General features: G+C 42.3%; 35 protein-coding genes and 1 tRNA gene. 9 read left to right on the forward strand and 27 right to left on the reverse strand.

Going from position 1 to position 41,118, the window contains the following annotated elements; all coding sequences use genetic code 11:
• Window positions 1-5 precede the first annotated feature (5 nt).
• The 7 genes from D2V05_RS09910 to D2V05_RS09940 all read right to left on the reverse strand — a co-directional run bounded on the left by D2V05_RS09910 (window position 6) and on the right by D2V05_RS09940 (window position 7,968).
• Entirely contained in the window at window positions 6-776 is a 771-nt protein-coding gene (locus D2V05_RS09910; protein ID WP_147378266.1) for a hypothetical protein, read from the reverse strand.
• Between the two features lie 335 nt (window positions 777-1,111).
• Window positions 1,112-1,393: a hypothetical protein gene (locus D2V05_RS09915; RefSeq protein ID WP_119647421.1), complete on the reverse strand. Its 282-nt coding sequence runs from the start codon at window positions 1,391-1,393 to the stop codon at window positions 1,112-1,114.
• Between the two features lie 2 nt (window positions 1,394-1,395).
• Window positions 1,396-3,021 carry a S41 family peptidase gene (locus D2V05_RS09920; RefSeq protein ID WP_119647422.1) on the reverse strand — a complete coding sequence of 542 codons (1,626 nt, stop codon included), beginning with the start codon at window positions 3,019-3,021 and terminating at the stop codon, window positions 1,396-1,398.
• Entirely contained in the window at window positions 3,005-3,388 is a 384-nt protein-coding gene (gene rnpA, locus D2V05_RS09925) for a ribonuclease P protein component (RefSeq protein ID WP_119647468.1), read from the reverse strand. The genes D2V05_RS09920 and rnpA overlap by 17 nt, the downstream gene beginning before the upstream one ends.
• 184 nt (window positions 3,389-3,572) lie before the next feature.
• Window positions 3,573-5,423, reverse strand: a complete 1,851-nt coding sequence (locus D2V05_RS09930) for a M1 family metallopeptidase (protein WP_119647423.1) — start codon at window positions 5,421-5,423, stop codon at window positions 3,573-3,575.
• 2 nt (window positions 5,424-5,425) lie between these two features.
• Entirely contained in the window at window positions 5,426-7,075 is a 1,650-nt protein-coding gene (locus D2V05_RS09935) for a S8 family peptidase (RefSeq protein WP_119647424.1), read from the reverse strand.
• Window positions 7,076-7,110: 35 nt separating this feature from the next.
• On the reverse strand, window positions 7,111-7,968 hold the full coding sequence (locus D2V05_RS09940; RefSeq protein WP_119647425.1) for an MBL fold metallo-hydrolase: 858 nt from the start codon (window positions 7,966-7,968) through the stop codon (window positions 7,111-7,113).
• Between the two features lie 241 nt (window positions 7,969-8,209).
• Between D2V05_RS09940 and D2V05_RS09945 the strand changes: the two genes are divergently transcribed.
• Window positions 8,210-10,051, forward strand: coding sequence for a cation:proton antiporter (locus D2V05_RS09945; RefSeq protein WP_119647426.1), 1,842 nt, complete (start codon window positions 8,210-8,212; stop codon window positions 10,049-10,051).
• Here D2V05_RS09945 and lepA read toward each other — a convergent pair.
• Window positions 10,048-11,844 carry a translation elongation factor 4 gene (lepA, locus tag D2V05_RS09950; protein WP_119647427.1) on the reverse strand — a complete coding sequence of 599 codons (1,797 nt, stop codon included), beginning with the start codon at window positions 11,842-11,844 and terminating at the stop codon, window positions 10,048-10,050. The two genes, D2V05_RS09945 and lepA, sit on opposite strands and share 4 nt — an antisense overlap.
• A gap of 151 nt (window positions 11,845-11,995) precedes the next feature.
• Between lepA and D2V05_RS09955 the strand changes: the two genes are divergently transcribed.
• Together D2V05_RS09955 and dusB are read left to right on the forward strand one after the other, a co-directional pair.
• Complete coding sequence (locus tag D2V05_RS09955) at window positions 11,996-14,416, forward strand: outer membrane beta-barrel family protein (RefSeq protein ID WP_119647428.1); 2,421 nt, start codon at window positions 11,996-11,998, stop codon at window positions 14,414-14,416.
• 51 nt (window positions 14,417-14,467) lie between these two features.
• Window positions 14,468-15,460 carry a tRNA dihydrouridine synthase DusB gene (gene dusB / locus D2V05_RS09960; protein WP_119647429.1) on the forward strand — a complete coding sequence of 331 codons (993 nt, stop codon included), beginning with the start codon at window positions 14,468-14,470 and terminating at the stop codon, window positions 15,458-15,460.
• On the opposite strand, the gene D2V05_RS09965 is transcribed toward dusB, so the two are convergent.
• Both D2V05_RS09965 and rbfA read right to left on the reverse strand, forming a co-directional pair.
• Window positions 15,457-16,662: an ABC transporter permease gene (locus tag D2V05_RS09965; protein ID WP_119647430.1), complete on the reverse strand. Its 1,206-nt coding sequence runs from the start codon at window positions 16,660-16,662 to the stop codon at window positions 15,457-15,459. The two genes, dusB and D2V05_RS09965, sit on opposite strands and share 4 nt — an antisense overlap.
• A 2-nt stretch (window positions 16,663-16,664) precedes the next feature.
• Window positions 16,665-17,060 carry a 30S ribosome-binding factor RbfA gene (gene rbfA / locus D2V05_RS09970; RefSeq protein ID WP_119647431.1) on the reverse strand — a complete coding sequence of 132 codons (396 nt, stop codon included), beginning with the start codon at window positions 17,058-17,060 and terminating at the stop codon, window positions 16,665-16,667.
• Between the two features lie 105 nt (window positions 17,061-17,165).
• On the opposite strand from rbfA, the gene mce reads away from it, so the two are divergent.
• Together mce and D2V05_RS09980 are read left to right on the forward strand one after the other, a co-directional pair.
• Window positions 17,166-17,573 carry a methylmalonyl-CoA epimerase gene (gene mce / locus D2V05_RS09975; protein WP_119647432.1) on the forward strand — a complete coding sequence of 136 codons (408 nt, stop codon included), beginning with the start codon at window positions 17,166-17,168 and terminating at the stop codon, window positions 17,571-17,573.
• 59 nt (window positions 17,574-17,632) lie between these two features.
• Window positions 17,633-17,706 (forward strand) — tRNA-Ile (locus D2V05_RS09980).
• A gap of 68 nt (window positions 17,707-17,774) precedes the next feature.
• Here the strand turns inward: D2V05_RS09980 and D2V05_RS09985 are convergent.
• From D2V05_RS09985 to D2V05_RS10025, 9 genes are all read right to left on the reverse strand, one after another.
• A complete protein-coding gene (locus tag D2V05_RS09985; protein ID WP_119647433.1) occupies window positions 17,775-18,440 on the reverse strand; it encodes a hypothetical protein in 666 nt (221 codons plus the stop codon).
• A gap of 6 nt (window positions 18,441-18,446) precedes the next feature.
• Window positions 18,447-20,939: a DUF4268 domain-containing protein gene (locus D2V05_RS09990; protein ID WP_119647434.1), complete on the reverse strand. Its 2,493-nt coding sequence runs from the start codon at window positions 20,937-20,939 to the stop codon at window positions 18,447-18,449.
• Between the two features lie 6 nt (window positions 20,940-20,945).
• Entirely contained in the window at window positions 20,946-24,581 is a 3,636-nt protein-coding gene (locus D2V05_RS09995) for a type IIG restriction enzyme/methyltransferase (protein ID WP_119647435.1), read from the reverse strand.
• 3 nt (window positions 24,582-24,584) lie between these two features.
• On the reverse strand, window positions 24,585-25,235 hold the full coding sequence (locus D2V05_RS10000) for a uracil-DNA glycosylase family protein (protein WP_119647436.1): 651 nt from the start codon (window positions 25,233-25,235) through the stop codon (window positions 24,585-24,587).
• Between the two features lie 3 nt (window positions 25,236-25,238).
• A complete protein-coding gene (locus tag D2V05_RS10005) occupies window positions 25,239-25,706 on the reverse strand; it encodes a hypothetical protein (protein ID WP_235855431.1) in 468 nt (155 codons plus the stop codon).
• 206 nt (window positions 25,707-25,912) lie between these two features.
• On the reverse strand, window positions 25,913-26,422 hold the full coding sequence (locus tag D2V05_RS10010; RefSeq protein ID WP_119647438.1) for a PIN domain-containing protein: 510 nt from the start codon (window positions 26,420-26,422) through the stop codon (window positions 25,913-25,915).
• The gene (locus tag D2V05_RS10015; protein WP_119647439.1) at window positions 26,419-27,468 is read right to left on the reverse strand and encodes a helix-turn-helix domain-containing protein; all 1,050 of its coding nucleotides are present in this window, start codon (window positions 27,466-27,468) and stop codon (window positions 26,419-26,421) included. Before D2V05_RS10015 ends, D2V05_RS10010 begins: the two co-directional genes overlap by 4 nt.
• Window positions 27,469-27,710: 242 nt before the next feature.
• Window positions 27,711-28,055: a hypothetical protein gene (locus D2V05_RS10020; RefSeq protein WP_119647440.1), complete on the reverse strand. Its 345-nt coding sequence runs from the start codon at window positions 28,053-28,055 to the stop codon at window positions 27,711-27,713.
• A 10-nt stretch (window positions 28,056-28,065) separates the two neighbouring features.
• Window positions 28,066-29,277 carry a HEPN domain-containing protein gene (locus tag D2V05_RS10025; RefSeq protein WP_119647441.1) on the reverse strand — a complete coding sequence of 404 codons (1,212 nt, stop codon included), beginning with the start codon at window positions 29,275-29,277 and terminating at the stop codon, window positions 28,066-28,068.
• A 144-nt stretch (window positions 29,278-29,421) separates the two neighbouring features.
• Between D2V05_RS10025 and D2V05_RS10030 the strand changes: the two genes are divergently transcribed.
• On the forward strand, window positions 29,422-29,805 hold the full coding sequence (locus D2V05_RS10030) for a helix-turn-helix domain-containing protein (RefSeq protein ID WP_119647442.1): 384 nt from the start codon (window positions 29,422-29,424) through the stop codon (window positions 29,803-29,805).
• A gap of 281 nt (window positions 29,806-30,086) precedes the next feature.
• Window positions 30,087-31,313: an AbiH family protein gene (locus D2V05_RS10035; protein WP_119647443.1), complete on the forward strand. Its 1,227-nt coding sequence runs from the start codon at window positions 30,087-30,089 to the stop codon at window positions 31,311-31,313.
• A gap of 179 nt (window positions 31,314-31,492) precedes the next feature.
• Here the strand turns inward: D2V05_RS10035 and D2V05_RS10040 are convergent, their stop codons facing one another.
• From D2V05_RS10040 to D2V05_RS10075, 8 genes are all read right to left on the reverse strand, one after another.
• Window positions 31,493-31,948: a DUF6730 family protein gene (locus tag D2V05_RS10040; RefSeq protein ID WP_119647444.1), complete on the reverse strand. Its 456-nt coding sequence runs from the start codon at window positions 31,946-31,948 to the stop codon at window positions 31,493-31,495.
• A 10-nt stretch (window positions 31,949-31,958) separates the two neighbouring features.
• A complete protein-coding gene (locus tag D2V05_RS10045; RefSeq protein WP_119647445.1) occupies window positions 31,959-32,828 on the reverse strand; it encodes a relaxase/mobilization nuclease domain-containing protein in 870 nt (289 codons plus the stop codon).
• Window positions 32,825-33,121, reverse strand: a complete 297-nt coding sequence (mbpA, locus tag D2V05_RS10050) for a mobilization protein MbpA (RefSeq protein WP_119647446.1) — start codon at window positions 33,119-33,121, stop codon at window positions 32,825-32,827. The genes D2V05_RS10045 and mbpA overlap by 4 nt, the downstream gene beginning before the upstream one ends.
• Before the next feature lie 45 nt (window positions 33,122-33,166).
• A complete protein-coding gene (locus D2V05_RS10055; protein ID WP_119647447.1) occupies window positions 33,167-34,069 on the reverse strand; it encodes a toprim domain-containing protein in 903 nt (300 codons plus the stop codon).
• A gap of 202 nt (window positions 34,070-34,271) precedes the next feature.
• On the reverse strand, window positions 34,272-35,480 hold the full coding sequence (locus tag D2V05_RS10060) for a primase-helicase family protein (protein WP_119647469.1): 1,209 nt from the start codon (window positions 35,478-35,480) through the stop codon (window positions 34,272-34,274).
• A 7-nt stretch (window positions 35,481-35,487) separates the two neighbouring features.
• The gene (locus D2V05_RS10065) at window positions 35,488-35,790 is read right to left on the reverse strand and encodes a helix-turn-helix domain-containing protein (protein WP_119647448.1); all 303 of its coding nucleotides are present in this window, start codon (window positions 35,788-35,790) and stop codon (window positions 35,488-35,490) included.
• Between the two features lie 130 nt (window positions 35,791-35,920).
• Complete coding sequence (locus D2V05_RS10070; RefSeq protein WP_119647449.1) at window positions 35,921-37,099, reverse strand: hypothetical protein; 1,179 nt, start codon at window positions 37,097-37,099, stop codon at window positions 35,921-35,923.
• 16 nt (window positions 37,100-37,115) lie between these two features.
• Window positions 37,116-38,354, reverse strand: a complete 1,239-nt coding sequence (locus D2V05_RS10075; RefSeq protein ID WP_119647450.1) for a site-specific integrase — start codon at window positions 38,352-38,354, stop codon at window positions 37,116-37,118.
• A 429-nt stretch (window positions 38,355-38,783) separates the two neighbouring features.
• Here D2V05_RS10075 and D2V05_RS10080 point away from each other — a divergent pair, with 429 nt between their 5' ends.
• Both D2V05_RS10080 and D2V05_RS10085 read left to right on the forward strand, forming a co-directional pair.
• Window positions 38,784-40,502, forward strand: a complete 1,719-nt coding sequence (locus D2V05_RS10080) for a GMC oxidoreductase (RefSeq protein WP_119647451.1) — start codon at window positions 38,784-38,786, stop codon at window positions 40,500-40,502.
• A partial coding sequence (locus tag D2V05_RS10085) for a gluconate 2-dehydrogenase subunit 3 family protein (RefSeq protein WP_147378227.1) occupies window positions 40,502-41,118 on the forward strand: 617 nt, incomplete at its 3' end. The genes D2V05_RS10080 and D2V05_RS10085, both read left to right, overlap by 1 nt.

The raw sequence follows: 41,118 nt of genomic DNA on the forward strand, positions 1-41,118 counted from the left end.
ATGCCCTATCCAAAAATGTAATGGCAAAACAGGCCTATAAGAGTGCTCGAAAAAAGGAACATCACAATATGAAAAACAGTGTTCGTGTATTTGGAAATGTCAGGGGATTCCAAGTTTTCGGTTAATCTGGAAACAAAAGGATTTTTGGGCAGATACATGATTTCCAGTTTATCCATTTCTACAAGTGAAACCTTTTCCAAATCTTCAGAAGTTTTGTCCACACCGTCAAAAACTTGTCCTCTTTCATCGGTAAAGACATAATTAACCTGAACGATGCAGCGGCCTTGTATTTTGGTGCCGGTATTTTTGTGTCCTTTTATTTGGGCCATGGTCCCTTTTCCATGATAAAGCAGATCCCAGTTTTGTGAACGGGTTCTTCCCGTTTCCATCAATCCAATTTTTTTTAACAGAAAGTGTAGAAATATTGCCACTCCCAGCAAAACGAGGAATATCTCCAGCATCTCGGATTTTTTTAAAACGCTTTCATAAAAATCAGGGCTTTCCCAAATCCTTTTGAGTGTTTCTCCCATCAAGATGTAGCACCCGGTTACGTAAACAATGATTTTTAAACAGCAGAGCAACACCACGGCAAAGGAAATGCCGCATGCTCCCAAAGCAAGAAAAACAGGATCCCGTGGTCTTTTTGCCGTGTTCAACCCGATGGGGATTTTATCATCGGGATGGAACCTGTTTAAAAGCGGTTTACTGTCCCATACCCGGATTTTCCTTTGAATGGGATATCCTGAAAAATTTTCAAAGACGAGAAGGAGCTCCAAAAGGGGTCGTTTTCCTTTTTTTATAGTGTTGATAGATAAGATGGTGGCTTCTTTTGGGACAATAGTGCCATTTTTTTGGCTTTTCCAAATGCAAAAGGACCGACAAAAGCAGTTACACATCAATTTATAAAGCCAGAACAGAAGGATGATGCCAACCAAGAGGAGGGTGACGAGGGTGTAGGTCATTTGGGCGTTTTCGGTTAAAATACTAACCGGAAAAGTTTCCTAGGCCCAAAACTTGACCGTTACGGAATATGGATTGACCAAAGGGCCGTATGGTTTGTTTTGGTCATAAAAGGTTTACTATGGAAAAGGAAATAGGGAAAGGGGGTTGTTTATTTGAACTTTGATTTTTTTAACTCATTCATCTGTTCAATCATTTTTTTTCTTCTAATCATTCTGTATAAAGCCAGAATCAGTAAGATGATTCCAACGAAAATAACTTCAGACCCATTAGATAAGCTAGGTTGTGGAAATTTAGGATGGGTTACCGATACAGTACCCAAATACAAATAATGATATAGTCCATAAGAAAGTAAAAAGATTGCCATTACAACAATCGAAAAAGTCAAACGATCAAAATCTTTTTTTGTTTTTTCAATTCTTTTATCTGCCATCACTATTTCAAAATACTGGCATACTTTGAATTATCGGCCAACAGTTCCTTGGCGGTCAAAATGGCATCGTCATGGGCTAAAAAGTATTGGTAAAGCCCTTCGCGGTAGAAGTAGCGGGTGATGATTTCGTCCTGCAATAGCTTTTTGATCTCGTTTTTATAGGAATCCAAAGCGGAAATCTTGCCCCGGTTTACGGCCAAGAGCAGGTCTTTGTATTTTTCCTGCACCTCTGCGCCCAAAAGGGAATCGTCCGCATTTATGGATTGCTCCAACAGCTCTTCCGTTTTGGTCTGAAAAGTAAAATTCTGTTCCTGCACGTACTTTTTAAAAGCATTGTAATCGGCGTCGGAAAAAGCAAAATCATCTACTTTGGCAAAGGAATGATCGTAGAAATAGTTTGTGGCAAAATCGAAGACCACATTATTGTCCTGAAGGGCATCAATGAGCGTGTTGGTCTTCAGCGACTTGATGGCCACATCGGGCATCACGCCCCCGCCGTCCCACACTTTGCGGCCGTTTTTGGTGGTGTATTCCTTAAAATCGGTATTTCTTACGGCCTTGCCCTCGGCATCCCTATGCCAATAGTCCAGTGCCTGGATACACCTGCCGGATGGGGTGTAATAACGGGAAATGGTTACTTTTAACTGGGTGCCATAGGTGAGTTTAAGGGGTCTTTGCACCAATCCCTTCCCGAAACTTCTGGCCCCGATGATGACGGCACGATCCAGATCTTGCAGTCCACCGGAAACAATCTCGCTGGCCGAGGCGCTTTTGCCATCCACCAAAACCACCAGAGGAATGTTTTCATCTTCAGGTTGGTTGCGGGTGCGGTATTCTTGGTTGAACTTTTTCACCTTGGATTTGGTGGTCACGATCAGTTGTCCTTTCGGAACGAATAAATTGGTAACGTTGATGGCTTCGGAAAGCAATCCGCCCGGATTTCCCCTTAGATCCAACACCAAACGTTCCGCTCCCCTGCCTTTTAGATCCTGAATGGCAGATTTGGTCTGACTGGACGCTTTTTCATTGAATCGGGAGAGTACGATGTAACCCGTTTTGGCATCGATCATATCGTAAAATGGCACGGCATCCACTTCCACGCCTTCACGGGTGATGGTGGCGGTCTTGGTTTGGCCCTGCCGCACAAAGGTCACCTCCACAGAAGTGTTGTTGGCGCCTTTCAGCAGCTCGCTGGCATTGTCATCAAAGTCGGCCACGGTGGTCTCCCCAATTTTGATGATTTCATCCCCGGCCTTAAGGCCAGCCTTATCGGCGGCATAGCCTTTGTATGGCTCCACGATCACCAATTTGCTTTCGTAGGAACGTACCAAGGCCCCAATTCCTGAATACTCCCCAGAATTATTGATTTTGTAGGCCTCTACATCCTGCTCGTTCAAAAAACGGGTGTAGGGGTCCAGTTCGTCCAACATGTTTTTTATGGCAGAATCCATCAGTTCTCCCGGATTGGTTTCGTCCACATAGTTCATGTTCAACTCCTTGAACAAGGTGGTGAAGATTTCTATCTGCTTTGCAATTTCAAAAAAATCACTTTTAAAACTACTGGCCGTCACCAATAGGGCGACTGCCAAAATGGGCACCCATATTTTTTTCTTAACCGACGCTTTCATCACATTCTTTTTTTAGGAAGGCTTCCAACAATTGCTTCATGGTTGTGTCCACCTCTTCAAAAGAGGGCACTTTATGACCAAGGTATAAAAATAAGAACGCATAGTTTCCTTCAATGTTGTTAAAAATAAGGGACTTATTGAGCCGGTAGGATTCCCGTAGCAACCGTTTGATGCTGTTTCGGTCCACTGCTTTTTTGAACTTTTTTTTGGGCGCCACCACCCCCACTTTTATGTGGCCCCCATCTTCAAATGGGGTTTTGAGATATATCAACTTTATGGGAAATTCGCGAAGGTTCTTTCCTTCGGCAAAGAGTGCCTCGATTGTTTTTTTGCTCTTCAGCTTTTCAATTTTGGGAAATGTATACATAGGAAAGCCCTTTCGCAACGGGCGTACGTTTTACCGTACCAAGTTACTCAAATTATATTTTGATGAAGGAGCGATCCATTAGGGGATTTTCCGCGAATTTTGGATTGAAGGTCAAAAAAATTTTAAAAAAGAAGGGCGGGCCATTCGGCCCGCCCTAAAATCTTTTTAGTGTTTGAAAATCCAATTACGGATTGGCTTGGTACACATTGTTTTCGCCGTCCACATCCGCCATGAGTTGGGATGGGTCGATCACGATGGCCTTCACTTTTTCCAAGGGCATGTCCAACGTAAATTCATAGGTAGGGTATGCCCAGGCCCAGTTGTCCAAAACGGTTCTTTTAAGGGTTGGATAAGGATTATCCTTTTCCCCGAACATCATGCGCAACGGAATATAATAGGTTTCTTGGGTTCCGTCTTCACCCACTACCAAAATATCGATAGGCATGGGCATTTCGCCGATGCGCTCCAAGGAAACTCTTGTTTTATTGCCCTCAGCTTCTACACTTTTGATGCCGTAATCAATGGTATTGGTGGTCATGGTCCAATCGGTCAAGTACCAGTTCAGTTCCATACCCGATACCTTTTCTGCCGTTCTTTTGATGTCGTTAGGGGTAGGGTGTTTAAACTTGAAATCGTCAAAGTATTTATGGATGGTTTCCATCAATTTATCCTGTCCGATGACATAGCCCAATTGTGATAAAAAGATTGACCCCTTACTATAGGCTGCAATACTATAGGCAAAGTTGGTGGTGTAACGGTCGGCATGGGTGGTCTGTGGCATTTCCAATCCGGAATTGACCAAGGCATAATATCCTTTGTACGAGCCCTCGAACGGATTTTGTTTTTCCTGATCCATAATCTCGTTCATGCACAGACTGCTGATGAAAGAGGTAAAACCTTCGTCCATCCAAGCGTGCTCGGACTCATTGGTGGCCAATATATGCTGGAACCAGGAGTGTGCCATTTCGTGTGCCATAACACCCACCAAACTGCCATATTCGCGGCCTCCGGTAATCAAGGTACTCATGGCATATTCCATACCGCCATCGCCACCCTGGATCACAGAGTATTGATCATATGGATATTTCCCGACGTTCTTGCTGTAGAAACGCATGGCCTCAGCCGTTGTGGGCTGAAATTTTTTCCAATTTTCTATAAAATCAGGATTGTTCTTATAAAGAAAATGAAGGGTAGGTCCATCTTCCATGGGCAGGACATCGTGAATGTAATCGGGATCGGCGGCCCACATAAAGTCATGAACATTGGGGGCCACAAAATGCCAGGTAAGCGTTTTGCCCTTGGTCTTTACAGTGGTTCCAGGGGTCTCGTACCCATGGCCGATTTCCTGTGGATTTTGCAAATATCCTGATCCACCCACAGTATAATCTTTGTCCAAGGTAAGTTTTACATCAAAATTGCCCCAAACGCCGTGGAACTCTCGGGCGATGTAGGGATTAGGATGCCAACCTTCAAAATCGTATTCGGATAGTTTCGGATACCATTGACTCATGGAAAGAGCTACGCCTTCCTTGCTATTTCTTCCGGAACGTCTGATTTGGAGCGGGAGTTGACCTTTGAAAGTCATGTCCAAAGTAGTCTTTCCTCCAGCGGGAATTGGTTTGGCCAAATCCACCACAAGAATGGTCCCTTCCTCCTTAAAGGTAACGGGTTGACCATCTTGGGTGAGCGACTGGGCATGCAGATATCCCATTTCACTTTCGGACAGGGCAGCAATCCTGCTCTTTCCATCTTCCATCATCCTTTTATCGGGATCCTTGATATTCTGGAGCCTGATGTCCATCTCGCTTCCCGGTTGAAAAGCATTGTAGTACAGGTGGTAAAAAACACGGTTCAACGCATCGGGGGAATTATTGGTATAGACCAATTTTTGAGTACCTGTGTATTGGAAGGTTTTCACGTCCATGTTCACATCCATGGTATAATCCACATGTTGTTGCCAGTAGCAGGGGTCTTGCGCCGAGAGGAGCGAAACTCCCGAAAAGGCCGCAAAAAAGAACAATGTTATTCGCTTCATAATTATTTTGAGTTACTTTCCAAGGTCATTTTTCCTTTGGATATGTTGTTTGCCAAAATTAAGGCATTGTAGGCGTTCACCATTTTTCCCGACTTTGAAATTTTATCAAAAGTGGTTGCTTTGGACTCGTCTCCCGCAACAATTACCGATGCTTTGGATTTAAGCCCTGATTGCATGATGATGTTTTTTACCTGGGGAGCCGATAGGCTTGGGTAATAGGAACGGATCAAGGCCGCTACTCCTGCAACTGCTGGGGCCGCCATGGAAGTACCTCCTTGAAACTCGTAGTCGTTGCTCGGCATGGTGGAATAGATCTTATCGCCGGGTGCGAATACATCCACGTTGGCATGGCCGTAGTTGGAAAAAGTGGCCACCATTTCGGAACCATAGCTGCTGGTCAGTGCACCAACGGTGATGACGTTACTTACAAATTCAGAATTTCCAAATCTATGGTCGTTAGGATAATTCGGGTTTTCGGGATCATCAAGGTCCTCCCCGTCGTTTCCGGCGGCATGTACAATGAGTACATCCTTGGACTCGGCGTATTTTATAGCATCGTACACCCATTGTGCTTCTGGCGAAAAAGCTTTTCCAAAGCTACAGTTGATGATAGAAGCTCCATTATCCACCGCATAACGAATGCCCATGGCGATGTCCTTGTCATATTCGTCCCCGTTGGGAACCGCACGGATGCTCATGATCTCCACATTGTTGGCTACGCCGTTCATACCCACCCCATTATTGCGTTGGGCGGCGATGATACCAGCTACGTGTGTGCCATGGCTCTCCGTCACCACTTGGTTTTTGGGGTTTCCGTTTCCGTAGGGAACATCAGTGATATCGTAGGGATTGTCACCAACTGGCGTACGTCCATCAAAATCCTTGTTGAGGTTATAGTTCACCTGATCAGTGAAATAGGTAATCCCTTCTTGAAGCTCGTTCAGTACATCTGCAATACTATCACCATAGGTGAACATTTGGGTCAACACGGCCACACTTTGCTCCATTTGGGGCGTTTTGGGCTGAATGGACAAAAGCTCTTCCTTGGTGTAGGTCTCTTTGCCCAATTCTTCCTTAACGGCCTTATCGGCGCCTTTCACCACTTGAAAGATCTGTTCGTATTGTTGCTTGTTCTGTAATGCCTTGGGATATTCTTCATCCAACAAAAGACGGGCCTTGGCCCTGTCAGAGGCATCACCAATATTCAAGCGAAGCATGCGAACATATTCCAATTGCTCATTATAGGAATCGCCCAAAAAATTGTACCCGTGAATGTCGTCCACATATCCGTTGCCATCATCGTCCTTTCCATTATTGGGAATTTCATCCGTGTTGGTCCAAAGCACATTCTTAAGGTCTTCGTGGTTCAGGTCCATACCGGAATCCAAAACGGCAACCACTACGGTCTTCCCTTTTTTGTTTTTGATGATTTCTTTGTAGGCCTTGTCCACGCTCATTCCGGGAATGGTGTCGTTGATGAGGTCCAAGTGTCCCCAGTTTTTCTGCTCCGCTTCGGTGAGCTCGGAAACCTTTAAAGGAACCGTGTCGATATTTTCAACAGGGGTTGAAACCAGCGAAGTGGATCCACAACCCATTAGGAAAAGGGACGCGGAAATGGAGACAAATGATAGTTTATAATATGTGCGATTCATAAAGATGTTTTTGTAAATAGTACGTTTTATTGTGTTCAGAATAATTCATTGAAGGAAAACACGGTATCCAACCGGGCTCCTTTTTCCGTTTTTTGCAAAGAGCAGATTTCATTATGGGCATCGTGTTCAAAGAACAGCAACCAATCGTTTTCCACGGCATTGATCAAAAATGTTTCTTTTTCGGTCAGGGTAAGTAAAGGGCGGGTGTCATAGCCCATCACATAGGGAAGGGGAATATGGCCAACGGTCGGAATCAAATCGGCCACGAAGACCAAGGTCTTGCCTTTATAGGTTATGTGCGGAAGCATTTGCTTGTCGGTATGGCCATCCATAAAATGGATACCAAACCCCAACTCGGATTTTTCCAAATAATGCCCTCCCTTTCTGTCGATAAAATGTAACTGACCGCTTTCTTGCATGGGCAACAGGTTTTCCTTTAAAAAAGACGCCTTTTCCCTGGCGTTGGGTTTGGTTGCCCACTCCCAGTGTTCCTCATTGGTCCAAAACCTTGCATTCTTGAATGCGGGTTCATAACCTGTTCGGTCTTTGTTCCATTGAATGCTGCCACCACAATGGTCAAAATGGAGGTGGGTCAAGAAAACATCCGTAATATCATCACGATGAAACCCCGCTTTTTCTAAAGAACCGTCCAAGGTATGGTCGCCCCACAGGTAATAGTAACCAAAGAATTTTTCGGATTGTTTGTTTCCCATGCCGTTATCGATTAAAATCAATCGATTCCCATCCTCTATCAAAAGACAACGGGCGGCAATATCGATCATATTATTGGTATCTGCGGGATTGGTTTTGTTCCAAATGGATTTTGGCACCACACCGAACATGGCACCCCCGTCCAACTTGAAATTACCGGTCTCTATGGGATAAATTGTCATTTAGAAAGTAAAACGGCATGCAAAATAAGAAAAGCACCATCCAAATAATGAAAAAATAAGGTTTTATTGGCCGTATTTTAACAAAAACCAGATAAGAAACCTCCTCCTATATCACTGCCCTTGGGGTTTGCGCACTATTTTCCACCATGTTGAAAATAATTGGATATCAAAAAAGGGTGCGTCTTCCGTGTCGAAACGGATATCTAAAAGAAAAGCAGTAAATTTCCAAAAAACAAAGACAATGCTCGAACTTGCTGGAATTATTATTCTAGGCATTATTGCTCAATGGGTGGCTTGGCGCTTTAAAATCCCGGCCATTTTACCATTGATTTTGATAGGTCTGTTGGTGGGACCCATTGCCACTTTGTACACCGAAGATGGCTCAAAACTCATAGAACCTGTTTGGAACGGAACCAAAGGTCTTTTCCCGGGCGAAGGACTCTATTATTTTGTTTCCTTGGCCATTAGCGTGATTCTTTTTGAAGGCGGACTCACCCTTAAACGGGCCGAAATATCGAATGTAGGGCCCGTAATCTCCAAATTGATTACCATAGGCACAGTGGTCACTTTTTTTGGTGCAGGCGTAGCCGCCCACTATATTTTTGGACTTTCATGGCAGATTTCGTTTTTGTTTTCCGCCCTGATCATTGTTACCGGACCTACGGTAATCACCCCGATTTTACGGAACATTCCCCTTAAAAAGGATGTTTCCGCGGTATTGAAATGGGAGGGCATTCTCATTGATCCGATCGGGGCCTTGGTAGCGGTATTGGTGTTCGAGTTTATCAGTGTGGGAGAGGGCCATGCCTATACCCAAACAGCTCTGATCGAGTTTGGCAAGATCATTCTTTTTGGAACCACTTTCGGATTCACTTTTGCCCACGCATTGGCATTTGCCATCAAAAAGGACTTTATACCTCACTACTTACTGAATGTGGTCTCCCTTTCCACGGTACTCCTTGTTTTTGTGGAGTCAGATGTCTTTGCACACGAATCGGGACTATTGGCCGTAGTGGTCATGGGAATGGTCTTGGGCAACATGAATCTGCCCAACTTGAAGGAGTTGCTTTATTTCAAGGAATCGCTGAGCGTTTTGCTGATTTCCATTCTCTTTATCCTCTTGGCGGCCAATATCGATATTAGCGACATGGAGTTGATCTACAACTGGAACTCCGTAGCGCTTTTCGCAATCATTGTGTTCATCATCAGGCCACTGGGTGTTTTTCTGAGTGCTCAGGGCTCCAATTTAAAACTCAATGAAAAGCTTTTTATAGGATGGGTGGGTCCGCGCGGAATCGTTGCCGCCGGTATCGCCTCCCTATTTGGCTCAAAATTGATGTTGAGGGGAGAAGCTGGAGCGGAATATATCACGCCATTGGTGTTCATGATTGTTTTGGGAACGGTTTTATTGAATGCAACCACTGCCAGACTCTTTGCAAAATTGGTTGGGGTATTCTTGACCAAATCCGAAGGTATTTTGATTATTGGTGCTTCCAAATTGTCGCGATTGATAGCCAATTATCTCAAAAAGAATAATAGGCACGTGGTGTTGATCGATAACAACCAGGCGAACGTGGACAAAGCCAAAAGATTGGGCTTAGAGGCCATCACGGCGAACATTTTTTCTGACACCCTTACGGACAATATAGAATTGAACGATATGGGTTATCTGATGGCTTTGACAGGCAACTCCGACATCAACAAATTTGCCATCAGAAAATTCCAAAAACAGTTTGGGGAAAACGGGGCATTCCGTCTGGTGAACACAGAAGAAGTAAACGACCCGGACAACAATCCGAAGGAAGGCCTTTTTTCACATACCGATGATTTTATCCAATTGATGGACACGGTCCGGAAACATCCCACCATCCACGAAATAGACTTAAAGGACAAACAGCATTACGACAGCCTTATCGATCTCACCCAAAAGGATAATGATATTGTGCCTTTATTCACCAAGGCCCCAAGTGGCAGTATTGACATCATCCCGGCCAACAGCAAGGATTTTGTACCCAAAGGCGAGGGATATAAATTGGTATATCTGGGTAAATTAATCGACCCCGATGAGGATGACCAGGACTAATCGTTCAGCTTAAGCACAGCCATAAAGGCCTGTTGTGGAATTTCCACATTACCCACTTGGCGCATACGTTTTTTACCCTTTTTCTGTTTTTCCAAAAGTTTACGCTTACGGGAAATATCCCCACCGTAACACTTGGCGGTCACATCCTTTCTGAGCGCTTTGATGGTCTCACGGGAAATGATTTTGGCCCCAATGGCGGCTTGGATCGGAATGTCGAACTGCTGTCTGGGGATAAGCTCCTTCAGCTTTTCACACATTTTTTTACCGATGTTGTGGGCATTGTCAAAATGGACCAAGGCCGATAGGGCATCCACGGGTTGGGCGTTCAAAAGGATGTCTACCCGAACCAATTTGGAAACCCGCATCCCGATTGGGGAATAATCGAAAGAAGCATATCCTTTGGAAACCGTTTTCAAGCGATCGTAAAAATCGAATACGATTTCTGCCAACGGCATGTCAAAGTTGAGCTCCACACGTTCTGGGGTCAAATACGTTTGGTTTGTAATATGTCCCCGCTTATCAATACAGAGCGACATCACGTTCCCCACAAAATCAGATTTGGTGATGATGGTAGCCTTAATGTATGGTTCCTCCACCCGGTCCAAAGAAGAAGGATCGGGAAGATCGGATGGGTTGTTGACAACTATCGGGGTCTCTTTGTCCTTGGTGGTGTAGGCAAGGTAGCTCACGTTGGGTACGGTGGTGATCACCGTCATATCGAACTCGCGCTCCAAGCGTTCCTGTACGATTTCCATGTGCAACATACCCAAGAAACCACAACGGAAACCAAACCCCAAGGCGGCACTACTTTCCGGGGTGAAAACCAAAGAGGCGTCATTGAGCTGCAGTTTTTCCATGGAGGACCTAAGCTCTTCAAAATCTTCTGTATCCACAGGATAAATTCCAGCAAACACCATGGGTTTTACATCTTCAAAACCTTCAATGGCATTTTTGGTCGGGTTGGCGGCATCGGTAATGGTATCACCTACTTTTACCTCGCGCGCATCTTTGATACCGGTAATCAAATAGCCCACGTCTCCAGCGGAAATTTTGTTTTTGGGCATTTGCCTCAGCTTTAAGGTGCCAATTTCATCGGCCTCATAAGCTTTCCCGGTAGCCACAAACTTTATTTTTTGTCCCTTTCGGATTTCACCGTTCATCACCCTAAAATAGGTTTCCACCCCCCTAAAAGGGTTATACACCGAGTCAAAGACCAAGGCTTGCAATGGTTCGTTGACATTCCCCTTTGGGGCAGGAATGCGCTCAATGATGGCTTTTAGGATTTCTCCGATACCGATACCGGTTTTGGCACTGGCGGGAATAACTTCTGAAGGATCACAACCCAATAGGTCCACGATGTCATCGGTCACCTCTTCGGGATTGGCGCTGGGCAGATCCACTTTGTTCAGAACAGGGATGATTTCCAAATCGTTTTCCAAAGCAAGATATAGGTTGGAAATGGTCTGTGCTTGAATACTTTGTGCGGCATCCACAACCAAAAGAGCGCCCTCGCAGGCAGCAATGGAGCGCGAAACCTCATAGGAAAAGTCCACGTGTCCGGGAGTGTCGATCAGGTTAAGAATATAGGTTTCGCCCTCGTACACATATTCCATTTGTATGGCATGGCTTTTAATGGTGATGCCACGTTCGCGTTCCAGGTCCATGTTGTCCAACAATTGATCCTGTTTCTCACGCTCGGTGACGGAGCCCGTAAAGTCCAACAAACGGTCTGCCAAGGTACTCTTACCGTGGTCTATATGCGCAATGATGCAAAAATTCCTGATCTTTTCCATATAACAATAACCTATCTGTAAAAAGGGTGATAAGCAACTGCAAATATAGTTGTTTTAACTGCCCGCAAAGGGTTTTTTGAAAATTAGGAAACGAAGGGGTTATATCGACCAAAAATAATTTCATAGATTTGAGGTTCAACCCCAACCATTCATGAAGCAAACCACCTACATTTTATCATTGGTGTTTTTGACGGCGAACGCTTTGAGCGGACAGACCTTTAAAATTTCAGGAAAGGTTGTGGATGAGCAGAACCAGGTTATTCCCTACGCCAATATTCTTCTTTTACAGGCTTCCGATACTACGTTCGTAAAAGGTACCTCGGCTGATGACAAGGGGTTTTTTTCCTTGACGGAGGTAGAACCGAACCTATACTTGCTTCAGGCGAGTTATGTTGGAAGAGGATCCGAGCCTCGGGCTTTGGATATCAAAACCGATGTTTCCCTAGGCGCGTTGATCATTCCGCTAGAAACTAATGAGCTGGATGAGGTAGTGGTCACGGCACAGCGACCAAAACTGCAAAGATTACCAGACAGACTGGTCTTTTCGGTTGAAAACACCGTGGTTTCACAAGGAACTTCCTGGGATATCCTTAAAAGCACGCCAGGGGTGATTGTAAACCAGGATGAACTCTTGATCCGAGGGCAAAATGCCACAGTATACCTGAACGATAGAAAGGTTCAACTTTCCGGTCAGGAGGTACAGGATTTATTGCAGGGACTGTCGGGTACCAACATCAAATCGGTGGAGGTGATCGCCAATCCACCGGCCAGCTATGATGCTGAAGGCGGCCCCATTTTGAACATTGTCACCAGTAAGAATATCATACCGGGGTACAAGGGAAGCGTCAACGGCACCTATACACAAGCGGTGTTTCCAAAATTCAGTATGGGAACCAGTCATTATTACAAAACGGACAAGCTTCACCTGTTTGCGAACTATACCATCAATCCACAAAAGGAATTGAAGAAAACGGTAAAGGGCATCAATTTTATGGACAATGCCAATACTGTTTTTTCGCAATGGGACACGGATTATAACCAAACCAATAGTTCGCAATCCCAAAATGGAAGTTTCATCTTGGATTATGATTTTGATGAACACAACAGTTTGAATTTTACATCCAACCTGTTGTTCAATTTGGGGCAGGACCAGCGTACCCATCTCAACAATGAAATGCGAAACGGGTTGGGCCAGTTGGACTCTACCTTCACCACACAGAACAATGCCAATTTGGACAACACCAACCTGGCGTTTGATTTGAGCTATGTGCATAAGTTGAAAAAGCCGGGGGCCCGGTTGAGCGCAAATGGTCATTATACCTATTTTAACGGGAAGTCGCTTCAGAACCTAGGTTCTGATTATTTTGACGCGAGTGGTAACTTTTTAAGGGAATTCGGGTTTGATGCGGATTCAGAGCAGGACATTCAAATTTTCACGGGCCAATTGGATTATTCAACCCCTATTGGAAACGCTTCCTTTGAGACCGGGGCAAAGATTTCCTCGATTGCATCAGAAAGCAATCTGGACTTCTTCAATTTTACGGGTTCGAGCAATACAGTGGATGCCTCCTTGTCCGACCGTTATACCTATGACGAGAATGTATATGCCGCATACTTGAGCTTTGTGAAGAATTGGGAAAAATGGTCAATGAAGTTAGGCGTGCGCGGTGAACTGACGGAAGCCGAAGGCACGTCGTTAACATTGAACCAAGTCAACACCCAAGACTTTTTTGAGCCGTTTCCGTCTGTCTATGTGCTGTACTCCCCTTCGGACAAGCACAGCTTTTCCTTTGATTATGGACGGAACGTGGATCGACCCAAATACAACGATCTGAATCCGTTTCGGTTTTTCTTCAATGAGAATGATTATGAACAAGGCAACCCAAGCTTGACGCCTAGTTTCAGCAATAATTTCAATTTTAACTACACCCTGAACAGCGAATATTTCTTCGATGTCTATTACCGTGATAATGGCAGCAACATTGCGTATCTGGTTTTTCAGGACAATGACAACCAAACTTTGGTGGAGCTAAAGCAGAATGTGCTGGACAGTAAATCGTACGGTCTGGACTTTACCTTGAGTAAATCCCTCATGTCGTCTTGGTTTATGTATGCCTACACTTCCCTTTTTCATGAGGAAGAAACCTTTTTGGCCACCCAAAGCGGCAATGTGGAATTTACCAACAAAGTGAACGGGGTTTACGCTTATCTGGGCAACTATTTGACCCTCTCCAAAGACGGCACTTTTACGGGTGAAGTTACTGGGACCTATATTTCAAAGTTTCTGTTCGGATCGTATGTTTCCGATGAGCAGTTCAACTTGACCTTAGGCTTACGTAAAACGCTGTTCAACAATAAGATCATCCTTTCTTTGGCCGCTGAGGATATTTTGGAAAAATATGTACCCACCTATCGTTCCCAATATTTAAACCAGGACAATTTTTACCGAAGAAGGCCCGAAACCCAGTTCATCCGCTTCGGATTTACCTACAATTTTGGAAACTTCCGATTGGAAGACAACCAACGCGGAATAGACAAAAAGGAGCGCGACCGACTACAATCGCAGCAGTAATGTGCTGATTTTGGGTTATTTTGTACTTTTGCAGTCCAAAAAAAGAAGGATTTGCCCAAAATAGGTAACATAGAACTTCCGGATTTCCCACTTCTTCTCGCTCCGATGGAGGATGTGAGCGACCCCCCTTTCCGTGCATTATGCAAGGAACAGGGTGCCGATGTGGTGTATACGGAGTTCATTTCTTCCGAAGGGTTGATTCGTGATGCGGCCAAAAGCGTCCTCAAGCTCGACATTTATGAAAAGGAACGTCCTGTGGGCATCCAAATATTCGGGGCCGAACTGGATTCCATGCTGCAGGCGGTGGATATCGTGGAGCAATCCAACCCCGATATCATCGACATCAATTTTGGTTGTCCGGTAAAAAAAGTAGTCTGCAAAAATGCCGGTGCCGGGATTCTTCGGGATATTCCTTTAATGGTAAAACTCACTGAGGAAATCGTAAAGCGGACCAAACTGCCCGTGACGGTCAAGACCCGTTTGGGCTGGGATTCCAATTCCATCAAGATTGTTGAAGTGGCCGAACGGCTGCAGGATGTGGGCATCAAGGCGATTTCCATCCATGGGCGTACCCGTGTTCAGATGTACAAGGGAGAGGCCGATTGGAGACCGATTGCCGAAGTGAAGAACAACCAACGCATGCAGATTCCCGTTTTTGGAAATGGTGATGTGGACACGCCGGAAGCGGCTCTAAAAATGCGGGATGAATTTGGATTGGATGGTGCCATGATCGGTAGGGCCAGTATCGGGTACCCGTGGTTCTTCAAAGAGGTGAAACACTTTTTTGAGACCGGCAAGCATTTGGATCCCCCAACCATGCCGGAACGCGTGGACGCCGCCAGAAGGCACCTTCAAATGGCCATTGATTGGAAAGGAGAAAAACTGGGTGTTTTTGAAACCCGAAGGCATTATACCAATTACTTCAAAGGTATTCCACACTTTAAGGAGTACCGCACCAAAATGGTGACCAGCGATGATGCGGTCGATGTTTTTGCCGCGTTTGATGAAGTGCTCGAAAAATTCGGGGATTTTCAGTTCGCCTAAATCGAAATCAATTTTTTGGAAATCCTGCTACTGGCAATCTTTGCGGAGATAAAGCCCAAGACCACAATGGTACCCATCACGATGAACAGGTTCATCACACTATATTCAACAGGATAAGCAAGGGAAGGCGTAATTTTCAGCCATCCGAACAACAATTGGGAAATGATGAGCAACGACCCGATCAATACCCCTATCAGTCCCCCAAAAGAAGTGACCAGCAAACCCTGGATAAAATAAATTCTTCGCAATTCTTTAATGGTGGTGCCCAAACTGAACAGTGTTTTGGAGTTTTGCTGTTTGTCCAAGATCATCATGATGATGGCCCCCACAACGTTGAACAAGGCAATGATCAAAACCAACGTAAAAATCAAGTATGTGGCCAAGTTTTCTGTGTTGAGCATGCGGTAAAGCGAATTGTTCTGTTCCCTTCGGGAAAGGACTAGGACCTTATCCCCCAATACCGTTTTAACGGCTTCCCTAACGGCTTCGACATCGGCTTTTTCATCCAATTTAAAATTGATACCAGAAACCTCGGCACTGTCCTTTTGCAATAAATCTTGAACCAAAGGGAGCTGTGTGAACACATATTTTTTGTCCAGGTTTTCTTCAACCGCATACACTCCACTTACTGTTAAAGGAAGTTCATCATAGGGTTTGGAATTGAACCCCTGTTGTGAAAGGGAACCTTTACCGGGCTTGGGAACCAACACTTCCAAAGGTTGGCGGTTGTTCATGGGAACGCCCAAAAGGTTGTAGATACCGATGCCAATGACGCCCTCAAACTCCGAGTTGCCCCAATTGCCAAAATAAAGGGTACTGTCCACTCCCGTCACGGAACGGTAATTTTCGTCCACTCCTTTGATGTAGGCAATGGTACTCTTTTCTTTATAGGTAAGATAGGCCCGTTCCTCCAACTCTTTGGCGTAATTGGCCAACCCCTGAATATTTTTGAGTTGGTCCTGTTCCTCTTGGGAAATGGAAAACACTTTCCCCGTGGCGGGCAAGGCTTTTAAATCAGGGTCGAAGGTGTTGGAAAAGGAAAGGCTAAACGTCTTGAGCCCAGCAAAGGCCGAAAGCACTATAAACAATGCGGCTGAACCGATGACGATGACCAAAAAGGTGATAAAATTGATGATGTTCACCGCATTTTGACTGCTCTTGGATCTTAGGTAGCGTTTAGCGATGTAAAGCGGAAAGTTCAAGATTAGGCTTTCTTACGTTTATCGAGCAAGTCCCTGTTTTCGATGGGATTTTCTTCACCTTTGAGCGATTTCTCGATATTGTCAATATATTCCAAGGAATCATCCAGATAAAAATTAAGTTCCGGAACCCTTCTCAATTGGTGTTTGGTACGTTGGGCCAGTTCGTGACGGATGCCAACCTGACCGGCCTTGATGCCTTCTAGCAATGCTTTGCCATCCTTGTTCGGGAAAATGCTCACATACACTTTGGCCAAGGATAGGTCTACGGTAACGGAAACCTTGGAAACAGAGATCAAGGTTCCCTTAAGACCACCATCGGTGGCGGACCGTTGTAGGATATCGGCCAAGTCTTTTTGAATGACCCCTGCAATTTTCTTCTGTCGTTGTGTTTCCTCCATAGTGCAAAAATAAAGGAAATCCTGACTAACCTCACATTTGGAATGGATTACAGTCCGTAATTTTGGAGAAAAGCAGCTATTTTGTCAACCAAACCAAGGGTTAAAATGGAAAAAATAGAACATATTGGCATTGCGGTAAAAGATTTGGAGGTGTCCAACCCATTGTTTGCCAAATTGTTGGGGGTACCGCATTATAAAATGGAAGAAGTGGTCTCAGAGGGAGTAAAAACCTCCTTTTTTAAGTCAGGCCCCAATAAAATTGAGTTGTTGGAAGCCACAAACCCCGATAGCCCCATTGCCAAGTTTTTGGAAAAGAAGGGGGAGGGGATCCATCATGTAGCCTTTGCTGTGGATGATATTGTTTCGGAACTGGCCCGATTGAAGCAGGAAGGCTTCCAAATTTTAAACGAAACCCCGAAAAAGGGAGCGGACAATAAGCTGGTGGCCTTTTTGCACCCAAAGGGCACCAATGGGGTTTTGGTGGAACTTTGCCAAGAAATAAAAGAAGGCTAGGTCCGTTAAAACCTTGCGGTGTAGAAAAATAAACACTAATATTGCATCCGCAAAATGCGGGTCCTATAGCTCAGTTGGTTAGAGCACCTGACTCATAATCAGGTGGTCCCTGGTTCGAGCCCAGGTGGGACCACGGAAAACCTCTCTAAACAATTGATTTAGAGGGGTTTTTGTTTTTGCAGGGGGCAAATTGGGGGGCAACTATCGGAATAAATTAATTTCCTCAAGAAACATTTTAAACTCTAAATCAGATTTTTCACCTGCTTCAATAGAGTCTGTTAAGTCAAAACAGTAAAAATAATCCCCATGTTCAATATAAATCATTCGGCAAAGAGCACGGTACGAGTTTGGTAGGTCTCGGTGTTCAACCATAAAATCACAATCATATTGAACAGTCTTGATTCCAGATATATCCTTCACTTCTTTCGATTTGGTAACATTGGGATCTTGGATGTATTGAATTCTATTTGTAGTCCAACTAATGGCATATTCTTCTACCGTTTGTATACCAATCTCATCATAATCGGATTTTTTTTCAACCCAAACAGCAATACTTGGGGAGTATTTTCCAAAATTTAAGGGATTATTCTGATCATACTTGGCCATTAGACAAATAGGGTCACCCGTGTTTTCCCAAACAAAATCCTTAAACTCTTCCCAATCTTCTGATAGAATCGTTTTCTCTTTTAACTCACCGAAATCTTTAACGTTGATAAAATACCAATCCTGTGGCTTGGAAAAGGCAAGCCCAAGAACTTTGTTTACATATAGATTGTTCTTGGTTATAACTGCTTGAAGTGGGTTGATTGCCAATCCAGCTAATGCAGTTGACGTTAACTTAAGAAAGTTTCTCCTGCCTGTGCCCATGCCTTTTTACAACTTAAGGATTTCATTTTTAAACACTTTTTCAAATATTGGCACATTCTCCACAAAAAAAGCATTCATTTTTGGCCAATGGAATTTGTCAAAAAGATTCACATCGTTAAGAACATACTTTATGCGACTCATTTTGTTATCTGGCAATTCTTCCCACATTAAAGATTTACCAAAACCATCTTCAATTTCCACTTTTCGTCTGATTAACTTTTTAAAATACTTTTTGTTCAGCTCTTTATTTGCTGTTGTTATACTAAGCTCAACCTGACAATGGGAACCGGTAACGACCATAGAGTAATTTACTCCTGTTTTTCCGGCACCCATGCTTATCCAATGAGATTTCACAGGATTAACATTTGAAAACTGGCCCTTCTCTTGCAATTGGGGCAAAAGTTGCTCCCAATATTCTTTACGCACATAAAACCTGTTGCCCTGAGAGGAACCAATATCATATTTGATAATAAGTTCATCTTCCAAATCAAATAAGGACAATAACTTTTTTAGAATATTGAACTTTGTATTGCTATCTATATTGAACTCGACAAAATAGCCATTGGTTATTTCCTGGGCACTTCTAAAATCTTCTTTATTTCTTGTTATTTTAAGAATATTGTTCCCAAGTAATAGTCCAGTATTTATGCCATATAACTGTTGAAGCACGTAATAGTACATATTTGCAATGGCTGATTCTTCCACCTTGTTGTTCTTGAAGATAAAATATTCGAGTTTTTTGTGGGTTGGAGACTCTGCTTCAAAAATAGATTGTTCTACTGGTTCTTCATCCGTCTCTAGTATAACATTAGGATAACTCCAGATACTAAGAAACCGTTGGCTGATTAGTTTAAGTCTTGATTCATAGGAATTGCTATCCCAAACATCAATTCCTTTTAAATAATCATTTAACCATAGCCTACTGTATTTATAACCTTGCTCTCCACCTTGATGATTCATGTTCTTTTTTTCCAAGAAGGTTTTGTTGCCTAATGAACCATTGTTGCCAGACAAAGTGAGGTTTGCCAATGTATTCAGATATTTTTCCTTAAATAGGAAAATCTCTTCCTCATCTAATTGCTTGGACCATTCAGAACTAGGGTTTTGTGGAAAAATGTGCTCAATTGTGATGCTTTCACTGGAAGTGTTGACATGCTCACGGTTGTTGTGGTTTTCCAAAAGCTCAAAAAGATAATTCCTGTTTTTTGCTTTGATATTATAGAGATCTTTGTCTTTTAAGGCAGTTAGGAGGTCTTCATCATCCGGAAAGCGTGAATTACCTCTTTTTTTACATAGGGCTTTGGCTAAACTTTCAAAATAGTCTTCGGTATCTATCTCTGAATACAATGTCATGAAAATCTTATTTAGCGCATTGGTCGGCAATCCTACTATAAATCTTCGCCAAGCATAATTTTGAACCAATTTCAATACTTGAATGACAGTTTCTTCGTCTGTAATCCCATTATCCCAATCTTCAAAAACCTGTAACAAGAATGGATAGGCGACATTCACTTCCAATCGGTTGATGTATTCGAGTTCTTTACGAATTTGAGGGTTTTCAACAGTTTCCGGATTGATAAACATTTTATAAAATAGGGAAAGCCCTTTCATGTTTTCCAACTCGTTCATGTACTCTTCATCCAGTTTGTTGGGATAGTTCTTTTTAAACTCTTGGTAGACCTTTGATTTATTAGGTATTTTCTTGTTTTTGAGCGTTAAATAGTCTCGGATATATTCAGAAACCAGAGACTTTTGTTTTAGAAGGTCCCGGGCATTTTCTTCAATGGGGTTCCAAATCGTGTTGAAAACCTTTTGCTGCTCCCGTGGCTGTAGATCCATTAGAATATAATTCCGTATCAAATCGGATTGGGACAAATCTAGTCCGGTTGAGTTGAGACTTTCAAAAATCCGTTGTGGATCATCCTTGTCGCGCTCTAGAGAAATTTCAACAAAAATTAATCGCTTCAAACCATTTCTGATGACCTCAAAATTCTCGGCATTGATTTGAGAACTGAAAAAATTATAGTTTTCAATCACATTAGAAAATGAAGTAAACCCTTTTTCATTCCCCTCCAAAATTGCCTTGAACGCCATGGAGTTGGTGTCTGTCTGTTTTAGTTTGAGCTTACTATCGTCTTCTTGCACATATTGATTGACCAGGAACATATTGTAGAGCATCTCGGCCTCTTTTTCCAGCCCATTGTTCTTTGCAAAACGGTACAAGGCGACATACAACAAATTAATAGTAGTGAGACGTTGCTGGCCGTCTATGATCACCAGTTCGCGGACCTCTCGGGTGGTGTAAGTACCTTCGTGAATAAAAACTATGCTGCCAATAAAATGTGTTCCGCGGTCTTCTTTTTCAACGCTTATGATATCCTCCAACAATTGCTTGCAATGCCCTAGTTCCCAATCATAATTGCGTTGGTAAACGGGTATTACAAATTGCACATTCGGTGTCTGTAAAAAATTGATGATGGGTAGTTCGGTGGCTTTCATATGGCTTTAAGCGTTCTCAATAATTTCAATCTCTTCCTCGGTCAAGTCATAAAGTTGATAAACCAAATTGTCAATTTCTTTTTCGAAGCCTGAAATATCACGTTCTTTATTAGCCTCTAAAGCCGCTAAGATATTTTTTACAACATTCGTTAATTGTGGGTTCGAATAAGCCACATTTGGTATAGGCAAAGAATTGAATTCCTTTACTTTAATTTTTGGAAACAATTGGTCAAACTCGTTATTAATATTTTGAAAATACCAGAATATCAGTTTTGAATTTAGGACTCCTAAGTAAAAGAAAACATCTAGTTGAACCGAAGGCTTAGCTATGTAGGCTGTCTGGTCAATGACAAATCTATCTTTAACATATGAGGCTATAAGAGAGTCTTTATTCGGAATTTGGCGAATCAAAATTTTATCTCCTTCAAAAAATTCTGGAACCCTGGGTTCAGCCAACCACTCCCCGTAGCTAATATATTCCCCACTCCAATTAAACATATACTTCGAAAGGTTTTTACCTCTAAGTTCTGGAAGGTACGTTTCATCAATTTTTTGTGAGGAATTAAATATCCGACCCCTAACATCTTCAATAGTTTGTGGCGGCTTTCCTTTTCCTACTTGATATTCTTTAATACCTGAAATAGTTTTGAATAAAGCGGAAAGCTCAACCGACTTATTTAAAATTTTGGCTATAATTTTTTGACTTTTTGAATCAACAGTAACAGTAAAATTGTTATTTGGGGTGTTTTCAAAAGCTTCTTGATTAAATGAATTCTTAAATTTAAAATCGCCTTTTTCAGCTATAAAATAGTTACTTGAAGATGAAATTTTGGGCTTGACAAAAATGAAAATAAGAACTTCGACAGAGGCCTCTTCAAATACATCGTCTTTAACTTCAATTATTTTATCTATTGAAAAATGGGATAGAATAAAACGCCTCAACCTTAAATTGTTTCTGTTGGCTAAAAAAGCATTAGGAACTATTAAAGAGTGTATGCTGGAATTACTGGCTATAGCAAATGACTTTTCAACAAATAAGTGATACAAATCCAACTGGTTTTCAGAAACTTTATAGGATTTAGAGTAATACATTCTAAAGTTTTCTGATACATCCCTTACCCTTAAATATGGCGGATTCCCAATTACCACATCAAAGCCAAGATAATCTCCATCATCGTTCAATACTTCTGGGAACTCAAAACGCCATTCAAAGGCATTTTCATAAATGACATTGTTTACGATTTCCTCTTTTTCCAACAGTGCTTTTTCGGACTTTTGCTGTAGTTTTTTAAGGTTGTTTTTATCAGCTTTGGTTATTTTTTCCCCAAAAGCTGTTAGGTTATTTAGTCGCTCCTGTTCATTGATTACTTCACCTTGGGCCTTTTGGAGTTTGGCAATAAACTTATTGTCGAGAGTGCTTTTAAAATTATTTTTGACCTCGTTGATGATTTGTATAATTTCACGCTTTTTCTCTTTTGAGGCCGTGTTTTTATAGTCGGCAACGGCTTTTTTATAATCCAAAAAGCCATAGGCTATTGTTTTGTCCTTAAAAGCTGCTTTTAGATCATCGTCCAAGGAAAAACGGCTTATCAAAGAGTTGCCGGTTTTGATGTTGATGTCAATATTGGGCAACGTCTCCAGCTCGTTATCCCCTTTGTAATAGGCATTCTTGAGCAACTCGATCCATAATCGCAAACGGCATATTTTAACAGAATTGGGGTTAATGTCCACCCCAAAAAGACAGTTTTCTATTAGGGTTTGCTTTTCATGGAAAAGGGCCATTTGAATCCGTTGACTTTCTTTATTACCGGGATGGTACTCAAACAGTTCTCCTTCATCATCGGTTATCACCAATTCATCATTTACGACTTCAACCTCATATTCTTTTAATCGTTTGCCTTCAACATCTTGCAATATTTTTAAATCGTTCTTGATGGCAATCAACTCATTGAGTGCCGAAACCAAAAAATGCCCAGAACCCACTGCGGGATCACAGATTTTTAAGCTGTTGATAATAGTGTTTGCTTCGTTTCTGTCTTCAACCTTGTCATAGACTTCATCTAAGTCTTTACAGTTCCAACTTTTAACCTCATTGAATTTTTGGACCACGGCTTTACGAATAGTCTCCCGACACATATACATGGTAATGAAGCCAGGGGTAAAGAAAGAGCCGTCCTTATAACCGTTTATCTTTTCAAAAATGAGTCCGAGTACCGAGGCATTGATCAGTGTTTTGTTATCTTCTTGAATATCTTCGGAACCCTCACTGCTGAAATCATAAGCATCCAAAAATTCAAATAAATATTCGAGTGTTGAAAGCTCACCTGAACGTTTTTTACCCTTTTCATCTTTAAGTACGGTTGAAGCAATTATGGGTATAGGCTTATCGTCTCGAAGGTTGCTAACAAATATGGTATCATGCTCTATGTCAGTTGGTTCAAAAAGCGATGAATTCAGGTATGGTACTTTATTAAACAGGGTTTGAGCTTCCTTATTTCGCTCTCCTTGTCTTTTTGCCAGCACTTGAAAGAAAAGACTATCAAGATCATCATAGTCCTTAATCATTTTTAGATCGAGGAAAGCATATTTTGAATCTCCTTTATGGTAGCGAATAAGTTGTGCTTCGAGCAACTTTAAAAAAAGAATTCGATTGACCCAAGTAATAACAAGCTCCAAAGCCACAGTAAACAACCGCTCTTCTTTAGTATCCCCATATTTTCTGGGGTTGGGCAATCGGTTAATTTTATCCCGACTATCCAATTGAAGTATGGTGTTCTCCAAAAGGCTTCCTAAGTTTCGTTGTCCTTCCTCGTTTCGCTGAATTAATTTCTTACTGCCTTTTTTGATTTCCGAAAGCCCTATGATATGCAGTAATTCACTATAAAACTTTTTATCAAGGCTATTGCTATCATTTACAAAAGGTTCTTTTAAAAGATGTTGCGGAGAAAGCAACTTAAAAAGGGAAACAAGTTTTTGGTCATCCTTCGGGTCATCATTGCGAACTACTCTTTCGTATTTGCGCAAGTCAAAGTGTACAAAACCCAATGTCTCTTCAAATGCAGTTAAAAAAGGCTTTGCAATTTCATTATAGAAGAAATCGGTGCTTGTACCGGATAAATTTCCAGCCTCAAAATCTTTGAATTGTTTCACCAAGCTTTTATTGGCCACAAAATTTTTTTCAAAATCATTGGCATCAAAAATGAACCATTCAAAAAGATTAGTGATAATTAGGTTTTTTACCTCTAAGTTTCCATTGGAAATACGTTCCCTTAAAAAGTATAAGAGCAATTCGTGAAACGCTTTTTTGTTGAGATTTTCAACAGAAACCATTTCACTTTTATTTTTAGGATTCTTAGCCTCAATTATTACACCAACTGGGCTATCGGGTTTGGGTCCGATATGGATTACTTGGTCCTTGCGCCCACTTGTGTTAATGAAATGGTTACCATGATAAAGAGAATCTTTCAGAAACCCTGAAACAAGGTTTTTATGATATTCTTCTGATTCATGCTCATTGGAAAAATCTAAAACCTTTATCAGGTTTGTTTTAAAAAGTTCTATTTCCTCACGATAGGGCTTTACTTTTAAAAAGGCCTTGTTTAACGCCTTTCGTGGTTTAATTGGTTTGGCAATTGAATTCATATTCTATAATTCTTGAAACCTTTTTGAGCTTATAACATTGCCCAGTAAGCTATACGAAGCTGCTGCTGCGTTGCGGGCCGAGGGATGATAGAAATCGATGATTTTTGATTCGTTATATCTTCCGATAGTGATGTTGTATCCACTACTTTTCCATTCAACTGTATCAAAAAGTATATTTCTCAATCTTCCCCAGGTCAAACCAGTGATAATAACCTGGGGTTCTATGATTTCTATTTGTTTAAGCAACCATTCTTTGTTTCGTATCAAGTGCTTTTCCATTTCTGAATAGTTGGATTGCCCAACACCACCAATTTTCTTGACATTCATAAAAGCTACATGAAAAATAGCATTTTTATACCCCTCTTTGTCATACCACATTGATTCAAATTCAGGAAAATTATTAAGTATTCCATAACTCCATTCTGCTAATCGATGTGAAAAAGTGTATTTAAGGCCTTCCTTCCACCATTCGCGAAAATCACCGGCTTCCTGTTTGGGGTTATTGGGTTCCTTAGTTAAAAAAAGAATCTTAGTTTTTGCATTTAAATAGAGATTCTCGTTGTTTATACCATCTTTTATAAACTTACCTTGATAATCAGGAGTTTCATTCTCCCATTTTTCAAATAATTGGTTTAACTGTTCTGTTTTGGTCATTTGTTAATCTACATTTTCAAAAAACTTAACAGCATATTTGCAATATTCCATGATGGTATCCTTACAGGTCTCAAACTCTTTTCTGCTTCCTAGCCAATTTCTGCATTTTTCCGTGATTTCCTTACCTTCTTTGAGTTCAGAATAGGAGATGCATTTTATATGTTTTGGCGTAACCAAAACAAATAGTGCATTCTCAAATGGGTAATCGCCATAGTTTTCAATATCCTTTAAGCTAAGTTTTCCGCTTTTCCGGTATTTTACTTCGATGAAGTGAGCCTGCTTATCTTTAAATACTACAAAGTCCGGCATCTGTCGAATGTTTTTGGATACATCGCCTCTAACTCCCTTCAGCAAATCAGTTATTCCAGGTATAGTGTTTTCCATCCCATATTTGTAAACCTGAAAATCTAGGGATATGAAAAGTTGTTCTATAATGGTTTCGGCAATGCGGCCTTTTATTACACCGGCCACCCATTTATTTCCGTTTTCCTTTTGGTAACAATCGGTACAAAGACCGTTTTTGAACTTGGTGTATTCACCACATTCTATGCAATCGGGCATATTTATTTTGATGGTTTGGTAAACTACCAAAATAGCTATTACACTCCACTTTAACAATTAACCACGAGGGAATTCAGAATTTTCTTGTTTAATTATTGAAAGCATTAATTTGCTTATCAGTCGTTTTGCCATTTTCTTTTTCGTAGATCACATTCTTTTTTGGGCAAATTGAGTTTTGGGTTAACCGTTAGGCAAAGTTCATCGAGCTTTAAGGTAGCTTGTGACGGGGTAAGTGTTTCAGCAGAAACCATTTGATCAAAAACCCATAAATGTCCATGGACGTCAAGTTTTTTGATTTTTGCGAATTTCCGCAAGGTGTTGTCGCTTGTCAGCAATGTTGCTTTCAACTTTTCCGCCTGGTAAAAGGCGGAGCAGTCCTGTTCTGATAAAGCTGGTTTTTGCAAACGAATTTCAATAATGTCTTCAAGTTGTATTTCTGAAATTTCATGGACCTCAAGTTGTCCACTATCTATATATGCTTGCAATTCAGACTTCTGGTAATCATGTAACTCTTCAAGCACAAGGTCAGTGGTACAAAACTGAAAATTCAATCCAAAGAAGTGACTTAGGATTTCCAGTTTCACCAAGTCAATCAAGATATTCGCATCATTAACAACTATGGTCATATCGCAATGAATTGGTCCCGGAATACAGCCAGTTTTTCATTTGAAAGATTGGCAGCCTTGCTAAGGCTGATTATTTCTTCAGAAGCTGCGCGATAGACCAATTGCATAAACCTATCTGAATGCTCTTTTCCTTTGTATTGTCCTAGCCCTTCCTCTTCCCGGTTGGCGGAAATATACTTTCTAAATTTTACATAGCGATGTTCATCGATAATTTCCAGATTCTTTGCGCGTGCCATTATGGCCTGAATAGAAATACCATAGGTTTCCTTGATGCTAATCAATTCAGGAATGCTTATTCCTTTTCTTTTTTTGGAACCAAGCTCGGTAATAAAAGTCTCGTATGGAATTAACATTGCACCGGCAAAGGCATGGCAGAGCCGTTCAATTTCTTTTTCGCTTAAAGCTTCGGAAAAATTTAAAAGAATATGTCCAAGTTCATGGAGTGCAGTAAAACGTTTCCTTTCTATGCTGTAATTTTTGTTGATTACAATTATTGGCACACTACCATCCGCCCATCCAGATAGACCGTCAAAGGCAAGATCTGCATCAAGCTCTATGACTTTGATTTCTTTGTCCTCCAATATTTCAATGACATTGGGTAAAGCGTTGATTCCTAGTTTCCATGCTTTTAGAAGGGCATTGACAGCATTTTCAATATCGGGAACAGTTGAAATCAACACATTCTTTATTGGGTTGACAAAAGCGGATTTAATTTGAAGCAAATCCTCAATTTCCAAGTAACGCTCAACACTTTCGGCCACTTGTTGTTTGATGGCATTGGTTTTCTTTACGCCCAAAATGCTTCTTTTCCTAAATTCTATCTTTTCTATTTCAGCACCCAATGGCCTAAAGAAATAATCAGGCTTTACGTTAAGAGCCTTTGCCAGTTGAATTAAGGTGGCACTGTTGGGCATCATCTCTCCTTTTTCATATTTTGAAATGGCATTTTTGGAGACAATATCACCCATGGCCTTCACCAAATTGTCTTGGGACATGGCGGAAAGCAGACGAGCATTTTTTAATCGTTTTGAAAACAGTTCCTTCATAAGTCTGTTGATAATGTGTTGACAAAAGTACAAAACAAGTTAATTTTGTCAACCAATGTTTAGGGAATATTAATTTCAAACGTGATATTTTAACTTTTTATAGTTCCCGATTACTTAATTAAAGGAGGGTATAAAAACAAAAAACCTCCCAAAAGTGCAAATTGTTGAGAGGTCCGGGAGGTATTGATATGACTACGTTGCTAATTTTTTAATCCCAGATACTTAAATTCTATTTTAAAGATTTAATCCTTTAATATGGATAGCTTTTCGTCCAATTTGTCCATGAAGTACAATTGGCTATCCGGAAGGATGCTCAGTACCAGTTCCAATACTTGGATCACACTATCCTCTTTTGATGCATTTTGGTTGGCAGGAAACAACATCATTCCCTCCCCATCAAGGGCAAACACGCAAACCTCCAAAAGACTGATGATCTGGGTCAAAAGATGATTGTTGTCCTTGACCTCGAAGAATACATAGTTTCCCTTTGGGTCGATGGACTTATTGTTTCCCAAGAGTCCCGAAAGATTGCTTCTGAGCTGTTGTATCTCTTCCAAGGTCTTTAACCGTTTCTTCTTTGATTTCATGTGAATGGATTTATTGGGTTCTGGTTGTCCGTTGTTCCGAAAGCAGTTTTCTGACCTTGTCCAAGAATTCCATTTCATCATGGGGTATCATGTCAAGTATATATCCGAGAACCCCACTAATATTGCTGTGGGGTTGGGGAACGGAACGTGTCGAGAAATTTTCGTTTTCCAAAGCTGTGATACAGACCTTGATCAGGTCGGATATCATATAGGAGGTTTCACAGTATCCCTCGGTAATGAGTTCCGTGCTGTACAATCCCTTTTCGGGGAGATAGGGCTTCAAGGCATGGAAATACATTTTTTCCAGTTCCTTCAATTGGTCAATTAATGATGTCTCATCATTGTTCCCCGCGTTCTCGGTCACTTTTGGGAATGCTTCCTTAAAATCCTTTCCGATTCCTTCGATATGGTCTTTGCAGTGTTCAAGATGCCTATGAAATATGGACTCGACCTCTTTGATGAATTCCTTCATTTGGGATTGGACGGTCTTGGTCTGTACTTTTGAAATCTCAAACTCATTGCCATATCGGGCAACGCTATAGGCATGTTCCAAAAGGAGCAGCAGTTCATTGCTGTTTGGCTCAGAAGATTCCAAAAAGGGCTGTAGGGTAGGAAAGAAATGTTTGCAGTAATTGATATGACTAATGATACTATGCGTAACCTTGCTCCTTCCTATGCACATCTGTTCTATAAACCGGAAGGCAATCTCAAAAGCTTGATGCATGTTGAAGGTGGCTATCGCATAGTTCCCTTCCTTTATCAAGATGTCCGCAGTATTGGCAAAGGTTTTGACCTTCTTCATTTCCGAATCATAATAGCGTGAAGCTCTTTTAATGATATTGACCAAGCTCATTTCTGGGTAGTCCAAATGGTTTGCCCCCTCCATACGGGCATATACCGTATCTCCAAGGCAGCAATGTTCCAAAAAATAGAGTGACCCGCGCGAAAGACCTATCTCGGATTGTTCCTCGGTATAGATTCTTATCCTGAAATCGGGACGCTCTTTCCCAAGCTTTGACACCAATGCCAGAATCTCAGTTGGAATGGGGTCATTATCGACATCTGTAAAGAGGGTAAGGATATGATAAGTAGTGTCTCCTTCTATTTGTTTTCGTGAAAGAAAGATAGCATCAATCGTGATCACGTTCAGTACGCTGTCGATCAAATTGGAGAGTTCCTCCGCTCTTTCAAAGTTTTCCGGTATGTTTGTGTGATGTTTCATGGGTTCGTGATTTAAATGGTTCGAGAATCACCGACCATATTAAGCCCACATTGCCATGTACTCCACTATGAGTACTTGTACTTTATTAAAAGTGTTTTGTAAATTACAATCGGATTATTGTGGGAAACACCCTATATTTGAGATATGCAGACAAAGACCAAGAACAACCATATAGGCAGAAAGATCAGTAGGATCAGGGAACTCCGTGGGATGAAGCAGGAGACCTTGGCGGAAGAATTGGGCATCAGCCAACAGGCCGTTTCCAACATTGAGAACAGTGAAAAGGTGGACGATATAAAGTTGGAAGAGATTGCCAAGGCTCTTGGTGTATCTAAAGAAAGTATTGAGAACTTTTCTGAAGATGCAATTTTCAATTACTTCAGTAATTTTTATGATAACAGTACTGGACAAGTATATAATAGTAACTGTACTTTCAATCCATTGGACAAGGTAGTTGAACTCTATGAGCGTCTTGTTCAGGCTGAAAAGGATAAAGTTACTTATTTGGAAAAACTTCTCAATAAGTAGAGTTTTGATTCGCTCGGAATTCTTTTCAAGTAATTAGGGCCAGTATCATTTTGTTTTTTGATCTATTTACTAAAGAATTTGCGATTTGAAATTCCAACTACGTGAATAGACAATTCAACAGATGCAGATAGAGGCACTATATCCCAATTTAACCATATAATTTCCTTTGGGACAGGGAAAACCACAAGCCAATTTTAAATGAATTTATTTTTATAGGCCTTGACTACATTCAAGACAATGGATTTGCCAGTAGGCCTTAATTTATAACAAGGATATACGCCATGAACAGATTGGTACTTATCGGCAACGGCTTTGATCTTGCCCACAACTTAAAGACCCGTTACAGTGATTTTATGTTGGGCCTGTTTAAATTTGAATTAATGGATGCTGAAAACAAACCCCGGAGACCAGTAAAAAATTCCATAAAGGATGCCACAGATATTAAATATAAGGGCACCAAGCTGTTTACCATCCATAAGGAATTAGGGCTAAGCAGGATTACTTATAGGGACAACCTTGCCCAAATTCAGGATTTTGAGGGTCTTCAAAAATTCCTCAACCACTATAATATCAAAATTCTATTTCCTAAGACTCAATCTAAAGGAAACCAAAGGGCCATGGCCATTCCCTATGATTCCATTTTAAAGGCCATGTATGAGAGACTTTCCAGCGGTGATATGAAATGGGTTGATGTGGAAAGTATCTATTATGAACACCTCAAGAACATTATTAACCGTTTTTCAAGTGACGGGCAGAGAGTTTTTGATCAAAAATCTAAGTTTCAGGTCGAAATATTGCACACAGAGTTCCACTATTTAAAGGAAAGGCTGGAAGCTTACCTTACGGAATTAATGGCCGAAACTCCAAAGAATTTTGGAACGTATGATGCAAACTTCTGGTCCAGTATAAAAGGTGAATTTTCAAAAAGTGAAAGACAACGGTTAAATTTGGGGGAGGCTGAAAGATTTCCTGAATTAGTACACATCCTGAATTTCAATTATACAGATACAATTTATAAATATGAGGATCACCGCCGAAGTCCAGAGAATTCTGAGGCCTCAGTGGATTTCAATTTTATCCATGGGGAAATCAATAAACCCAATAACCCTATGATTTTTGGATATGGCGATGAAACCGATGAGCATTATAGTGTTCTGGAAAAATTGAACGACAATCAGTTATTTGAGCACATTAAATCCTTTGGTTATTTTAAGACAGGTAACTATCATAGGTTATTAAGGTTCCTGGAATCTGATTATTATCAAGTGTACATCATCGGCCACTCCTGTGGGCTTTCAGACCGTGTGATGTTAAAGCATATATTTGAGCACAAGCATTGCCTATCTATACAATTGTTTTATCATAAACGGGAAAACGGCATGGACGACTACATTGAAAAGACACAGGAGATTTCCAGACATTTCGATGACAAACGGGCATTACGGGAAAAAATTGTACCCATGCCTGATTGTTTACCCTTATCGAGCTTAAGTCTGTCTCGAAGATAATTGCTCAAGAACACAAGGAATGGTTTTTATAAAATAAACATTTTCTTGCTAGATTTAGAAGTTTACAATTTAAGGGATGGCTCTCCAAATCTTACCCCAACTTCGGCGCATGGATCCTGGACTATTTTTGTAGCGTTCGGGAAGATAAGCGTAAAGCAAAAATAGGTTAGGGCGCTGTCCTACTTTTTGCCTTTTTCTTCCAGCCATTTTTGGTACAGTTCCTTTCCCTGTGGGTTCTCGTCAAAGAATCTCCCATAGTGTCCCATGGTACTGTCCCGTCCTTTTACAAATGCAGCCTCTTCTTTTTTTGATATCCTTGATAATTGATAGACCGAAAAACCAAGGACCAATAGAACACTGACCAACAATCCCCATAAAAGTTTAATGGCCCAACTTGGTAACATAATGGACCGCTCCACCTTGTGAAGGATTTTCTGCATCAACTTTTGCTGTTCCTCAACTATCTTTTTTTGATTGTTCCCATAATCATTTAGAAGCACCTTGATCTCAGTGGTATCTGGCCTTAATGGAAGGTTTTTCAAATTTTCATGTGCCTTTTCCAATCGGCCGATGCTCTTTTCAAATCCGTTAATCTCTTCGGTCAACAGTTCCGCTATTTCATCCAGTTTTGCCATGTTGTTGTGTTTAGATTCCTATTCCAGTGTCCCTGACCACTTTTATGGCCAATTTGATGGTTTTCTTTATGATGGTCTGGGTCAAACTCGTTGGGACATTGACTGTCCTACCCAAAAGCTGCATGCTCTTGTCCTTGGCGATTCGTTGTGCCATGTTCTTTTCAAAGTTCATTTGACGGGCGATCCTGCCCATGGACATGGAACGGTGCACCTCGCTTCCCTTTAGATTGGTTCCCTTGTACTCAAAACGGAAGCCTTGCAATTGGTTCTGCTTATTGATGCTGGGAATGACCTTTACATTGTTCTGCTCCATGGACTTGATGTATTGGTCAAAGTCCCTTGGGTGGTCCCTGGCCATGACCTTTTCATGGATCTTTTGTATTTCAGAGCGGACATGTTGCATCTGGTACAGTTTTTCCTGCTGTACCTCCCTTACCGTGGTCAGATCCATTTGTTTGGCCACCCGCTCCGCTACTTGTTGGCTCCGCTTCCCGATAAAGCTATCGTTATAGGCCTTCCCCTGAAAGTTTATCCGGTTGGCATACAGGTGGACATGCACATGTTCCTTGTCCCTATGGACAAAGGCAACCGCTTGGTGCTGTTTGAGGTTCATTTCCTTGATAAACCGCTCCGTCATTTCTTTGAGCTGTTGCGCTTCTAATTTCCTGCCGTCCTCGATGGTGGGGCTCAGCACAAAGCTCAGCGTGTTCTTCCGGCACAGTTCGTTCTGTTCTTGGATGACCTTGAACTCCTCGGTGATCTCCCGTGGGGTCTCCCCTGCCAGATATTGGCTATGGATGATTTCCGATTCCTTTTCCTGATTCATCCCGTAGCTCATGGAGGCCGAAGTGTGTGATATGGATTTGCCCATGCCTATCATTTCTTGAAATTTAAAAGGTGTTGTCGTATCTCCTTGGCCAGCTGGGCCGTTTCTTCTGCCAATCTGGGGTTCCGCTTGCGGAACATATTGGTAATCAGCTTGAAGTTCCGTTGGTATTTGACCAATAGCTTATAGGCCTCTATCTGTTCGTCCGTCATGCGCTCCACGATACGGTCATCGAAAGCGGCACGGCGGCAGTATTCACTGATGGAAAGACCGCTCTTTCGGGCCTTGACCTTCAGCAGTTTCTTCTCGTAGACCGAGCACCGGAACTGGACAAACTCCTTCTTCATTTTTACATCATCTTTTGCGACCTTCGGGAGCAAAAGCAAGATTTGTCATGACAATGACACATCTTGAATTCGTTGCCGAACTTCATCCTTCGCGCTTTTCATCTTCCATTCGTTGATATCCTTGAATCCTACATAGAGGAAGGAAATATCCCTACTGTTCGGGCACTTTTCAATTAAAAGTTCCGTCATCCCATGTCCCGCTTTGTCCCTATCAAGAAGCAGCCCTACGTTTTCATAATCCTTTATTTCAGAAATCATCCGTTTTACAAAGGCCGTGGTATTCAATACCAAAAGGTCATGGGTATTAAGAAGCTCTGGTCTAAGTTCCAAAAGGGTGAGCATATCGAACATACCTTCGGTAATCGCCAATTTTTTGGAATCGTTTTTGATCAATGAAACATCCTTTGGGGACGTGGACCCTTTCCAATAGCTGTTCCGCAGTTCCCAGCCACCAGACCTGTTCTGTAGTCCGATGCCAAAGTATGTCCGCTCCCCTATTCGATAATGGACCTCTTTGCAAAGTTTTCTTGCGGTCTTGGTCGAAATCTTTCTGGAGCTCAGATAGTCTTCTAGGGCCCGGTGCTCGATTTCCTTTATCTCGATAATCTGAATCGAGTTGGCCCTGTGCTTCTTTTTGGTTGGATTCGGCCGCTGGTGAAAAGAAAAATGGTCCATGTTCCCGGACAATCGTTCCAATGCCTCCCTTACGGAACAGTTCTCCATTTTCATGATCAGGTCTATGGTACTGCCCCCTTCGAAGGTCCCGAAGTCTATCCAATAGTTTTTCTTCAATGATACCTTGAAAGAGGCTTGGGTCTCGCTCCGGAACGGGCTAAGGAACCAAGCTTCTTTTTCCGTTTTCCGGACTGGAAAGTGCCCCAAATTGGCCAGCGTGGAAACGATGTCAATGTTGCGGGCTTTTTCGCAGTCCATTCTTTTTTCTTTCATGGTTCTGTTTTTAATCGATTTTTGATGATTTGATGACAAACCTCTGGGAGACCCTGTAAATACTGGTTGTTCCCCCGTCATCATTTTGTCATCGTTTCATCGTTTTTTTTTTCTTCATTGTCCCTGTCATCATTTTTTATTTTGATGACAGAATGATGACAAAGTGATGACAGCCTAAACCCTTATAAACACTGGGCTTATATCAATCTGTCATCAAATCATCAAAGTTTTGGACCAAAAAATTCTTTTTTATGGTAAAGTACCTTCCCTTGGCGTCCTCGGTGTTGATCTCGCCGTTGTTCCAGATGGTGATCTTTTGGTACTTGTTTGAATTGGGCTGGTTGTCCAGTTTCCAATCCTTTTTCAGCAACCGCCTCAATTGGGTCAGGTCGGTCTTGACCCGTGTGCGGTTGAGCATGTGCAGGGCATCGATGGGACAAAGGTCCACCGAGTCCATCTCGAACTTTTCCATGGCGCTCAGCAATAGACTGGCCAGTTCCTTCTCCACCCTATTTCGGTTATTGTTCACCAGCTTCTTAAGGGCAGGGGTATAAACCTGTTTAGCTGTGAACCACATTCGTGTTCTTTGCTTTGAATTGTACTCCCTTTTTGAAAGGAAATCCAAAAAAGCGGGCACTTCCTTGCACAACTGGTCCAAGAAATCGGTGTCCTCTTTTTTAAGGGATGGGATTTTCCGTACCCAGAACCGGGTCTCATGGGCATCGATCTTGATAAAACTGTCCTCGTTGTTGCTACAGAGAATAAATTTACCAAAGAATTCTACTTCCCTTTTGTCCTTGCCTTTGGCCTCAAGCTTGTTCCGGTTGGTGGTGCTCAGGTATTTAATGCGCTCAGTAAGCTCCTCTTTGTTGAACAGTACCTCGTCAACGCATATCAGCAGCTTGTTGGCCCAGTCCGCGTTGAACTGGCTTGCAAAGCTGTCATTGGTCAGGTAGGTCAGGTTGTTCCCGAAGATTTCCTTGAGCCATTTGAGGAACGTGCTTTTCCCTGTGTTCCTCTCGGTGGAGACCAGACAGAGGATGGGGAGCACCTGCACCGGTCTTTGGTACAGGAGTTTCAAATAGTCCAGTCCCAGTTCCAGCTGGTTCCCGAAGATATGCTTCAAAAAAGCATGTGTCTTTTTAATGCTTCCCTCTTTCGGTTCGTGCACCAAAGGGGAATAGGTATTGTAGAAACCATGGTGTTCCTTCTTGAAATCGACATGGCAGGGAATGCAGGCGAACCCATCATATTTGGGCACCTTGCCCAGATAGTCCTTGCCATGGTCCTGCTTGATGATATGCTCGTTCCAAGGGACCAGCTGCTCATTGAAATGCCCTGAAATGGTAGGGTACTTTACGATTTTATAGAAAGACGTGCCAATGCGGACATATGGAATATTTTTCGACATGGCTCTCTCATTTTGTTGATACACGTCGGAACTTTCCATTTTTTCGCGCACATTCCAACAGTTCCTTTTTGGAATAGAAAATTGAATTCCCAATTTGGTAATAGGGAATCAAATTCTTTTTCTTCCATTTGATAAGGCACTGTTCAGATCGCCCCAAGAATTTAGCAGCTTCCTTTTGGGTTAGACGGTCCTCTTCTGAATGGATGACCGATTCATTGGCGAGGTTTGTTCTCTGGAGCCTTTTGATTACCAATTCGATGGTGTTCTCAAGGTCTTTTTTTGTAAAGCCGTATAGAATGGGATTTGACATAGTTTAGAAGATTTTAATGAAACAATCAATTCTTCGACTAAACTAGGTGTAACATTGGGCTAAATCAGATTGCCTATTGAACCGGGTAAGCGGTTTCTTTATATTGAAAATCAGCTGTATGAGCTTTGATTTACGTTTGTAGGGGAGGGAGGAGCCTATTGATGGAAGAGTTGACCTCTATTTGCACATTTTTGGGTAATGTTCTTTTATATTGATAATCTTCCGAAAAGTTCTTCCTCCATGTTTGCCGGGAAAACCCATTGCTTTCAATGAATATTTCCAAGATCCTAGTCAATTTGTGGTGTGAATTCTCGGTTGTTGAACTTTTGACAACTCCTTTGATAATCAAGTACCTCATTAGGGCAATGAAGTTTAAAACTTGATCTTGAGACAATTCGGTGAAGTAAGGTTGAAAGATATTTCTCAAATTATATTTGCAAGGGTCATAATCTGAAAACCCAGTATAACAGGCCGCAAATTTTTTGGCGTTTAAATTGGGCAAGTATCGTTTGCAAAAAGAGTCAAGAACAAGGGCAAACTGCTTTTGGGTGATTCTATCGTTTAGGATAATACGATTTTCCAGATTAACGGAAGAGACATTTTGATTTATGTCGATTAACATTGCCTTTAAGCCTTTGGCATCCAGGGTTACGCCATTGCTGCCAATATTGATGTTTATCGCCAAGGCTTTGTGTATCTCCTTCATGGAATTTAGAACCGAAGCATCGCTTGCATTCTCCATCGTGATGGCCAACGCTCTTTCCATGGCTATCTTATAACTGAAAAATGAACGGATCCAAAGTGACTTCTTTTTTTGATTTTTGATTTCACTGTTCAGTCTTTCAAAAGTGAGTTCCGATAACAATCGTCTTTTGAACTTTTTGGAGGAAAGGTCTTGGAGAAGCGTTCTTTTGATTTTTGGATAAGTTTCAAATGCGCACATATAACTATCAAAGCCCATGTCTTTCTCCTTTATGGATTTAATCAGGTATTTGTGAAACATTCTTTTTTCTGTTTCGCCCAAAGCTTCATATAGGGACATTGAACAATTGGAGTATTTGATGACATTAAAATCTTTTGGAGCTTTAAGGATACCGCTGAAATAAATAAAAAGAACCCAGCCAAAGCTTATGCAAAGGAAGGCCACTATGAATTTTTCCAGATTGGCCCCGGGGAAAGCCACCAATTCCCAAAGCGAAATGCCCAAATAGACTAGTAGGGCTATGAAAACTATCGGCAAGGTCAAAAATAAGGTATACTTGTTCTTAGCAAGTACTTTATGGGCAATATAGTCATAGGAAGATGTCATTTCATTTAATGTTTTCTTATTGCACAAGATTCCAGGTATTGTCCATTTCCTTTTGTTTAAAGTCTTCGGCTATATCAACATAGCGTTTAAAGGAAGCTTCGTCCTTGTGTCCGGTAATGTTTCTTACCACCATTTCCTTCATGCCAAGGACCAAGCTATTGGTAACAAATGTCTTTCTGGCCGTGTGGCTGGTTATAAGGTCATGTTTGGCCATGGTTTTGTCTATTCGCTTTTGTCCGATGTATCTTGTAATTGTGATTTGAGTGTTTATTTTGGCTTTCGAACAGCATTCTTTTATGTACTCATTGAATTTCTGATTGGAAATAGTGGGAAGGGGCTCGTATATAGTGCCCTTGTATCGGTCAAGAATTTCTTTGGCATATTTGTTCAAGGGAATTTTTTGGTCAATGGTCTTCGTTTTTACAATAGTGATTTTCAAATGATCTGAAAAGACATTTGAAGATTTTAGGTTCATGATGTCACTAAAGCGTAACCCAGTAAAGCAGCCAAAACAATATATGTCCCTTATCTGAGCATATTTTTTGGATTTAAAATCAAATCGGTACAGAGCCATCAACTCATCCATCGTCAGATAGATTACCTCAATACTGTCCTCAGTCCTTCGAAATTTTTTAAATTCCAGATTATCGTGATAACCCCGCTCATAGGCCCAATTCATAAAGGTCTTAAGGATAGAGACCAGTTTTCCGAAGTAATTGTTCAGGGTTTTACGATCCTTGAAACAATAGTCCCTAAATTTTTCATAGAAATCCATATTGATATTATCAAAACGCAGTTGGTAGGAAACCTCGTTTTGAAAATCCTTTAGAAACCCTGAGACGGTGTTGTATTTTTTTATGGTGCCATGGGCTTTTATGGTTCGGCTGGTTTCAATGAACTCATCGAAACTTTCAAAAAATTTGGGAGCCAATGAATTTTCTCCGAAGGATCTATCATCTAGCTTCTCTTCTATCAATTCTGCGCTGAAAGGGATATTGTTCAGATGGAAGTAACGAAAAACGGTAAATACCTTTTCCCTAAACTCATCGAGCTTAAGATTGAATTCGATATGGTTGTTGTAATCTTCTTTTTGCGTATTGGGTTTGATTCTTTGATTCTTCCAATGTCGTGGCAATACTTTTACCCCTGTAATATTTTTTCTGATTCTTATCCCTTTAAAGGTAATTGTTGCCCTGACGGGCAAAGTTCCATCTTTGTTTTGCTTATCGTTACGGGTCGAGAACGTTAGTTGCATTTAATGCAGATTAATATGATTTGAATTCATTTAGATTAAAATGGATAAAAAGGGGGGCAAAACAGGGGGCAAATAAATACAATTTGAATGTTAAAATTGGTTCACCTTCATTCTTCCCAGCCCTTATATAGCATAAGATACGGAATGTTAGGCGATTAAAAAACAGTGTAGAAAAAAATTACTCCAGGTGGGACCACTAAAACCCCTCCAAATCTTTGATTTGGAGGGGTTTTAAATTTTAACACAACACACAATAAGCGTTGTTTCAACACTTATATCCTTGCAAACCCCTACTTCTGGCAAGTGTTTCACAATTTCTGTTTACCCCTTACATTTTTGTTATTTACAGGTAAAGGTTTGTTATTCAGCCCTTCTTCCTTTAGGCATTGAGTTATTATTGTTAAATTGAGCCAACTAAGATTTAACTAAATGAGCAAATTCTATTACAACGAGGAACAGGAATCCTACGATGCCATCGTGGTGGGAACGGGCATCAGTGGCGGTTGGGCCGCCAAGGAACTCTGTGAGAACGGTCTCAAGACCCTGGTCTTGGAGCGTGGCCCCATGAAAAAACACCGCGAGGATTACCCAACGGCCAATTTGGATGCCTGGGATCTTCCACATCGCGGGCGACTTACCAGGGAACAAAAAGCCAGACAGGAAAAACAATTACGAACCGGTTATTTGGGTAACTCTGCCCACAACTTCTGGTTCGTGGACGATTTGGAACACCCCTACAATGAAATCAAGCGTTTTGATTGGCAACGGGGCTACCATGTGGGCGGACGCTCCATCATGTGGGGACGTCAAAGCTACCGCTGGAGCGACATCGACTTCGGCGCCAACAAGAACGATGGCATCGCCGTGGACTGGCCCGTGCGTTACAAGGACATCGCCCCTTGGTACGACAAGGTGGAAAGCTATATCGGTGTATCAGGGGAAATGCTGGGATTACCACAATTGCCCGATGGAGTTTTTGAACCCATGATGGAACTCAATTGCGTGGAGCAAGTGGTTCGCGAAAAAGTAGCGGAAAATTTTGGGGGTCGTGTCGTTACTGCCGGTAGGGCGGCCCACATCAACAGTGACAAGAAATTCGAGGGTGATGGCCGAGTGCGCTGCCAGTTCAGGAACCGATGTATCCGAGGGTGTCCTTTCGGGGCCTACTTTAGCAGTTTGTCATCAACGTTGCCCGCTGCGGAAAAAACAGGAAACCTTACCCTAAGACCGGACAGTATCGTGCATGAGGTCATCTACGACCCAGATACCCAAAAGGCAACGGGCGTCAAGGTGATCGACAGGGAGACCAAGGAGGAGTTCGAGTTCAAGGCGAAGGTCATCTTCCTTTGCGCCTCCGCGATAGCCTCCGCTTCCATTTTGATGCAATCCAAGTCGGATAGGTTCCCCAATGGTCTTGGAAATGATTCCGACCAATTGGGAAGGAACATTATGGACCACCACTTGGGCGTTGGAGCCTCTGGAAAATTTGATGGGTTCGAGGACAAATACTACAAGGGAAGGAAGCCGAACGGGATCTACATCCCAAGGTTCAGGAACCTCGGTGGCGATTCCGATATGAAGACCTTTAAACGGGGTTATGGGTACCAAGGAGGTGCCGGAAGGGGCAATTGGGAACAGACCGTAGCCGAACTTTCCTATGGAAAAGAATATAAAGACGCCATGATGAATGCAGGGGGATGGACTTTTGGTATGGGAGGTTTTGGAGAAACCCTTCCATACGAGGATAATAGAATGACCCTTGATTACGACAAGAAGGACAAGTGGGGACTTCCCACCGTTACCTTCGACGCAGAATTCGGGGACAATGAATGGAAAATGCGTGAGGATATGAAAGAACAGGCTGTAGAAATGCTTACCAAGGCAGGACTGAGGGATGTTCAACCGTTTGATAATCCAGGAGCCCTCGGTTTGGGCATCCACGAGATGGGCACGGCGCGTATGGGCCTTGATCCCAAGACCTCGGTGGTGAACGGGAACAACCAGGTGCACACCTGCAAGAACGTCTACGTGACCGATGGGGCCTTCATGGCCTCTGCCAGCTGCGTGAACCCCTCGCTCACCTACATGGCATTCACCGCAAGGGCCGCCAACCATGCCGCCCAGGAACTCAAAAAAGGAAACATCTAATGGAAAGAAGATCAGCACTCAAGAACATGGGGATGGCCTTCGGCTACGCCGTGGCGACCCCCACACTGTTAAGCCTGCTCCAGGGCTGCAAGGACAAACCGGCCTATGCGGAATGGACGCCCGGCTTTTTGGACAAGGGACAGGGACAGGCCCTGGCCACCACCCTGGACGTGATCCTTCCCAGGACCGATACCCCCTCGGCCACCGAGGTGAACGTGCACGCCTTCATCGACTCCTATCTGGACGAGGTGATGCCCCTGGACCAAAGGGACTTCACAATGATGAAGATGGAGAAGTTCTATGACAGGGCATTGGAGGGCTCCGGCAAGACGGAGCTGGCGGAGCTGGAGGCGGCGGACATCGAGCCGGTGCTCGCCACCTACCTGAAAAAGCGCACCGACGAGGAGGAACAGGCGCACAACGAGGCGGTGATGAACTACATGCAGGCCATCATGCAGGGGGGCGAGGCCACCCTGGACGACGAGGTGGCGCGCTACACCTTCGCCAACGAGCTCAGGGACCTGGCCACATGGGCCTACAAGTCCTCTGAGAAGGTCGGCGAGGAGGTACTGGCCTACCTGCCCATCCCAGGGGAGTACATCGGCTGTGGGGACCT

Origin of the sequence: Flagellimonas pelagia (assembly GCF_003584135.1) — a bacterium.
Classification (GTDB): domain Bacteria; phylum Bacteroidota; class Bacteroidia; order Flavobacteriales; family Flavobacteriaceae; genus Flagellimonas; species Flagellimonas pelagia.

Coding starts and splice junctions, on each gene's coding strand:
- D2V05_RS09915 (WP_119647421.1), bottom strand. CDS start 1,393: ATGGCAGATAAAAGAATTGAAAAAACAAAAAAAGATTTTGATCGTTTG.
- D2V05_RS09920 (WP_119647422.1), bottom strand. CDS start 3,021: ATGAAAGCGTCGGTTAAGAAAAAAATATGGGTGCCCATTTTGGCAGTC.
- rnpA (WP_119647468.1), bottom strand. CDS start 3,388: ATGTATACATTTCCCAAAATTGAAAAGCTGAAGAGCAAAAAAACAATC.
- D2V05_RS09930 (WP_119647423.1), bottom strand. CDS start 5,423: ATGAAGCGAATAACATTGTTCTTTTTTGCGGCCTTTTCGGGAGTTTCG.
- D2V05_RS09935 (WP_119647424.1), bottom strand. CDS start 7,075: ATGAATCGCACATATTATAAACTATCATTTGTCTCCATTTCCGCGTCC.
- D2V05_RS09940 (WP_119647425.1), bottom strand. CDS start 7,968: ATGACAATTTATCCCATAGAGACCGGTAATTTCAAGTTGGACGGGGGT.
- D2V05_RS09945 (WP_119647426.1), top strand. CDS start 8,210: ATGCTCGAACTTGCTGGAATTATTATTCTAGGCATTATTGCTCAATGG.
- lepA (WP_119647427.1), bottom strand. CDS start 11,844: ATGGAAAAGATCAGGAATTTTTGCATCATTGCGCATATAGACCACGGT.
- D2V05_RS09955 (WP_119647428.1), top strand. CDS start 11,996: ATGAAGCAAACCACCTACATTTTATCATTGGTGTTTTTGACGGCGAAC.
- rbfA (WP_119647431.1), bottom strand. CDS start 17,060: ATGGAGGAAACACAACGACAGAAGAAAATTGCAGGGGTCATTCAAAAA.
- mce (WP_119647432.1), top strand. CDS start 17,166: ATGGAAAAAATAGAACATATTGGCATTGCGGTAAAAGATTTGGAGGTG.
- D2V05_RS09985 (WP_119647433.1), bottom strand. CDS start 18,440: ATGGGCACAGGCAGGAGAAACTTTCTTAAGTTAACGTCAACTGCATTA.
- D2V05_RS09990 (WP_119647434.1), bottom strand. CDS start 20,939: ATGAAAGCCACCGAACTACCCATCATCAATTTTTTACAGACACCGAAT.
- D2V05_RS09995 (WP_119647435.1), bottom strand. CDS start 24,581: ATGAATTCAATTGCCAAACCAATTAAACCACGAAAGGCGTTAAACAAG.
- D2V05_RS10000 (WP_119647436.1), bottom strand. CDS start 25,235: ATGACCAAAACAGAACAGTTAAACCAATTATTTGAAAAATGGGAGAAT.
- D2V05_RS10010 (WP_119647438.1), bottom strand. CDS start 26,422: ATGACCATAGTTGTTAATGATGCGAATATCTTGATTGACTTGGTGAAA.
- D2V05_RS10015 (WP_119647439.1), bottom strand. CDS start 27,468: ATGAAGGAACTGTTTTCAAAACGATTAAAAAATGCTCGTCTGCTTTCC.
- D2V05_RS10020 (WP_119647440.1), bottom strand. CDS start 28,055: ATGAAATCAAAGAAGAAACGGTTAAAGACCTTGGAAGAGATACAACAG.
- D2V05_RS10025 (WP_119647441.1), bottom strand. CDS start 29,277: ATGAAACATCACACAAACATACCGGAAAACTTTGAAAGAGCGGAGGAA.
- D2V05_RS10030 (WP_119647442.1), top strand. CDS start 29,422: ATGCAGACAAAGACCAAGAACAACCATATAGGCAGAAAGATCAGTAGG.
- D2V05_RS10035 (WP_119647443.1), top strand. CDS start 30,087: ATGAACAGATTGGTACTTATCGGCAACGGCTTTGATCTTGCCCACAAC.
- D2V05_RS10040 (WP_119647444.1), bottom strand. CDS start 31,948: ATGGCAAAACTGGATGAAATAGCGGAACTGTTGACCGAAGAGATTAAC.
- D2V05_RS10045 (WP_119647445.1), bottom strand. CDS start 32,828: ATGATAGGCATGGGCAAATCCATATCACACACTTCGGCCTCCATGAGC.
- mbpA (WP_119647446.1), bottom strand. CDS start 33,121: ATGAAGAAGGAGTTTGTCCAGTTCCGGTGCTCGGTCTACGAGAAGAAA.
- D2V05_RS10055 (WP_119647447.1), bottom strand. CDS start 34,069: ATGAAAGAAAAAAGAATGGACTGCGAAAAAGCCCGCAACATTGACATC.
- D2V05_RS10060 (WP_119647469.1), bottom strand. CDS start 35,480: ATGTCGAAAAATATTCCATATGTCCGCATTGGCACGTCTTTCTATAAA.
- D2V05_RS10065 (WP_119647448.1), bottom strand. CDS start 35,790: ATGTCAAATCCCATTCTATACGGCTTTACAAAAAAAGACCTTGAGAAC.
- D2V05_RS10070 (WP_119647449.1), bottom strand. CDS start 37,099: ATGACATCTTCCTATGACTATATTGCCCATAAAGTACTTGCTAAGAAC.
- D2V05_RS10075 (WP_119647450.1), bottom strand. CDS start 38,354: ATGCAACTAACGTTCTCGACCCGTAACGATAAGCAAAACAAAGATGGA.
- D2V05_RS10080 (WP_119647451.1), top strand. CDS start 38,784: ATGAGCAAATTCTATTACAACGAGGAACAGGAATCCTACGATGCCATC.